This is a genomic window from Leptospira wolbachii serovar Codice str. CDC (assembly GCF_000332515.2).
Taxonomy (GTDB): Bacteria; Spirochaetota; Leptospiria; order Leptospirales; family Leptospiraceae; genus Leptospira_A; species Leptospira_A wolbachii.
Window position 1 is genome coordinate 172562 of the sequence record NZ_AOGZ02000013.1, and the last position, 57671, is coordinate 230232.

At 38.1% G+C, this 57671-nt stretch carries 46 protein-coding genes (2 of these 46 running past the window's edge); 15 read left to right on the forward strand and 31 right to left on the reverse strand.

All coding sequences use genetic code 11. The features are described 5' to 3' along the window. Together LEP1GSC195_RS04890 and LEP1GSC195_RS04895 are read right to left on the reverse strand one after the other, a co-directional pair. Positions 1-1448, reverse strand: the 5' portion of a protein-coding gene (locus LEP1GSC195_RS04890) for a proton-conducting transporter transmembrane domain-containing protein (RefSeq protein ID WP_015680286.1). It extends 298 nt beyond the left edge of the window; only the first 1448 of its 1746 coding nucleotides appear in the window; its start codon is at positions 1446-1448; its stop codon lies off the left edge, out of view. 38 nt (positions 1449-1486) lie between these two features. Beyond that, on the reverse strand, positions 1487-1771 hold the full coding sequence (locus LEP1GSC195_RS04895) for a hypothetical protein (RefSeq protein WP_015680448.1): 285 nt from the start codon (positions 1769-1771) through the stop codon (positions 1487-1489). Positions 1772-1829: 58 nt separating this feature from the next. On the opposite strand from LEP1GSC195_RS04895, the gene LEP1GSC195_RS04900 reads away from it, so the two are divergent. From LEP1GSC195_RS04900 to LEP1GSC195_RS04910, 3 genes are read left to right on the forward strand one after another with little or no spacing between them, the layout of a single operon-like run. Then, positions 1830-2534 (forward strand): ABC transporter ATP-binding protein, encoded by a 705-nt coding sequence (locus LEP1GSC195_RS04900; RefSeq protein ID WP_015680396.1) that lies wholly within the window; start codon positions 1830-1832, stop codon positions 2532-2534. After that, positions 2531-4993, forward strand: coding sequence for an ABC transporter permease (locus tag LEP1GSC195_RS04905; RefSeq protein WP_015680247.1), 2463 nt, complete (start codon positions 2531-2533; stop codon positions 4991-4993). Before LEP1GSC195_RS04900 ends, LEP1GSC195_RS04905 begins: the two co-directional genes overlap by 4 nt. Positions 4994-5030: 37 nt before the next feature. Continuing rightward, on the forward strand, positions 5031-5939 hold the full coding sequence (locus LEP1GSC195_RS04910; protein WP_015680487.1) for a hypothetical protein: 909 nt from the start codon (positions 5031-5033) through the stop codon (positions 5937-5939). 3 nt (positions 5940-5942) lie between these two features. On the opposite strand, the gene LEP1GSC195_RS04915 is transcribed toward LEP1GSC195_RS04910, so the two are convergent. The 3 genes from LEP1GSC195_RS04915 to LEP1GSC195_RS04925 all read right to left on the reverse strand — a co-directional run bounded on the left by LEP1GSC195_RS04915 (position 5943) and on the right by LEP1GSC195_RS04925 (position 8356). Further along, complete coding sequence (locus tag LEP1GSC195_RS04915) at positions 5943-6695, reverse strand: hypothetical protein (RefSeq protein WP_015680332.1); 753 nt, start codon at positions 6693-6695, stop codon at positions 5943-5945. After that, positions 6696-7253 (reverse strand): orotate phosphoribosyltransferase, encoded by a 558-nt coding sequence (pyrE, locus tag LEP1GSC195_RS04920; RefSeq protein WP_015680342.1) that lies wholly within the window; start codon positions 7251-7253, stop codon positions 6696-6698. It lies immediately after the preceding gene. A 116-nt stretch (positions 7254-7369) separates the two neighbouring features. After that, entirely contained in the window at positions 7370-8356 is a 987-nt protein-coding gene (locus tag LEP1GSC195_RS04925) for a cytochrome-c peroxidase (protein WP_015680454.1), read from the reverse strand. A gap of 273 nt (positions 8357-8629) precedes the next feature. Between LEP1GSC195_RS04925 and LEP1GSC195_RS04930 the strand changes: the two genes are divergently transcribed. Together LEP1GSC195_RS04930 and LEP1GSC195_RS04935 are read left to right on the forward strand one after the other, a co-directional pair. Next, positions 8630-8977, forward strand: coding sequence for an LEPBI_I2431 family sigma-54 regulated protein (locus tag LEP1GSC195_RS04930; protein ID WP_015680364.1), 348 nt, complete (start codon positions 8630-8632; stop codon positions 8975-8977). A gap of 87 nt (positions 8978-9064) precedes the next feature. Beyond that, positions 9065-9997 carry an ornithine carbamoyltransferase gene (locus LEP1GSC195_RS04935; RefSeq protein WP_040506371.1) on the forward strand — a complete coding sequence of 311 codons (933 nt, stop codon included), beginning with the start codon at positions 9065-9067 and terminating at the stop codon, positions 9995-9997. 55 nt (positions 9998-10052) lie between these two features. Here the strand turns inward: LEP1GSC195_RS04935 and LEP1GSC195_RS04940 are convergent, their stop codons facing one another. After that, complete coding sequence (locus LEP1GSC195_RS04940; RefSeq protein ID WP_040506419.1) at positions 10053-10487, reverse strand: globin domain-containing protein; 435 nt, start codon at positions 10485-10487, stop codon at positions 10053-10055. Between the two features lie 198 nt (positions 10488-10685). Between LEP1GSC195_RS04940 and LEP1GSC195_RS04945 the strand changes: the two genes are divergently transcribed. Together LEP1GSC195_RS04945 and LEP1GSC195_RS04950 are read left to right on the forward strand one after the other, a co-directional pair. Then, positions 10686-11675 (forward strand): HpcH/HpaI aldolase/citrate lyase family protein, encoded by a 990-nt coding sequence (locus LEP1GSC195_RS04945; protein ID WP_015680435.1) that lies wholly within the window; start codon positions 10686-10688, stop codon positions 11673-11675. Positions 11676-11942: 267 nt separating this feature from the next. Continuing rightward, complete coding sequence (locus tag LEP1GSC195_RS04950; protein WP_015680309.1) at positions 11943-13760, forward strand: alginate export family protein; 1818 nt, start codon at positions 11943-11945, stop codon at positions 13758-13760. 9 nt (positions 13761-13769) lie between these two features. Here LEP1GSC195_RS04950 and LEP1GSC195_RS04955 read toward each other — a convergent pair whose 3' ends face one another. From LEP1GSC195_RS04955 to LEP1GSC195_RS04965, 3 genes are all read right to left on the reverse strand, one after another. Further along, positions 13770-15842, reverse strand: coding sequence for a methyl-accepting chemotaxis protein (locus LEP1GSC195_RS04955; RefSeq protein ID WP_040506373.1), 2073 nt, complete (start codon positions 15840-15842; stop codon positions 13770-13772). Positions 15843-16020: 178 nt separating this feature from the next. Next, the gene (locus LEP1GSC195_RS04960) at positions 16021-17154 is read right to left on the reverse strand and encodes a FecR family protein (protein WP_015680264.1); all 1134 of its coding nucleotides are present in this window, start codon (positions 17152-17154) and stop codon (positions 16021-16023) included. A gap of 278 nt (positions 17155-17432) precedes the next feature. Next, the gene (locus LEP1GSC195_RS04965; protein WP_015680233.1) at positions 17433-18725 is read right to left on the reverse strand and encodes a chloride channel protein; all 1293 of its coding nucleotides are present in this window, start codon (positions 18723-18725) and stop codon (positions 17433-17435) included. Between the two features lie 112 nt (positions 18726-18837). Here LEP1GSC195_RS04965 and LEP1GSC195_RS04970 point away from each other — a divergent pair, with 112 nt between their 5' ends. Both LEP1GSC195_RS04970 and LEP1GSC195_RS04975 read left to right on the forward strand, forming a co-directional pair. Next, positions 18838-19176 carry an ArsR/SmtB family transcription factor gene (locus LEP1GSC195_RS04970; RefSeq protein ID WP_015680458.1) on the forward strand — a complete coding sequence of 113 codons (339 nt, stop codon included), beginning with the start codon at positions 18838-18840 and terminating at the stop codon, positions 19174-19176. Beyond that, a complete protein-coding gene (locus LEP1GSC195_RS04975) occupies positions 19173-19661 on the forward strand; it encodes an SRPBCC family protein (RefSeq protein ID WP_015680354.1) in 489 nt (162 codons plus the stop codon). Before LEP1GSC195_RS04970 ends, LEP1GSC195_RS04975 begins: the two co-directional genes overlap by 4 nt. A 25-nt stretch (positions 19662-19686) precedes the next feature. On the opposite strand, the gene LEP1GSC195_RS04980 is transcribed toward LEP1GSC195_RS04975, so the two are convergent. The 5 genes from LEP1GSC195_RS04980 to xerA all read right to left on the reverse strand — a co-directional run bounded on the left by LEP1GSC195_RS04980 (position 19687) and on the right by xerA (position 26196). Then, entirely contained in the window at positions 19687-20466 is a 780-nt protein-coding gene (locus LEP1GSC195_RS04980; protein WP_015680348.1) for a lysophospholipid acyltransferase family protein, read from the reverse strand. A gap of 92 nt (positions 20467-20558) precedes the next feature. After that, positions 20559-22715 carry a PAS domain S-box protein gene (locus tag LEP1GSC195_RS04985; protein ID WP_015680456.1) on the reverse strand — a complete coding sequence of 719 codons (2157 nt, stop codon included), beginning with the start codon at positions 22713-22715 and terminating at the stop codon, positions 20559-20561. Between the two features lie 145 nt (positions 22716-22860). Then, positions 22861-24303: a nitrilase-related carbon-nitrogen hydrolase gene (locus tag LEP1GSC195_RS04990; protein ID WP_015680379.1), complete on the reverse strand. Its 1443-nt coding sequence runs from the start codon at positions 24301-24303 to the stop codon at positions 22861-22863. A 50-nt stretch (positions 24304-24353) separates the two neighbouring features. Continuing rightward, positions 24354-25043, reverse strand: a complete 690-nt coding sequence (locus tag LEP1GSC195_RS04995; protein ID WP_015680295.1) for a TetR/AcrR family transcriptional regulator — start codon at positions 25041-25043, stop codon at positions 24354-24356. Between the two features lie 217 nt (positions 25044-25260). Continuing rightward, the gene (gene xerA, locus LEP1GSC195_RS05000; protein WP_015680262.1) at positions 25261-26196 is read right to left on the reverse strand and encodes a site-specific tyrosine recombinase/integron integrase; all 936 of its coding nucleotides are present in this window, start codon (positions 26194-26196) and stop codon (positions 25261-25263) included. A gap of 302 nt (positions 26197-26498) precedes the next feature. On the opposite strand from xerA, the gene recA reads away from it, so the two are divergent. Both recA and LEP1GSC195_RS05010 read left to right on the forward strand, forming a co-directional pair. Then, positions 26499-27662: a recombinase RecA gene (gene recA, locus LEP1GSC195_RS05005; protein ID WP_002988250.1), complete on the forward strand. Its 1164-nt coding sequence runs from the start codon at positions 26499-26501 to the stop codon at positions 27660-27662. Positions 27663-27845: 183 nt separating this feature from the next. Further along, on the forward strand, positions 27846-28889 hold the full coding sequence (locus LEP1GSC195_RS05010) for a hypothetical protein (RefSeq protein WP_198012767.1): 1044 nt from the start codon (positions 27846-27848) through the stop codon (positions 28887-28889). Positions 28890-28908: 19 nt separating this feature from the next. Here LEP1GSC195_RS05010 and LEP1GSC195_RS05015 read toward each other — a convergent pair whose 3' ends face one another. Both LEP1GSC195_RS05015 and LEP1GSC195_RS05020 read right to left on the reverse strand, forming a co-directional pair. Continuing rightward, positions 28909-29736, reverse strand: a complete 828-nt coding sequence (locus tag LEP1GSC195_RS05015) for an aldo/keto reductase (protein WP_015680257.1) — start codon at positions 29734-29736, stop codon at positions 28909-28911. Between the two features lie 75 nt (positions 29737-29811). Then, positions 29812-32199, reverse strand: coding sequence for an ATP-dependent Clp protease ATP-binding subunit (locus LEP1GSC195_RS05020; RefSeq protein WP_015680241.1), 2388 nt, complete (start codon positions 32197-32199; stop codon positions 29812-29814). Positions 32200-32314: 115 nt separating this feature from the next. Here LEP1GSC195_RS05020 and LEP1GSC195_RS05025 point away from each other — a divergent pair, with 115 nt between their 5' ends. Continuing rightward, positions 32315-34351, forward strand: coding sequence for a SpoIIE family protein phosphatase (locus LEP1GSC195_RS05025; protein ID WP_015680400.1), 2037 nt, complete (start codon positions 32315-32317; stop codon positions 34349-34351). Here LEP1GSC195_RS05025 and LEP1GSC195_RS05030 read toward each other — a convergent pair. Genes LEP1GSC195_RS05030 through LEP1GSC195_RS05045 form a run of 4 tightly spaced genes read right to left on the reverse strand, consistent with a single transcriptional unit; the run spans position 34348 to position 41915 of the window. After that, positions 34348-36522, reverse strand: coding sequence for a response regulator (locus LEP1GSC195_RS05030; protein WP_015680407.1), 2175 nt, complete (start codon positions 36520-36522; stop codon positions 34348-34350). The two genes, LEP1GSC195_RS05025 and LEP1GSC195_RS05030, sit on opposite strands and share 4 nt — an antisense overlap. 44 nt (positions 36523-36566) lie before the next feature. Next, complete coding sequence (locus tag LEP1GSC195_RS05035; protein WP_015680473.1) at positions 36567-38492, reverse strand: hybrid sensor histidine kinase/response regulator; 1926 nt, start codon at positions 38490-38492, stop codon at positions 36567-36569. A gap of 8 nt (positions 38493-38500) precedes the next feature. After that, the gene (locus LEP1GSC195_RS05040) at positions 38501-39367 is read right to left on the reverse strand and encodes a patatin-like phospholipase family protein (RefSeq protein ID WP_015680280.1); all 867 of its coding nucleotides are present in this window, start codon (positions 39365-39367) and stop codon (positions 38501-38503) included. Between the two features lie 37 nt (positions 39368-39404). Further along, on the reverse strand, positions 39405-41915 hold the full coding sequence (locus LEP1GSC195_RS05045; protein WP_040506375.1) for a cation-translocating P-type ATPase: 2511 nt from the start codon (positions 41913-41915) through the stop codon (positions 39405-39407). Positions 41916-41969: 54 nt separating this feature from the next. On the opposite strand from LEP1GSC195_RS05045, the gene LEP1GSC195_RS05050 reads away from it, so the two are divergent. Continuing rightward, positions 41970-43316 carry a C69 family dipeptidase gene (locus LEP1GSC195_RS05050; protein ID WP_015680261.1) on the forward strand — a complete coding sequence of 449 codons (1347 nt, stop codon included), beginning with the start codon at positions 41970-41972 and terminating at the stop codon, positions 43314-43316. On the opposite strand, the gene LEP1GSC195_RS05055 is transcribed toward LEP1GSC195_RS05050, so the two are convergent. From LEP1GSC195_RS05055 to LEP1GSC195_RS05070, 4 genes are read right to left on the reverse strand one after another with little or no spacing between them, the layout of a single operon-like run. After that, positions 43296-44483 (reverse strand): glycerate kinase type-2 family protein, encoded by a 1188-nt coding sequence (locus LEP1GSC195_RS05055; RefSeq protein ID WP_015680336.1) that lies wholly within the window; start codon positions 44481-44483, stop codon positions 43296-43298. The genes LEP1GSC195_RS05050 and LEP1GSC195_RS05055 overlap by 21 nt on opposite strands. A gap of 3 nt (positions 44484-44486) precedes the next feature. Further along, complete coding sequence (locus LEP1GSC195_RS05060) at positions 44487-46748, reverse strand: NAD(P)-binding domain-containing protein (RefSeq protein ID WP_015680382.1); 2262 nt, start codon at positions 46746-46748, stop codon at positions 44487-44489. Positions 46749-46790: 42 nt separating this feature from the next. Beyond that, positions 46791-48095, reverse strand: coding sequence for a sensor histidine kinase (locus tag LEP1GSC195_RS05065; protein ID WP_015680372.1), 1305 nt, complete (start codon positions 48093-48095; stop codon positions 46791-46793). Next, positions 48092-49978: a PP2C family protein-serine/threonine phosphatase gene (locus LEP1GSC195_RS05070; protein ID WP_015680298.1), complete on the reverse strand. Its 1887-nt coding sequence runs from the start codon at positions 49976-49978 to the stop codon at positions 48092-48094. The genes LEP1GSC195_RS05065 and LEP1GSC195_RS05070 overlap by 4 nt, the downstream gene beginning before the upstream one ends. Positions 49979-50257: 279 nt before the next feature. Here LEP1GSC195_RS05070 and perRA point away from each other — a divergent pair, with 279 nt between their 5' ends. Beyond that, on the forward strand, positions 50258-50686 hold the full coding sequence (gene perRA / locus LEP1GSC195_RS05075) for a peroxide-responsive transcriptional repressor PerRA (protein WP_015680236.1): 429 nt from the start codon (positions 50258-50260) through the stop codon (positions 50684-50686). A gap of 59 nt (positions 50687-50745) precedes the next feature. Here perRA and LEP1GSC195_RS05080 read toward each other — a convergent pair whose 3' ends face one another. Then, positions 50746-51117: an LIC11742 family lipoprotein gene (locus tag LEP1GSC195_RS05080; RefSeq protein WP_040506377.1), complete on the reverse strand. Its 372-nt coding sequence runs from the start codon at positions 51115-51117 to the stop codon at positions 50746-50748. 103 nt (positions 51118-51220) lie between these two features. Between LEP1GSC195_RS05080 and LEP1GSC195_RS05085 the strand changes: the two genes are divergently transcribed. Further along, a complete protein-coding gene (locus LEP1GSC195_RS05085; protein ID WP_040506423.1) occupies positions 51221-52210 on the forward strand; it encodes a ketopantoate reductase family protein in 990 nt (329 codons plus the stop codon). 8 nt (positions 52211-52218) lie between these two features. Here LEP1GSC195_RS05085 and LEP1GSC195_RS05090 read toward each other — a convergent pair whose 3' ends face one another. From LEP1GSC195_RS05090 to LEP1GSC195_RS05115, 6 genes are all read right to left on the reverse strand, one after another. After that, the gene (locus tag LEP1GSC195_RS05090) at positions 52219-52533 is read right to left on the reverse strand and encodes a winged helix-turn-helix transcriptional regulator (RefSeq protein WP_015680273.1); all 315 of its coding nucleotides are present in this window, start codon (positions 52531-52533) and stop codon (positions 52219-52221) included. Between the two features lie 139 nt (positions 52534-52672). After that, positions 52673-53056 carry a DoxX family protein gene (locus LEP1GSC195_RS05095; protein WP_198012768.1) on the reverse strand — a complete coding sequence of 128 codons (384 nt, stop codon included), beginning with the start codon at positions 53054-53056 and terminating at the stop codon, positions 52673-52675. A 138-nt stretch (positions 53057-53194) separates the two neighbouring features. Continuing rightward, positions 53195-54403: a Crp/Fnr family transcriptional regulator gene (locus LEP1GSC195_RS05100; protein WP_015680484.1), complete on the reverse strand. Its 1209-nt coding sequence runs from the start codon at positions 54401-54403 to the stop codon at positions 53195-53197. Between the two features lie 41 nt (positions 54404-54444). Next, on the reverse strand, positions 54445-55842 hold the full coding sequence (locus tag LEP1GSC195_RS05105) for an alkaline phosphatase family protein (protein ID WP_015680272.1): 1398 nt from the start codon (positions 55840-55842) through the stop codon (positions 54445-54447). Then, positions 55839-57062, reverse strand: a complete 1224-nt coding sequence (eboE, locus tag LEP1GSC195_RS05110; RefSeq protein WP_015680313.1) for a metabolite traffic protein EboE — start codon at positions 57060-57062, stop codon at positions 55839-55841. Before eboE ends, LEP1GSC195_RS05105 begins: the two co-directional genes overlap by 4 nt. Continuing rightward, positions 57059-57671 carry the 3' portion of a 3-dehydroquinate synthase gene (locus LEP1GSC195_RS05115; protein ID WP_015680277.1) on the reverse strand. 551 nt of this gene lie beyond the right edge of the window, so only the last 613 of its 1164 coding nucleotides appear in the window; its start codon lies off the right edge, out of view — the gene reads right to left on this strand; its stop codon occupies positions 57059-57061. The genes eboE and LEP1GSC195_RS05115 overlap by 4 nt, the downstream gene beginning before the upstream one ends.

Consider the following 57671-nt stretch of genomic DNA (forward strand, 5'->3'; position numbering starts at 1 on the left):
GTTTTTGGTTTTCCGAATCGTTTTAATTGATAATGATCATACAAACGGAAAATAAAAACAGCACCAACAGTGACGTATGATACCAATGCTAAAGTCCAAAACCAATCCGCTAACTGCGGATCCACAAAAGGACTTAACATTGGCAAACGAACAAAGTAAGGCAAAACTAAAGGAAAGATAAAAATCACTAAAGCCAAACTAAACAAAGATATGGTTACCCATCGTCTCTTTTGCTCCCCAAAAGGTTGAATATTAATGTCTTTACCCGGAGTAGACAAAAACAAACTCATAAACAATTTGATATGAGTGAATCCACCAAGGACAATTCCAAAGAAGATAAATATCATAGAAGGCAAAAGGAAAACCGAACGACCGATGGGCATATCTAAGATGCGAGCATTCAGATAAAAGTATGTTGCTTCAGAAACAAATCCCAGAGTTCCAGGTAGGACCGCATAACTAAATGTACCTGCTCCAAGTAACAGTGGAGAAATTCCGAGTAATCTACCAATCCCCTTTAGTTCATCGCTGGAACTTGAATTTTTGAGTCTTGCCACCATACCGATTGAGAACAACTGAAATGTTTTTGAAAAGGAATGGTGAAATAAACTTAAGAAAAACAAAATTCGAAAAGAATTACTCAGATTCATAAGCTCAGCATCAACAGAAAATTGAAACATACCTGCTATGATCAAACATAACCATAAAAAATTAATCGATTCAACGGAACTATAAGCCAATGATATTTTCGGATCTTTGTGAAAGAAACTGGTGATACCACCAAAAAAAATTCCAAGTGCTGCCAGTGGAAACAAAACCTGGTAAATAATAGGATCCAATTGGTTCGGAAGGACATACCTGTAAAATAGTAAAAGCGGGAATACTTCCAACACACCGGCAAAAGCTCCCAGTGCATGTGACGGACCACCCTCATTCACTTTAGGGATCCACAAATGAAACCCAGAAAATCCCGATTTAATCAATAGACCAACAAGAAGTAATATGATACCCACGTTGTCCCCATCGGGTAATATCACCCAGGCGGACAAAAAGAGTGCCGAAATTCCAGAAGCAAGAAGTAAGGAACCTAAACTTTCAATTTGTTTTTTTCCAAACTCTGTTCCTGAATAAATCAGAATGGTAGAAAAGGAGGTCACTTCCAAAGCAATCGGAAGGATGAGCGACTTACCCGACAAATAACAAACACCGAGGGCTGACCAAAAAATGATATAACCGATGGTGACTTTGTTTTTTTCCTTTGGCTCATAAGACTGAACCAACATAAAGGATGAAAATCCAATATAAGCCTGAATCACTAACCCAACTAAAATGGGGAAGTCCACGGACAAAATATCATAATCAGAAAACAAGAATATAGCAAGTGGCGAAAGCGCAGATATACCTACTAGGACAGATCTGAAGATTGAAATTCTTTCATCTTCTAACATAACTACCTCAAAAATAAAATTTTAAAGAAATAAATGTGTTATGTAAAGTTGGGAGGGCCCCGACGATCCGGGAATTTAATAGAAATGATATTAGGAGAAATTGTTGCAGAGATGAGAAAAGAATAGGAATGAAAGACTGAGATATAAACCGGAAGAGAGGGAATATAAAGAAAGTTCTCTTCTTCCCCAGGAGGTTCTTCGAAATTTTTCTCGCAGGTAAAAATTTCTCCAGACTCGGTAAACTCCGCAAGCGTTGTCCACGATTGTGACTTTCCGATGACTAAAACTGAGAGGAGTAGAATGAAAAATATACGTGCTATCAATCAGTTTTACCTTAATCTTGATATTCTCGACTGTCATATATATGGGAAGTTATTTTTCGTGAGCAATGAAAAAAAAGAATCAGTCTCAAAATCTGCCATCCAAATCCAACATGTAAACAAAACCTTTTACCAAGGTGAGGTAGCCTTCCCTGTTTTGAATGACGTTTCATTTGAAATTGAAGAGAAGAAACTAGTTACCTTAATGGGACCCTCAGGCAGTGGAAAGTCAACACTACTGAACATTCTCTCTGCGATTGAATCAGCAAATTCAGGACAAATCACTGTATTTGGAAACAAACTCTTTGGTGCGAATGAAAAAGAACTTACCATTTATAGACGAAAAACAATTGGGATCGTCTTTCAGTTTTTTCATTTATTTCCCTATCTTTCAGCGATAGACAATGTTTCTTTACCATTATATCTTTCCGGTATCTCAAAATCCGTTGCCGAAGCCAAAGCAAAGGAAGCCCTTTCACTTGTTGGCCTAAGTCACAGAAAAGATTTCACTCCCAAAGAAATGTCTGGCGGTGAAAAACAAAGGGTGTCAATTGCAAGAGCCATCGTCCACCAACCAAAACTAATCCTTGCGGATGAACCTACCGGAAACCTAGACTCTGGGTCTTCTGAAATGATTATGAAACTATTCAATAGATGTGTCAAAGAATTGGGTATATCAGTATTTCTAGTTACCCATAATGAACAAATTGGAGAATCAGGTGATATTAACTTGCGAATGTTAGATGGCAAAATTCAAAACAAATGAAGTTTGTTTATTATTTATTTATATTCGGATATTTCAAAGATAACCTTCCTAAGACATTATTATCTATCACGGGGATCAGCTTAGGAATTGCTTTATTTGTAAGCACTCAGATCAATTCCTGGAGGGCTGAACAAAGTGTTCTTGACCAAATGATAGGATATTCTTCTGAAAAATTTATAGGAAGGTATGTAGCAAACAATCAAAACCAAGGAGCAAAAGACAGTTTTCTGGAAGAAGTTGAGTCTCACATACCAGAAAATATACGATTAGAGCCAGAATTCCAAACGAAAGGTACCTTCAGCTTAACAAAGGACCAAATACAGAGCATTCCCGTCATCGGAAAAGACATTCTTTTGTCTTCTCAGATAATGCCACTATCGAAAGAAGGAAAAGGCCAAATACCAAAATATTTTATAAGCCAATCCCTTTCAGAAAAACTACAACTCCAAACAAACAAAACGAATTTATCAATCTGTGAAAAAGAAATTTCGATACAAGAAGAGGATTTTCAAATCATTCCAACAGAAGGTATCTTTTTGGTAATGGATATAACAAGGCTTCAGTCCTTATGTAATCAAAAAAATCAAATTACTTCTATATGGTTAATTCACGATGAAAATTCTGGTGCAAAGTCTTCACTCGAAAATACAAAGTCTCCAGATTGGATCTATGAATCGAAGGAACTTATACTCGAACGCGCAGGTATTGCACTAGGTTCACTGAAAATTAACCTAACTATTGTTTCATTAGTATCAGTACTTATTTCATTTTTTATGGTTTCCAATATGTTTACGGGACTCTATCTATCGAGAAAACGTGAATTTGGCATTCTGTTATCCATCGGGACAAACAAAACCAGTAATTTCCTATTATTTTTGGTCCAAGCTATTGTCATCGGAGCATTGGGAGGTATTGTCGGAATACTGTTTGGAATTTTTATTGCCAACACAAACTTTCTAACAACCGTTAACACAATCACTGATATCAACCAAATTCGTTCTTATCGTCAAATACCAATATCCATTATAATATCAGGATTCTTCATTTCTGTTCTTGGATCCATTTTAGCGTCAATATATAACTCATACAAAACTTTCCAAATACTCCCCATTGATCTGATCCGAGAAAGAGATGTTTCGAAGTCAATTTTCCTTCTTGGGCTTTCTAATCAGAAAACCTTCATTCTCTCAACTTTATTCATCATTGTGGGAACGGCCATCGGCCTGATTAGTTTTGCAAAACAGATTTTACCAGGAATGTTGGGAGTTGGCCTTGTCATCCTTGGATTTGTAATGCTTAATTTTCTTTGCATACCATATCTAATTCAATTATTGGATAAATTACTTTCAAGATTTCATTTTCCTCCTGCGGCCGAAATTGGATTAAAAGAAATAGGAATCGAACCCTGGAAACATGGCCTCACTGCTTCTACAATAATGTTATCTACTTCTCTAGTTTTCACTCTCACGAGTTTAACCAATAGTTACGAAAGGTCCTTGATTCGGTGGGTGGATGGCGAAAACAAATCAGATTACTCTCTTATTAATGAAAAAAAGCTGAACTCAGGGGAACCCGGAGTTCCCGTTTCCCTTTTTGAAACCTTGTCCACGGATCCACACTTTTCCTCTGTTGAACCTTTCTACATTGATTCAAAATTTATTGTAAATGGGAAATATTACACCTTACATGTGTTCAATTTCACAAGTAACTATAATAAAAATGATCTAATTGTTTCAAAGAATTTATGTTTTTTAGATCAAATCTGTAAAGGAAATTCTATCACGATCAATACAGAATTGAATTCCAGAGTTTCCATGAATATTCAGGATGAAAAAGATCACTTTTTCTCAGAAAGAGGAACCATCATGATGGATTATTCCTACTTTCAGAAAAACTTTAAGATAAAGTATCTAAACTCGATACGGATTACCAAAAACAAAAAACTTTCAGAAAAAGAAACAACAGACTTACTGCAAAATATAACAAAGAATTTTGACTTAAAATATATTAACCAAACAGAATTAAAGAAATTGTACATGGAAGGAATGAACCAAGTTTTTTCTATATTAGATACTCTAAAGATTTCAGCACTGATCATTTCCATTCTTGCTCTTACCACATCTCTCGTATATTTCATAAGAGAAAAATCACAACTGTTAGCAGGACTAAGAGCAATAGGAATGGATTCATTTCAGATGTTCCAAATGATTTACTGCCAAGCATTATTTCTCGTATCTTTTGGCATTTTTTCCGGAATCCTTAATAGCCTCATCTTATCGCCAATTGTTATTTTTGGAATCAATCGAAATGCTTTTGGATGGATCCTCGATTTCCAATACCCACTCTCTCTTGTAGTAAAACTCCCGATACTAATTCCCTTAATCACATTTTTCATTTGTCTTGTTCCGTTCTCTTTCCTAAAACAGATGAAAATTTCGAAGGAATTGAAATATGAATAATTCTTTACCGAAAAAGTGCTAATGGTAATTTCTATTCATGGCTGGAAGTATCAAAATTTGTTTGGAACTCGCAGAGATGATTCGGAAAGAGAATCTCGAATCTAGAGAAAAAATCCCGACTTCAGATACACATTTACGGATCTGGTCCTCCCAACTTTCTAGAACAGAAGAAGAACTCCGGAAGTTACTTACCGCACTTAGAGACTGCCACTACATTTTCATTGTATCAGTAGTTGCTCCTGACCAAAATTTATTTGTCTATGGAGAAGATGCTTACGTTTTTGCAGAACCGTTCATTTTAAACGAATTAAAAAAACATTCAGAAGAAACGCTGGAAAAACTTTACGAAGCGAGTAATTACAAAAGAAAATCAGCTTTCCAAATCACACGTGAACTGTTTCCGAAAATCAAAGAGTTCAACAACACACCTTTAGGTCGATCCATCAATGTTTCGGTAATGCTTGAAGAATTTCAAAGGATGCTTACTGCCCAAAGTTATGAATATACAGACCAATGGCGAAGAAACAGACTCCAGGAAATTTTTAAAGACGAAGTAATTGCAGCAGAAGAGTTAGCGAATGCAGCTTCGGTTCGAGAATTCGATTCAACAAAACGTGCTGTAGACCAATTAAAGGAACAAGGCCCCAAAGAAAAGGTTGATCAAAACTGGGTCAAAGCAAAAGAAAATTTTTCCACTGAATTTTTATTACGAGTTCACTTTAGAAAATACGAATTTGATGTTGTAAAAAAATTAATCCAATCGGGGAAATTGAAAGAGGAAAAGGATATTAAATATGTTCGTGATACTCTACAATTAATGGAAAATAGAATGGAACAAGACAATCTTTTGAAGAGATATTCTACCGAAATGATTGAACTTAGAAGATATGCCCAAGCAAAACTAAATTTGCTCAGGCAAAGTGTCGGATCGAAACAAGAAAACTAAGAATTAATTTTTAAGCCAACCTGACTTATCTAACTGAATGTAAACCTGAAAGAAAAACACCACCAAACTTATAAAAATCATTCTTCTTTTTAAGGAAAACTGACTAATTGTATGATTCTGTTTTTCGGGTAAATACAAAAGGTAAATAATTAAATTTACATTAAAAAACAAACCCAAAAATTCATTTGAAAGGATGGGAAACTTTTCCTTAACTACCGGAGTATAAGTTGCAATCAAAACCAAAATACTTGGCAAAAAGTAGAATGGAGTTTTGGCATTCCACAATCTATCTTCGGTGAGATCGGTGACTCGTTTGAGTCCCGTTTCTTTTTCAAGAATTACAACTAAGTCTTCCTGTTGTTCAATATTCACAAGAGGATAAATTTTTTCTTTTGTTTCCAATACAATACGATTGTATCCACGAAATTTATCTGTTGTGATTTGTTCTAAATCTTTAATCCGGATGGTGGCACAATTTCCATTAGCATCAAATTGTTTTAGCGATCCACCTTCGAGTTCAATTCTTCCGGAAGAAAGCATCTCTACTTGTTTTAGAAAATTTTTCCTTAAAAACCAAAAGAACAGTGCTAACAAAGGAAGAAAAATTGTGAAAAATTGTACTCTACCCGCAGGAGGCACCTGCAAGCTGTTATACGAAACAAAAACAACAAATAAAGAAATAACAGTCCATGTTCTTTTTAATAACTTATTTCTAAATAAATTTACATCATATAGAAATGTTTTTTGTATGCTCATTTAAAAAAACTCACTTTTGCGAAAGATAGATTCCATCTGAACACCTGCCTTTTCCAAATTCTCTGCACCACCCTCTTCCCGATTTAAGATACAGATTCCCTTTGTGACAGATATACCAGCTTCTCTTAAAACTTGGACTGCCTTAAGAGTCGATCCACCTGTAGTAATTACATCATCTACTACCAAACATGATTTAATTTCCTTCCAAAAACCCTCGATTTGTTGGCCGGTCCCATGTCCCTTTGTTTCCTTTCTCACAACTAATGGGTAAATCAGTTTCCCTTTTTTTTGATAAGCCAAGGCAATCGAATATGCTAAGGGATCGGCGCCGAGAGTGAGTCCCCCCACTGCTTGGAATTCAATTCCCATCTTGGGGATGATCTCCTCTACAAAACATTCAGCGAGGACCGCAAGACGTTCTGGGTGGAGAGTGATTTCTTTACAATTGAAATAATGGTGGGATTCAAGCCCGCTTGCCAGTCGAAACGGAGATTCCGAATACCGATAAACGTGAGATTTCATCCAGGCAAAGAGTTGGTCTCGATAAGTTTGGGACATAGTCTAATTATTCTTCCAATTCTGACTCGGAAAGTATATTTTTATTCAAGAGAGATTAATTGAACCGCAGAGGAGCTCGCATAGACATACGAACTCCTTGGATCATAAAAAATGAATTAATTGGTTCTGGTTTTGTCAGACAAAGTGCCAAGGAAGAGCACAATTTTATTTGTTTCTTCATCGGAAAGATTCATACCTAATTGGTGGTACGCCATCTTTTTTACTGCATCCTCTAAGGTCTTTACTTGGCCATCATGAAGGTATGGTCCAGTCAAAGCGATGTTTCTTAGGCTCGGTACCTTAAAGAAAAATTTATCCTCTGCTTTTTTAGTTACATTATAAAGCCCAAGGTCGTTTGTTTTGTATTCATTTACTTGGCCAATTTTTCTATAAGAATTTCCACCGAGTAAATTGCCCGAATGGCAAGAAGTACAACCTGCAGAAATAAAAGCTTTAAAACCCTCTTGTTCTGCTTTCGAAATGGCTTTATGATCCCCGTTGATAAAATCATCAAAACGGGAAGATGTGATAAGAGTTCTTTCAAATGCAGCAATCGCACCCGCTAGGTTCTCGTAAGTAACAGGAGTTTTGTCATTAGGATAGGCTTTTGCAAATAAAGCAGGGTATTGTGCATCTTCGTTCAATCGTTTTAGAACTTCCTTTTCAGAAGGCATAGCCATCTCTACCGGATTCAGAATGGGGCCTTTTGCTTGTGCTTTTAAATCTGCAGCGCGTCCATCCCAGAATTGAACAAAATGAAATCCTGCATTGAGTACAGTAGGTGAATTTCTATCTCCATTTTTACCGAAAGCACCTGGAGAGGTAGGAAGATTGTCCACACCAGCACCTTTCCCTTCCACATTGTGGCAAGAGTTACAAGATTGTGTTTCATTTAGGGAGAGTTTTTTCTCGAAATAGAGTTTTTTTCCCAGAGAAATGAGTTCCGCAGTATCATTTTCCGATCCTGGCATTTTTGCAGGAAGGGCACCAATGATTTGTTTGGCTTTCACTTGCAAATCTTGGGTCTCTGGCGAAGGCCCACAATTGGCGAGCGATACGAATAGAAGGGATAGAAGAAAAGGTGTAAATATTTGTTTGAGCATATATTTGGAATAGTCCTAAAATTTACTCAGAATCGGCAAGTTAGAAATAATATAAATTCAGTCTAAACTTAGAATCATTTCAATTGTATCGAAACGATACAATTTGTACCGTCCAAATTCATTTCCAACTCCTCTTTAGACTTTAGAATCAACAATTTAGGGCAAATGGATGTCTTCCTCATTTTATAGAAGTGACAAAGTGGAAAAACCAGTCTCCTTTTGCTCTTGGCACGATTTATGCTTATAACTGTTCTAGACCTTTAGGAGTTGTATATGTTGAATACAAGAAGAACCGATCGAATTGAATCTTTGGATTGGGATGATTTGGTCTTAAAACTTTTTTCTATTAATGAAAATCCAGAATTCCTTTTAGCAAAGATTGGGAATATTTCGGAACTCGGTGTAAGTGGAAGTTTAGATAAGGACATCGAACTGAACGACCGTGACTTTGTGGCGGGAGTCATTGAAAGTGATTTAACGAGATCACGTATTTCCTTTAAAGGGAAAATTGCTTGGAGAAAGGAAACAGACCAAGGCCTACTCTTTGGAATCAAATTTTCAGAAGAGCTGATCCTTCCCAATTTTATCATTGCTCGGTCTATGGCGGAATCCGCAGCTTAAAAGAGAAAAAAATCAGGATTCAAGGTTAGATTCCGTCGAGAATCTCTCGATTTGAATCCGATTCGATCCGATATTAGTTGGGAAGCTATGTCCCAAGTCAAACATTTGATATCTTGGCAAGATTGGAGTGATGGAGAAATCCGTGAACTTCTAGAATTTGCAGTCTATGTAAAGAAAAATCGAGTTTATTTTTCAGGACATATGGCCGGCCGTTCTCTTGCCATGTTGTTCCAAAAAACTTCAACAAGAACGAGAGTTTCTTTCGAAGCTGGAATGACGGAACTTGGCGGGCACGCCATTTTTCTAGATTGGATGGCATCCAATTTTCTTCTTTCTGATATAGATTTTGAAGGGAAGTATCTTTCTAGTAACGTTGCCATCATTATGGCGAGACTCAAAAGACACGAAGATTTATTAGTATTAAAATCCGGTTCCACAGTTCCTGTGATCAATGGATGTTGTAATTTATTTCATCCATGCCAGTCTCTCGCAGACATCCTAACTATTGTTATGGATTCACCTAAAGATTGGCAAAAGAAAAGTTTATGTTATATTGGCGTTCATAATAATGTCGCAAATTCACTGATTGAAATCACAGCAGCACTGGGAATTCAGTTAACCCTGGTAACACCTATCGCAGCAGAAGAGTCTATCGTCAAACAATCCATCGAAAGAGGGAAATCCAAGGGAACCATCTCCTGGGAAACGGATGTCAAAAAAGCTGTTTCTAATGCGGATTATGTTTATACAGACACTTGGGTGGATATGGAATACTTCAATGATCCCAAGTTCCAAAAAGAAAAAGAAGAAAGAATCCAACTCATGATGCCGTATCAAGTGAACGCAGAACTTTTGAAAAATACAAAAGCAAAAGTAATGCATGATATGCCAATCCATGCTGGTTATGAAATCACAAGAGAGATGGTGGAAAGTGATCGTTCGATTATTTTCACTCAGGCCGAAAACCGCCTGGATGCCCAAAAAGCTGTAATTCTCAAACTATTAGAAAATCATAGTTAGTACGGATTCAATTCCCTAAAGTTTGATTTGTAACCAATGATGTTGGAAAACAAAATCATTCGGTGGGAGAATCTTTGCGATTGACCATCCATCCACTAAATCCATCTAAAAAGTATAAAAAATCAATTTTGTCATCGTGTTCGAAATCAAACTTCTGTAAGGCTTCATCATAACATCGAAACCATACTGCCCTTTCTTTTTCCGAAATTGGAAAAACAAAATGGCGCATCCGCATCCTGGCAGGTCCCCATTTTTCGATATAGTAACTTGGGCCACCTAACACTTGGATCAAAAAGTCTGCTTGTTTCTCTTTGGCAAGATCCCAGTCTCCTTGAAACATCCATTGAATTTCTGAGGTGGCAACAAGATCATAAAAATCAGAGACGAGCTTACGAATGGCAACCTCCCCCCATTTTTCAAAAAGGAATTTTACATTCGGACTCGAAGGAGGAGGTCCGCCGGCAGGTGTGTAAATATCATTTGGATCCAAATCGATAGTCAGTTTTGCGAAAGGGACAAGAAGGGGAAGTCGAATTTTCGACCGGAGCCGAAGGCGGAGCCCGGATGGGCCCGGCCCCGAGGGACGAGTGGGTTCGCCCCAACTCCCCATTCGGATTTTGGTATTATTTCCTGGACGATAGGCAAAATTCACAAAACTTGGTAAAAAAATCCGAAAAAGGTATACTAAATGGCACTGACTCACCCGCAATCAGCACTCTTTGCAGGAGAAAAACCTTTCCCTATCATCCCTGCTTGTGAACACTTCGCTGGATCTGAAAAACTCATCACAAAAGCTCTCGAGTTACAAAATAAACTCGGTGGACTTTTTGATATCACGATGGACTGCGAAGACGGTGCCCAAACAGGAAAGGAAAAAGAACACGCAGAGATGATTGTTCGTATCCAAAATTCTGAACTCAACAAACACAAAATGAGTGGTGTTCGGATTCATGACTATACCAACGAACATTGGCGTGGTGACGTAGACATTCTTGTTCCAGGAGCTGGAAATGTACTCGCTTACATCACAATTCCAAAACCGACTAAAGCAAGTCAGGTAAAAGAACAAATCACATACATCCAAGATGCTTGCAAAAAAGCAGGAATCAAAAGAGAAATCCCCATCCACGTTTTAATTGAAACTCACGGCGCTCTCAATGACGTATTCGAAATTGCCGCATTACCTTGGTTGCAAGTATTAGATTTTGGTCTAATGGATTTTATTTCCGGTCACCATGGTGCGATTCCTGCATCTTGTATGAAGTCTCCTGGCCAATTTGACCACGAACTCCTTCGCCGAGGAAAAGCAAACCTAGTGGCAGCAGCACTTATGAATGGTGTGATTCCAGCTCATAACGTAACTCTGGACCTTAAAAATATCTACCAAACTTATGCGGATGCAAAACGTGCGCATGATGAATTTGGTTTTTTACGTATGTGGTCCATCTACCCTGCGCAAATCCAATCCATTTTGGACGCAATGGCTCCCAACTTTGCAGAAACACAAACCGCTTCTGACATTCTCATCAAAGCACAAGATGCAGATTGGGGACCTATCCAACATGATGGAGACTTACATGACCGTGCCACTTACCGTTATTTCTGGGAACTTGTCCAAAGAGCAAAACTCACAGGTCAAAAGCTTCCGGACGAAGTAGAAAAGAGATTCTTTTCCTAAGATTGCGGTTCATTAAAGATCGGCTTGGATAAGTTGGCCGTTTAGCGCGACTAACTTATCTTGGAAAGGCCCCTTTCCGCCGACCATACCCGATTGAAAAAGGCTCCTCTGGAGCCTTTTTTATTGCCTCGCATTCTACTGGATGATCAGAAAATAGCGATTTGGATCGAGAATCGGAAGTTTTTTCTGCTTTTACGGAATATTATTCCAATATATTAGTTTTTTCGTTTGCAATCATGGACTTGGGATTAGTTACTGTCCTAACTTATGAACAAGCGAATTTCAATATCTAAACCTTCTCTTTCCCTTTTTGTCCTTCTGGTTACCCTTACCAGCGGAACGGCGGTCTACGGCCAGGCGGAACCTACTACGAATCCCAAAGGGGAAGTCGTAACTGAACCACAACCTCCGCCACCACCACCCAAAGAAGAAAAAAAAGAAGGGTATGTGAGTCCACAAATCGGAAATCTTTCTGGGGAATATTTGCGAAGTTTGCAAGTGACTGCAAAACAAAGAAAAGCCATCCAAGAGAACAAAGGTCTATGGTTTGCAGATAAGTTTCGGGTTGGTTTCGGAATCCGGCCGAAAGTGGACTCGTTCAATAATACTGACTTTGATAAGTCCACAGCAGATAACAGAAATAATGCGCTAAATCAAACACAATTCTATGTTCTCGGAGATCTCAACGAAAATGTCCTATTTAAAATAACGTTACAAGATGTACGGCTTTGGGGTGGTGAGGTTATATCCAGTGGAAATGCGGAACAGAAATATGCCGCCATAACCAACGCAGGAACCACGGTCGATACAACCAAACAACGTGAGGTGGCACTCAATAATTACACAGGTTTACGAGAAGCATTTTTGGATTTAAAAACAACAAACCAAAATTTTCGGCTCCGTACTGGACGACAAATTCTAGAATTTGGAGACGGACGAATTCTTGGATCCAGAAACGATAGTTTGAATGGAAACTCCTTTGATGCCCTTAGATTTACTGGTAAAATCAGTAGCCATACATTAGATTTATTCGGTTCCGTCATTGGTGCTGAAAACAATTCCAATAGTCTTGTATCCAATAACTCTACGAAGTTAGGTGGAATTGGCGATTCTTATTATGGTGGTGTGCATTATAATTGGAAAGTGGCAGATTGGTTGGGACTTGATTTATACAACTACAGTTTGTTCAAACAACAAAGAAAAGCCAGTACCCCACCGATACTCTCGGATACCAGAAACTACCGAGGTGATGACCAATTGAATACCTCTGGATTTCGCCTTACCAATAGAACCAAAAACAACGGACTCCCCGATACAACAGGAATTGACTGGATGGTGGAAGCAGCTTGGCAAACAGGTTTCAACGGAGAACGCGTTACCCCAGATTGGTTAAATCAAAATGGTGTTTACTCAACCAATCAAAAAACTGGAGAATCTCCTCCACTCTCAGAAGCTGTGCGATACAAAGCCAATATTGTAGCTGTCCAACTCGGATACACACCAGTCAAAGAATTCCGAATTGGAGTGCAATATGTACAGGCCTCTGGGGATCCCAATCGTAATGATTCGAGTGTTGCTACTTACAATCCACTTTTCGCAACAAGACGGATGGCGGGAGGATCTTTACCATTTGCAGGGAATGGAAACTCCGGTCTTGTTTTCTGGCAAAATATTAAAGACTATTCTTTACACTTGAAATATGAAACGTCAAACTATGGAACTTTTATCATCAATCCACATTGGTATTATAAGGTAAAATTACAAGATGGGTATTATGACAATAATAACTATGTAAGTGGTAGTAAGGCAACTGGTGAAACTGCCTCTACCGAAGATTATTTCAATACACAAGCCTATAACCCAACCAAACCGAAGTTAGGTAATTTGGTGGCAACGGAAGTGAACTTTATTTATATCATCACACCCTTTGAAAATGTTTCTTTCTGGTTTGGAGCCACTGTAATTCGTGCGGGAGATGCCATTAGGAATCAAAAAAACAATCCCAATGAGCCAGACCCACTCCATAGGTATGACTTGAGTCCTACTGCCACAATGGCGACATTCCAAACGGTGTTTGCAATTTAGTGAAAGACTTTACTTCAACTTAAACCTTTCTACCTGTGTAGAAAGGTAGGATGCTTGAGAGGCAATTTCCCCAGCAACAATTGTCAATTGATCGGATCCCGTGGCAACATCTTGGGTTCCATTGGAAATACTAATGATTGTTTTGGAAATTTCCTCGGTAGCTCTTTTTTGTTCAAACACTGCATCTTCAATTTGTAAGTTTAAGTTGGTTAGTAGATTAGAATTCCCTGCAATATCCTTGGCATTATTTTCTTGCAACAATACCGAACCAAGCACTCTCATTGCGGAGGTTTCAAATTCTTTCACTCGACTATTGAGTAGATTCAAAACTTCTGCGGCTTCGGTTACTTTTTTGTTTCCATTTTCCACGGCAGAGTTTGTTGAAATCACTAGATCCCCAATCTCTTTTACAGAAGCACCCGTTTGTAAGGCAAGTTTTCCAATCTCTTCCGCAACCACGGCAAATCCGCGCCCGGCATCTCCGGCTCTTGCCGCTTCAATGGCAGCATTCAAAGCCAATAGATTTGTTTTTTCAGAAATTTCTGTAATGATATCTAAAACTTCACTAATTCGTTCTGCTTTTTCACCAATGTCTTCCATGGCACGAGTGGATTCATTCATTGCGGTTTCACCGACAACTGCATGTTCTCTGGATTCCGATGCAAATTTTGCAAGGTATTCCATTTCCTTATTAATGTTTTGAACTTCTTCTTGTAGAGTTAATACTGATTTATCGATTTCTTTCATTTTTACAACAGCTTCCTCCATCGACTTACCGACATTATCTGCCGATGCGGACAACTCTTCCACAGCAGCGGAAGACTCTTCTGCAGCAGATGCTTGGGTCTGAGAGGTATCTGATAGATTCTGAGAGGTAGATGCCATTTTATTGGATTGATTTCCCAATTTCTCCACTGTTTGTTTGATATCCCCAATAATGGAGACTAAACTATTTTTCATTCGATTCATAGAATGTAACAAACTGCCAATTTCATCCTGATTGATTTCTTCAGCGTTAATCGCTAAGTTTCCATTGGCGATTTCAGAAGAGAAATCCATGGCTTTTTGTAACCGAACACTGATTTGTTTTTTAAAAACAAAATTAAGAAAAAACAAAACTACTACCAAAATGATGATAGAAATCAAAGTAGAACTAAAAATAACCTGGGTAATCTGATTTCTAAAAATTGAATCGGGGATGCTGACTTGAAGTGCCCAAAATTGTGGATCTTTTCCAATATGAAATGGAGAAAAATAATGAGTGTACCCATCACTTTGAATCGTAAACATTTTACCAAGTTTAAGATTTTCTAAATAAGTTTTTAAATGTTCTGGATTTTCAATTTTTTTACCAAGTTTGGTTTGGTCCTGACCATACATCACATAAATCCCTTTATCGGATAAAAATGCAATATGGCCCTGACCACGGAAAGGTCGACTATCTCCAATTTTCTCTTGCAACGTACCGACATCTAAATCAATTCCCGCAGCACCTTTAAATTTACCTTTAGGATAAATCGGAACAACAAGTGAGATCATCTGGATTTTTTTCCCACCTGCTAAATATTCATAGGGACCAAATACTTTTGCTTTATTTGTTTTTTTTACCTGGAGATAATAATCCCCTGCTCCATTTGGATTGTCATAGTCAACAAGATGTTCTAAGTTGATTTTACCATCTGCTGTATGGTGTAAATAAGGAATGAACCTACCCGTTTTATCATGTCCAGGTTTTCCAATGAATGCGGAATCACGGCCCTCATAAGCATTTGGTTCGTAACAAAGCCAAATGGCAAAGATATCATCATTACGTTCCAAGATTTCTCTCATACTACTAATCATCGAATCGCGAGGTGGTGATGTATAAAACAAAGCAAAACGATATCCTCGAATGACACCCATCATTGCATTTAGGTGTTCTTGGATTTCAAAGGACCATTTTTCAGAAGTGATTTTTGCATTTTCTTCAATTTCAGTTTTAAGGTCTGTGATTGTTCGGTACATCTGAAAAGATGTTAGAACAACAAACCCTATAAATAAAATTCCTGCAATGGATAAAGAGACCCTTTGTCGTATACTCATAAGGATCGATCTTATGTTGTTAAAATTTTTTGTAAATATATTACCGTTTCTTTGGCTTGAATTCTGAACTTCAAATGTGACGGGAAAGCGAATTCCCGCAAACAACCCTTTGTTTAAGTAGAATTACTAATCTAACTCTGCCAAAAAAACGGTATCCGTATCCGTTATACGATCACTGTTACTTTTTAACCTTAGTATTCACTTTGAAATTCTTATATTCGACGTATTCAATATCATCGACGGACAACTGGAATACACCTTTCGTGGAATGGATAATGAATATATCACCTAACTGAGCAACTACGGCACCAGAAAGCACATCCCCGTTGGATTTGTGTATTGTTTCCAAAACACTATAATGGCTATGAATTTCTTCCTCGTTGTCCAAACCTGTTTTTTCTGCCTCAGCAGCAATTTTATTCAATGCTTCTGACCGTTTTTCTTCATGTTCTTTTTCGATCTTAGCCACAGTGGTTTCTGGTCCATTGGAGTTTTGAGATCCTATTTGTTTTTGGACTGTTTCTTGAGCGATAGAGACAAGGGTCTCTGCTTCCGCTTTTTCTTGAGGAGAAACAACACTCTCTGTTTTGGAAAGTCCACTATCAAAATCGGTGAATCCAGCCAATTGTTCGTTTGTGAGAGCATTGGCAGCAACCTTAGCATTGATCAGATAGACAAGTTCATTTAAATTAGGGTTTACTTCTAATCGTTCGCCTGGCTCCAAAACCACTTCGTTTTCTTCTAATGTTTTCACCAAACGATTGTAATTTTCGATAGAAAGCCCTTCATTAATTTCAATTAACTTGGGGGAAGTTTTAAACGCAACAGACACGGCCCCTTCATATACCTTTACCTTAGGCACAGATCCTTTTTCTAATTCAAAGGAAAACACAGTACCGCGAACACCCGCTACCATGGTAGGAGAAGTCACAGAGAGGTTTTGTCCCGACTTTAATTTGACCGATTTAACCAGAAGGTTCCCCGTCCACAGATGAATGTCGGTATTCAGTCGGCTTTCCCCCGCAATGTCACGAAATAAAACATCTGAATTGTCTTTGATGCGGATCACTTCTCCTCGATAGGTTTGTAAATCCACTCTACCTAATTTTGTGACAACTCGGTCTCCCGGCCGTACAACATCCCCAAGTTTTGCTTTCGATTCTTTTCCTTGGGATGTGATAGTAATGTTACCTTGTAAAAAAGTGATTACGGCGCCAGCCGTCTGGTCTTTCGTTTGATTGGAACCGAACTGCAATCGATTGCATTGAAATGAGAAAAGGACGAGAGCGAAGAGAGTGATTATAGTTTTCATATTTTTTTCCGATTGAACCTTGTAAAAGAACAAACAATTCAGAATAGGTCCATTTTCAAATTTGTAAAAACAAAATCTAGTTTTTAGGAAATTAATTCGTTTTTTCGCCTGGCTCCTCAGGAACCGAAACAAGAATGTAGCCGATAACGAACCAATTTAATCCAATAAACAAGAGTTCACCGGCCCATACGATAACTCGACAACAGGCGACCAAAAACCGAGCCGTGAGCGCAAAGGAGACCGAAATAACAAAAAATACTGAGTAAAAAAGCTGAAATTTATTTCTTCAATTCGGAAATTTTTTTCCCTACATGAGAAGGGGAACTGAAAAATTTTGCCCTTCCTATCTTTTGTGATCGGTAAATACCACTATGCCCAGAAAAGATGTAGGCAAGGAGAGAGGCAAAAAAGAAAAAGATTCCCGGTTCCCAGCCGAACAATTCCATTCCCATAATCGCCGAAGCTAGCGGTGTATTACTGGCACCCGCAAATACAGAAATAAAACCAATCCCAACAAAAAGTGTTAGGTGAGCTGGATCAAAAAAACCAAAAATATTCCCCAAACTGGCACCAATAAAAAATAGGGGTGTGACTTCGCCTCCCTTAAAACCAGAACCAATTGTAATGGCAGTGAGGAGTAACTTAAAAAGAAACGATTCCCATGGCAAAGATTCAACAAAAGCAGTTTGAATTGTCGGAAGTCCTAAACCAAAATAAGTAGGACTTAGGCCAATACTGAATAAGACAACGAGTATAATCCCACCAAAAAATGGTCGTAAAGGAGGATATTCGATCCATACAGCAATCAATTCAGATAGTGTATGGACAGACCCACTAAAGAACCTAGCTACCCATCCAGAAAGGATTCCAATAACCACCAAACAAATGATAGTAGTGCTAGTAACATCCAATAGGATTTTTGGATAATGTGAATGACTGACTCCCCAAAATAAACAAACCAAATGAGAAAGATAAGCTGTTATTAAAGTGGGAAGAATTAATTTCCAACGGTAAGTTCCAATCCGAATTACCTCAATAGAAAAAATCGCGGCAGCAAAGGGAGTTCCAAATACCGATGCAAATCCAGCACTCATTCCTAGTATAATCAGTGTTTGTTGTTCCTTATGACTTAAAGGGAACAAACGGACAAACTGGTGGGCGATCGATCCACCCATTTGGACGGCCGTCCCTTCCCTTCCCGCTGATCCACCAAAAAGATGGGTAACGAGTGTTCCCAAAAAAACAAAGGGAGTCATTCGTATCGGAATGATAGAGGTGGGAGAATGGATCTCCTCTATGAGTAAATTATTTCCTTTATGAACTTGCTTTCCATAATGAAAATAGAACCATCCAATCGCAAATCCGGCGAGAGGAAGGAAATAAATAAACCATGGTTTTGATTCCCGAATCTCTGTAACTTTTTCTAGTGCCACTAAAAAAAGCGCAGAGGCAGATCCAACTAAAAGAGCGATTGAGGCAATGATGCTGAACCATTTCCCAAAAAAACGTAGGTGGAAACTTCCCAAAGAATCGAATTCTATTTCCTTGTTTAGTGAGCTCTCTTCCGTCATCTACCTTTCCATCAAATGAAATTGATTCTTCCTCGAAAACTAACTTTTGGAAACTTTAAAAAATCAATACTTAGGTATTGACCTTAGTATTAAAATCTGATAAAATGCCAATATGGTCAAAAAAACCTACAATATTGATGTCGTTTTACAGGCACTCTCCGATCCAACGAGACGCCAAGTCATCGAACGACTCGGTATGGGTCCCGCAAGTGTTAGCGATTTGGCTGCACCCTTTTCCATGGCAATGCCTTCCTTTATGCAACATTTAGATATTTTGGAATCTGCTCAACTGATCTATACAGAAAAGGTGGGAAGGGTACGAATCTGTTATCTAAATCAAAATCCATTTTCAGTCATGGAATCTTGGCTACAGGTTCAAAAGTCATTATGGGAAACAAGATTGAACCAATTGGACTCATTCTTATTAAAAACAAAGGGGAAAAAAATATGAGTAACGAATCGAAAGAAACATTCAATCCCGAATTGGACTTGGTGCTCGAGAGAATTGTCGAAGTACCAGTAGAATTGGTTTGGAATGCGTGGACAAAGCCAGAACAATTAATGCACTGGTTTACGCCAGCACCTTGGAAAACCATAGATTGTAGAATCAATTTACAACCCGGTGGAGAGTTTTACACAATGATGGAATCACCAGAAGGAAAACACTTCCCGAATAACGGGTGTTTTCTAGAGATTGTTCCTTTAAAAAAACTTGTTTTTACAGATAGTTTACTTCCTGGTTATAGGCCATCGGGAAGTAGTTTTATGACTGCCTTTGTCACAATGGAAAGTTTGGGTAATGCGACCAAATATAAGGCTGTAGCAAAACACAAAGATCCTGAAACAAAAAAACAACATGAAGATATGGGTTTTATGGATGGTTGGGGCACTGCCCTAGACCAACTAGTAGCTTATACAAAAACCTTGCCAAGATAATTAGCAACCAAACAAAGGTTCGTTGCTAAACGGGGACAGCGGACCTTTCTATGGCTTCAATTTCCCTCTTTTTGTCTTTCATAAGAGTTTCTGCAGCTGCTAAATAGGTTTCAAATGTTGAATAGTCTTTTGCTTTGATGGATCCACAAAAATGGAAATATACAGTTTTTGATTTTTTTAAATGGGAATATTCTTCAAGATCAGAATAACCCATCATCCCACTCACAACAAAAACATCTAAATCCACGTTGAATTTATAAGCAATTTTCATAACCCCTGTTTGAAAGGGTTTAACTTCTTCAGTAAAAGTTCTCTCACCTTCAGGATATAAAAAAATAGACCTTGTTTTTAAAACCTTCAGCACATCTGTTTTGAAGTTTCTAAAATTTGGTTTTTTTTCAGAATAAATAACGGCTTCCACAATAGTTTTGTGCATCATCAAGGGAATGATTTTATATCTTTGGATGATGTCCCCACCTAAATAAGATAATTTTACATTCTTAGAATTTGACAAGTAAGGAAGTGCAACAATGAGGGGAACTTCCATTGCATTTGTATGATTACAAATTAAAAAACGATTATTGCCATTGGGATCCCAATTTCCCTGTTCAAAATGTAACGTTCGACCAGTGAGTAGGAAAAAAGAACGATACCAAAAATATCCAAGATAATTGTTGATACGATTGGACCATTTATCGAGGCCCGTAATTTTAAAAATGTAAGAGAATGATAATCCGATAGGAAAGAGAATTACGAAAATAGGAATTGCATAACATAATACAACATAAAGTTGGAGTTGGCCCATGTGAGAATAGGAACCGACTCCCGAGTCCGGTAAAGAAGAATTCTAAAGACCTGTCTCAAAATCTAAATATTTTTAATATACCTTAGAATGGATCAAATAGTCAGTTCTAAAAGAAACTTAGTTGATGGATTTCTAACGATGCTAATTTTACCTTCGATTTGATCCGTAAGCATACCGATCAATTGCAGACCAAATCCCGGAGAATGTTCTAAAGAAACGGATTCTGGAATTCCCACTCCATTGTCAGAGTATTCTAAATACAGTTTTTTTCCTTCTCGAAAGATTCTTAAACCAATCTCTGCACTTGTGGTTTCGTTAAAGGCATGTTTCATTGAATTGGTGATGAGTTCGTTCAGAATGATTCCCAAAGAAGAAAGGAGTTTTGCATTTAACTCAATTGGTTCTTCGAGGATGTCCATCTTCACTTCTACATTTTTAGGAAAAATACTGACGATCTCATTAAAGATATCCGGGAAATAATCTTGTAAAGACACAGTATTATCTGTTTCGGAATGATAGAGTTTATCATACAAAACAATCATACTTTTTACACGTCCGGCAGCCTCGTAAAGAATGGTCTGAATAGAAGTATCGGCTTGGGATCTTGCCTGAAGAGTTAACAAAGTAAAGATGGAACTCATATTGTTTTTTACACGATGGTGGATTTCTTTGAGTATATTTTCCTTTTCATGTAATAACTTCTGAATTTTGGATTCAGAAAGATTGCGAACACTTACATCTCGTAAAATCACAGTATATAGTTTTTCACCTTTTACAGAAATCTGAGAAATGGATGCTTCGATTGGAAACTCTTCTCCGTTAGCACGAAGACCACGGATCTCACCCAGAGCACCCATGGCTCTTCGACTCACGCCAGTTTTTGAAAAGGAATCTATATGGCTGTCATGTTGGCTACGGAAATCCATAGGGATCAAACGATCCAAACCTTGACCGATGATGTCCGTAGATTCATAGCCAAACATTTTTTCAGCAGCGCCATTAAAGAGAATAATTTTTTTAGATTGGTCAACGCTTATGATGGCATCCATTGCTGATTCAATGATTTGTGTGAGTTTAGCCTCGGATTCACGTATACGATTCATAGCGTTCAAACGTTCAGATATATCTCTGCCGACCGTAATATAACCAATAGGTAAATCACTTTCATCATTCAAAAGTACTTGGTTGATTTCGATATTACGAATACTTCCATCTTTTGCAAACTTAACCACTTCACCAATAAAGCTACCTTCCAAATTTACTTTTTCAATTACTTGATCGCTAGTTAGTTGCAGATAGTCTGTTTTTAGGACATCCATAACGGATCTCCCAATCACTTCTTCAGCTTTCCAGATATAAATCTTTTCTGCAGCTTTATTCCAATAGTTGATTTTATGATTAAAATCCGTTCCGATTACAGCATCCAATACATTATTTAACATATTGGCTTGTTTGGCAATTTGACTTTGGACATTGTATTCTGCTGTAATATCTCGAAAGACTAGCACAACTCCTTTTGTATCTCCATTTAGATCTTTGATGGGAGATCCTGAATCAGAAATTTGGTATTCGGCTCCATCCTTAGCAAGAAGGACTGTATGATTGGCAAGACCTACAATAGAATTGGTTCGCAGTACTATATCTACTGGATTTTCTACCATACTACGAGTTTTTACATTCACAATTCTGAATACTTCGCTTATGGTAAGTCCAACCGCTTCGTCATGTGTCCAACCAGTTAGTTTTTCTGCAATTGGATTCATTCGAATGACCTTGCCATCACTATCAGTGGCAATAACACCATCGCCTATCGAATGCAATACGGTTTCTAGATGTTCTTTTTTACTTTTAGTTAGTTCGTTTGCTTCAAAAAGTTTGAATGCCATTTTGATAGACGCATCAAGTACCGTAAACCCAGAGTTTTTTACTACATATCCATAGGATGTGATTGTTTCTGTTTTTTTTACGATTTCTCTTTCTGTATGGGAAGAGAGGAATACTACGGGAATTTCTCTGTGGTTTAGTATTTCTGTAGCCGTTTGAGTTCCATCCAATCCTCGCCCGAGATCAATGTCCATAAGAATCAGGTCGAATGGTTTATCTTCAATAATAATCAGTTGGATTGCGTTTTCACCATTGCTAACATGGGTTACAATATACCCCCCTTGCTCTAATTGGTTTTTCTCAAACATTGCAAGCAAGGCTTCATCTTCAACTAGCAAAATGGATTTATCAGCGACTAAAGTCATCAAACATCCTTTGAGAACTCCGTGACAAAGGATATCAGGAATTCACAGACTACAAATCATTACAAAAAGGAAATTTAATTCAATCAAATATTTAGAAATTTTCTAATATTAAAATCTACTTTTTTCTCCTTTGCGCAAATCCTTGTTAGTTCCTGTTTTTTAGTACATACACAAAGATTAGTGCAAAAGAAATGAGGAAATACAGTCCTCCCAAACCTATGATCCAATTCCCTAACCTGCTGTACAATGTGGGAACTACGGAAGTCGGAATTGAAACTACCAAGACTCCGTCATTGTCCTCAAAGTAATCGAGTGTGCCCTTCGAGCGCCCATAAGCATCGTATACACCTGATAGAGCTCCTCGAGTCGAACGGACAATGGAAGATCCATTTTCAATTCCCCGTATGACGGCCATTTCGGTATGGAACGGATTGATTCCCTTCCAATCGGAAGCAGGTATAAAAGTGATTCCTGTTCCTAATTCAGAATGTTTTTTTGTTAATTGGAGGCTGTCAAAATCATAACAAATCGCAGCAGACATCTTTCCCCATTCCGTTGTAACAACTTGGATTTCGGAAGGGTTATGTGATATAGGTTCACCCGGGGGAATGAATTGTTTGAAATAAACCTGGCGTGTAGATCCGTCCTTTCCTATCCAATGTAATTTGTTCTCCATAAAGAATTCTTTTTCCTTTAGAGGGACAATGTATGCTGCGATGATTTCAATTTGTTTTTCCTTAGCGAGAGTGGAGACTTTGTTTAGAAACGAATCTTCCTCCTTACGATGGATCATTACGGCTCCTTCATTCCAAACTACTACCTTTGCACCCTCCTCTGCTGCCTGCTTGGTTCGTTCGAAAACAAGTCCGGTATTCTTTTGATTTTGTATGGGATCTAACCAAATAGTTTGAATTTCCATTTTGGAGGTCACAGTTCCCACCTTGATACTTTTCCCTTCTATGGGAATCGTGAGACGAACTGTCCCATAAAAGGACAATCCGACAAAGAGTATAAAGCAGGTGAATAAAAAGTACTGCGAAGAATTCGAAATTTTAGATTCAGAAATATATTCAGATAGGGATTGTTCAATACTTCCATTGACTAAATAAATGAGAAAACTAATTCCAGTGGCTCCAAATAAAGATGCAGATTGTATCAAAATCAAATTGTTGATTTGACTGTTGGCAAACATCCCCCAAACACCTAACTCAGATCCATAACCACCGATCCACTCTGTAATCGTAAATAAAAAGGCAAAACTGAAGATAGGAGAGATTTGTTTGGAGAATCTTTTCTTAAGTTGGTTCCCAATCCAAAGTAAAAGCGTAAAGACAATTCCTCCCTGGACCCCAGAAAGGATAGCTATCCAGATATGGAAAGGTTCTGAAACAATGCGCATGGTAGATGCGGTTTGAATGATGATAAGTGCAATCAGAAGTGTTCGAATGGAATATCCTAGTCGAATGTAACGTAAAAAAGGGACGAGAGCTATCCAGGCAAAGATTGGAATGTTCCAATTCATTCCAGTAAATCCAACAAAAAATCCACCAAGAGATAACAAAAACCACTTCCGATCAAAATATTTCATAAAAATTTCCTTATATAAATATATATTAACTTACTTAATTTACAAAAAATTCATTCTTTTATTTTTCCACCTGCACCCTTCCACAAATAATAAAGGGACTCGGACCAAAGTTTTTCCAAGTTTTGATTCAGTTGGAACGCAAGGATGGGAACTCCGAAAAAACAAGAAGCAATCGCAATCGAAAACGATTTCCAATCAGTAAATGCGGGAAGTTCACCATTTTTAGCAGCATCGGAGAGGGCTTTCCGAATGATTCCTTCGACCCCGTCCGCTGCTAAATCCTCAATTCCAACGATCTTCGGGAAGAGTAACACTCGTTCGGCTTTTGTGAGTTTTGGCTGTTGTAGTGATTTTCTTGTTTTAGCTTGGAAAGAAATAATTTCCAAAAGAACTCGTGGATTTTTTTTTGATTCCTTTGCGGTATAACGAAATAAGGCGGAGATTTGTCCCCATCCAGACTCGGCTAGTTTCTTTTCCTTTGCAAAAACAGAGACCTGCAAACTCCAAATTTGAATGTAGTGGAGAATCAAATCTCCCTTTTCAGGAAAGTAATTATAAAATGTAGGTTCTGAGATTTCTGCAATTTGACATAGGTCTTTGATTTTGATTTCCTCAAAGGGTTTTACCTCTAGTTCAGAAAGAAAGGCAAAGGTTAAATTGGTTCGAGTTTTAGCAAATTTTCTTTCCTTCAGTGGAAACTGGCTGAAAAGATCCGAATCATTTTTTGAACTGGGAAGCACTTCATAAATATAGTTAACAATATTTTTATAGTCAACTATATTTATTTCAAAAATTTCCTCAAAAGATGAACTTATGGGAAGATTTTTGGAAAAAATGGGAAATTAGGTTTCGGGAAAAAAGGATTTGTGGTAGAGGGAAGTCATTGGGCGGTGGGTCTAGTTCCCCTCCCAATTCAGGGCGGGGAGAATCTATCCGCGCGGAAACTAAATCAAATTCTTATTTCTTCGCATGAGGATGAGCATTTCGATACACTTCCTTCAGACGGTCTCTCGATACGCTTAAATAGACTTGCGTAGACGATAAAGAAGCATGACCAAGTAACTCTTGTACGGCGCGAATATCGGCCCCAGCATTCAATAAATCTGTAGCGAAGGTATGACGGAATTTATGGGGGGTTATGGCTTTTTCCATTCCCATTACAGTTCTACGTTCAGATAGAATGTATCGAATCCCGCGTGTTGTTAATTTACCGCCACGTTGGTTTAAAAAGATTTCCTCGGGGCCAGCGGTGCCTCTTTCTTCCAAATATTCCCTTAAAGCAACTTGTGCCTCGTCACCAATAAACACGAAACGTTCTTTGCGCCTTTTCCCCATTACCTTAAGTGAAGTTAATTCCTCGTTGAGATCGCTTAACTTTGCATTGACTAACTCAAACACACGTAAGCCCGTGCTATACAAAACTTCCACAATGGCTTTGTCTCGTTTTCCTAGAACTTCCGCCTTCTCTCCATCTTCGTAATCTAAAATGTCTTCAGTTTCAATTTGTGTAAAATTCTTAGGTAATTTCTTTTTGGTTTTTGGAAAACTTACCTGGAGGATGGGATTTGCTCCGATTTTTTCTTCTCGGAATAAAAATTTATAAAAGGTACGTAAAGAAGATAGTTTACGACTCTGTGTTCGTTTGTCTTGTTTCTTGGTGGCTTTTAAATCAGCAAAATAAGCCCGCACATCTAAAACATCGACTGTCAAAATGTCGATTTCCTCTTTCAAACAAAACTCAAAGAAGAATTTCAAATCACGAAGGTAGGCAAATAACGTATGTTCCGAATAGTTTTTTTCGATTTTTAAATAGGTCCGGTAACTGCGAAAGAGTTCAGCCATGGCTTGCGGGAAATGGTCGGGGATTTGGACTTCAAGAGCTGGCAGGGTCATACAGAAACACTATCGGCAAAGTTTTCTTTCTCCTACGGCAAAAAAATACTATACAAGTACTTACATTTTGTTTAGTGTTGAAAACGGAAAAAAAAAGACATAATCCAGAAAAAATTCCCTCCCTCGCCTCATTTGTCCCAGGTCTCATGCATACTGGAGTCAATCTGGAAGAGAAAAAGAGTGGAATTCGGGAGGGATGGGTTCATCCTTGAAAGAGTCGGTCAGGTAAGTTTTTTAAAACCATCCGGCCCAGTCCCCTACCCAGTCTTTCGGAACACCGATTTTAGGAGAACGTTTGATTCATGAAAAAAGAGAAAGCTGACAAGGCTCAAGAAAAAGAAACCGACCAAAGAAAGCAGGCCATTGACGCTGCCCTAGGCCAAATCGAAAAACAATTTGGTAAGGGCTCCATTATGCGCCTTGGTGCCGATACACGTATGTCTGAAATGAACGTAGTATCTACAGGTTCTTTGGATCTAGATATCGCCTTGGGGATAGGCGGGTTTCCTTCAGGAAGAATCCTAGAAATTTATGGACCAGAGTCTTCTGGTAAAACAACACTCACTCTTTCTGCGATCGCAGAAACACAAAAAAAAGGAGGCATTGCCGCCTTTATCGATGCGGAACATGCCCTCGATCCTTCCTATGCCAAAAAATTGGGAGTGAACGTAGACGACCTACTCGTAGCGCAGCCGGACAACGGGGAAGAAGCATTAGAAATTTGCGAATCCTTAGTTCGCTCCAATGCGATTGATCTCATCGTAATCGACTCTGTGGCGGCTCTCGTTCCGAAAGCGGAGATCGAAGGAGATATGGGAGATTCGCACATGGGTTTGCAAGCGCGCCTCATGTCCCAAGCCCTTCGTAAACTCACAGGAACCATTTCCAAATCCAATACTACCGTTATTTTTATTAACCAGATCCGTATGAAGATTGGTGTGATGTTTGGAAGTCCGGAAACCACTACTGGTGGGAATGCCTTAAAATTCTATGCATCCATCCGATTGGACATCCGTCGTATCGAAACTCTGAAAGAAAAGGAAGAGCCTGTAGGAAACCGCGTTCGAGTGAAAGTGGTGAAAAACAAATGTGCTCCCCCATTCCGCCAAGCCGAGTTTGACATCATGTATGCGACAGGAATCAATAAAGAAAGTTCTCTCATTGATCTTGCCGTTCGTCATGACCTCGTCGGTAAAGCGGGATCTTGGTATTCCTATGGCGGAGAGAAAATCGGTCAAGGTAAGGAACAAGTTAGGCTTTTCTTTCTCGAAAACCCAGACATTGCATTCAAAATTGAAAACCAAGTTCGGGATCTCAATGGACTTCCCCTTGTGGACCAAGCAAAGATCCAAACAAGAGAAGTAAAATCCATTGAAAGGGATCCGAAAGAAACTAAAGAAACAAAATCAAAACAACCAGTTAGTTTCTCCACCGAAGCAGACGGAGACGTTGCTGTCGGAGAATAGATAAACACGGCTTTCTTTTTAGGAACCATTGACCGGTTCGGGGTTTCCCCGGACCGGTTTTTTTTTGCTAAAAACCATGGAAGGTAGAATCACTATACTCCAAGAAAATTCAAAGTCCTTCTATGAAAAAGGATGTCTGGAAACTGTCTTCTAAGAGATTGTTCTTTATACATTCCGAAACCTATGACAAATAAACTTTTACTCTTCTTATTGATATTTTCCTTCCAATGCCAAATCCAAGAAAAGAAAACAGAAATCGCCCTTGGGGAAACACCTCTTTATGAGGAATGGGCCGGACTTAACGATTCTGATCCACTTCATAAAAATGAAATGGATCTCAGCTGGAATCAACTAACCAACAGACAAAATACTATCAGTCAGTATCTCAAAGAAAAAGATTACAAACCCAATGTAAAAACCGTCATTTACCCTTTTAGTGGAATCGATGTTCTGAATCTATTTTCCTTTTATCCGAATTGTGAACGTTATATCTTATTTGGGTTGGAAGATCCAGGTTACCCGAACCAATACAGTTCCCTATCAGATAAAGAAAAATTAATTGTAAAACAAGGAATCCGGAATCTATCCGACCACTTAGCGGGAAGGAACTATTTCACTTACAGAAAGATGAAGGAAGAAACTAAGAAAAAAGAATTGAATGGCGCCTACCCAGTGTTTGTTGCCTTCCTTCGCAGAATGGGGAAAGAAATCCTGGATTCCAAAGAGGAATTGATTGTTGGCAAAGGCATTACTTATAAAGGATTCACAATTTCTCTTTTTGATACAAAACTAAAAAAATACGAAACACTTACTTACTTTAAAATATTCTTAATTGGCAATGAAGGAGTTCCTGGTGACGGATTGTATGAATATTTTTCTGAATTATCTAACGTGGGAATCTTTACAAAATCTGCTGAATATTTATTTCATGGCGAAAAAAGAAAGTTAATCAGGGACCTCTTATTAAAGAATGCAGAGTTTGTGGTTCAAGATGAGTCGGGGTTTCCAATTCGTTTTTTTCCAGAAGATACTTGGAAACGCCAAGTATTCGGTCGTTATGAGAGATCTTGGAATTTATCTGGGGCTGTTGTCCCAGAAACCCAACCAGAATTGAAACACTTGAGCGAGATTACAAATGATAAAACCCTACCCTTTCCTTTCGGTTATGGGTATTTAGGGACCAAGGACAACCGGCAGTCGGCCGTCCTTGTCTTCGAAAAGAAATAAGATACTTTGTTGGTATTCGCTACTCTACTGTAGTGGGATCCCAACAAGTGCGAAAGTCTTCATTCCAGGTGGAAATTTCTTTCATATCTGCATCCGACAAAACAAAATCATATACATCTGCATTCTCTCGAATGCGTTCTGGATTTTTCGATTTTGGGATGACTACATGACCCACTTGCAAAGACCAACGAATCAAAATTTGAGCATTGGATTTTTTATATTGGCTTGCTAGTTTTGTGACTCGGGCGTCTTCCAACTTTTGTCCATGTGCTAGCGGACTATAGGCTTCTAGTAGAATCCCTTTTTGAATACAATATTCTTTTAGTTTTGTGTCTTGTAAAAAGGGATGGTATTCCACTTGGTTCATTGCAGGAACCGTTCCCGTTTCTTTTAAAAGTTCTTCCAAATGAGAGACCATAAAATTACTAACCCCAATGGATTTAGCTTTTCCCTCTGCTTTAATTTTTTCCAATGCTTTCCAAGAGTCGTTTCGTTTCCCAGATACAGGAAAATGAATCAAATACATATCTACATAGTCCGTTCCTAATTTCTTTAGAGAAACGTCTATTGCCCGTAAGGCGGTATCATACCCTTGGTCAGCGTTCCAAAGTTTTGTAACGAGAAAGATATCACTGCGCTTCACGCCACTTTCTTTAATGGCAGTCCCTACATCTGCTTCGTTTCCATAAATGGCTGCTGTGTCAATATGCCGGTATCCTAAAGAAAGCGCCGATTTTACCGCTTCCAAACATTCTTTCGGCCGGGACTTCCAAACTCCGAGCCCGAGTTGTGGCACAGAGATCGTTTGGTTGGACTGTAAGGTAGTTGTGATTTCTAAGTTTGACATAAAGTAACCCTTAGACTAAAAAAACCCAACTATAGTTTTACTACAGTTGGGTGTCCCTTTAGGAATTTCTAAAATTTATCGTTTGGATCCGACAGATTCGGAAATGGAGGCAAACTGCAATTCTTCCCCGTTCCAATCGGCTCGAAACCTTCCTTCACCAATGGTTCCCGATAGAATCTCTTTTGCCAAAGGTCGATTCACAATCCGGTTAAACACACTTCCCAAGGGTCTTGCTCCAAATTTTGGATCAAATCCTTGTTCGCGTAGAATGTGTTCTGTACTTTCGGAAAGTTCAATCACAATCCCTTTTACCTTTAACCTTTCATTCAATTGTCTCAATTGTTTTTCGATTAATTTCTCCATAATCGAAGAATCTAACGAATGATAGGTCAAAATCGCATCCAATCTTCCCAATACTTCCGGTTTAAAGTCGGATTCAATATTTTTAGAGTTGGTAGTCAAAATCACAATGGTATTTTTAAAGTTAATCGTTCTACCTTTGTTGTCAGTCAATCTACCTTCATCTAAAATCTGAAGTAGAATATCGGAAAAATCAGGATGTGCCTTTTCCACTTCATCAAAAAGAACGACAGAGTATGGTTTTCTTCGAATCGCTTCTGTTAGGATTCCCCCTTCCTCGTAACCAACATACCCCGCAGGCGCACCAATCAATTTTGCAACCGAATGTTTTTCTGAATATTCACTGAGATCCAAACGAACCAAATTGGTTTCTTGATCGAACAAAAACTTTGCGATTGCTTTGGCAGTCTCAGTTTTTCCTACTCCTGTAGGACCTTTTAACAAAAAGGAACCAAGGGGTCGTGACTCAGAAGAAATCCCCGCATAAGAGGTGAGTAGAGTATCGGCAATTTCTCGAATGGATTCCTTTTGGCCATACACAACCGTATTTAGATCTTCTTCCAAATGAAGTAAATGGTCTTGTTTTGTTTTCAAAATCTTTTCTGCTGGGATTCCCGTTTGTCTAGCGATAACAGCAGCTATATGATTTCTTTCCAAAATCCAACTATTTTGAAAATTACCCAATTCTTTTTCCAATTCAGGAAGGACGGCATATTTTAAACGAGAAGCTTCTGTATAATCGGCTCTCTGTTGTGCTGCATCCAAATCAAATTTCACTCGATCAATTTTATTTTTAATAGAAGCAATTTGTTTTAGCGAGTTGACTTCCTTTTCCCAAATAACTTTTCCCTCTTCGAATTTTTTTTCTAAACCTTCGATTTCCTTCAAGATGTCTTCGTTTTTCTTTTCCACCTGAGCAAAGATTTTTTTAGAACGAATTTCACTTTCCAATTCCACAAGTTCCGTAGGCATAGCTTCCGCAGAAAGTTTCAAGGCAGAAGCAGCTTCATCAACTAAGTCAATCGCCTTGTCTGGTAAAAATTTATCAGTGATGTATTGGTCTGAAAGAAGAACTGATGCATAGATAGCTTCATCCGAAATCTTAATTCCATGATGAATTTCATGTTTATCACGTATTCCCATAAGTATCTCAATCGCATCTTCCTTACTTGGTTCATTTACAGGAACCGCACGGAATCTCCTTTCCAATGCTTGGTCACCCAAAATGTATTTTTGAAATTCATCTTGAGTTGTGGCTCCAATACAATGTAACTCTCCGCGAGCAAGAGCTGGCTTCAAAAGATTGGCAGCATCCATGGCCCCATCTGTTTTTCCAGCACCAACCAATTGATGGATCTCATCAATAAAGAGAACGGCTTCTCCTGCTTGGCCTTTGATGTAACGAAGCATGGCAGTTAATTTTTCTTCAAACTCACCACGGTATTTCGTTCCCGCCATCAACTGGCCCATATCCAGAGAAAAAATTGTTTTTCCTTTTAAGACATCGGGTACTCGTCCCTTCACAATCTGTTCCGCAAGCCCCTCGACGATGGCTGTTTTTCCAACACCAGCACTACCAACTAACACAGGATTGTTTTTTGATCTTCGTCCTAAAATTTCCATCACCGAACGGATTTCTTTACTCCTTCCAATGACTGGATCGAGTTTTCCTTCGCGGGCCAAATCATTCAAGTTCACAAGAAAATTGGGAACCTCTTCATCGGTTTCCTTCACTTGTAAATCTTCATAATTGATTTTTAATTCTGGTAACACCTGCGGTAAAAACTTTAAGAAGTCTGCTTCTTTCAATTCCTCTCGGCCATTTTCTGCGGCCCGAGAGGAAGCCATTGTGAACCACTGGGCCAGTTTTGGCGAAGTTCGGAGGGATTCAAAAGGAATCTCTGCCGAAGCCCTAGCTTGTTTCTTTAAGAACTCATCTACTGTAGATTTATATTTGATTAATGTTTTTCCAGAAACAGAAGTCGGTAGGGTCATAAAACCCCAAACCAAATGGTAAGGAGTGATTTCTGTATTCTGTCTCCTCATAGCTTCTGTTTGTGCAATGTCCAAAGCTCCTTGGACGTTGGAATCATATTGTTTCATAGCCTCTCCCCTCTCTTAGCACTCTAGACGTTAGACTGCCAATTTTACGTTCTTAATACAAGTTTTTTAAGGAAATTCACTTTCTCTCTCCAAAACTCGTCCTATTATAGTACAAATGTTTCGAAACCGCCTTTCTTTTTTCCACTTGTCCTCTGATTTTCCCCATTCGGGAACTGCCAACCGGGGAAGGACCAAGGTGGAAAAGAAAACGCTGTTTCTTAAGAGAAATTCCTCTGTCTGGCTTCTACTCGTCATCAGCACTTTACTTTTCAATGCCCCCCTTCGGTCCTTTCCTCTTTCCATAGAAGAATCCAAAAACTATAGGGACATAGGAAAGTATTTTGAATATGTTATCGTTCCCGAAAAAGAATCTAGTTTGGATCGAATTTTAAGGGAAGATACAATCTGGCGCCCCAATCCGAAAGCAACGATTTCATTTCCGCGCTTGAAAGATCCTTTGTGGATACGAATTACACTGATCCATTACGGGAACTTACCCCATACTTTCTTTTTGCACTTCTCAAGTCCGGTAGTAGATGTATTTGAGTTACATACTCAGGTGAAAGGAAATTGGATCACGCAAGTCTCAGGGGAGCAAGTTCTTCAAAGAAACAAACCAATTTATTCTCACATCCCGGCTTTTCCTATTACCCTATCACCGGATGAAACAAGAACTATCTATGTAAAAATAAACTCTGCCAATCCAATCTTTAATTTTGTTTCAGTTTATAACTCTAGAAGTTTTATCGCATTTTCAAAGAAACAGGACATCTTCTTTGCCGCATACTTCGGTGCGGGGTTTATGATGTTTCTCTTTAGTTTATTTTTAGCACATACTTTACGTTATAGAAAATTTTTCTATTATTTCTTTTACCTAGCAACAGTGCTCTTAATCAATTCGTTCTCAACTGGGTTTATGCAGTACATTGAGATAGGCAATTCACATACTTGGAAAAACTATCTTTTTCCAATCACTATTTATTTGACTTCTGTATTTGGATTGTTATTCACCATTGAATTTTTAGAGACAGAGAAAAATTTCCCCAAAGCAACAAAACTAACAAAAGGATTTATCCTTCTATTTATATCTTTAATATTTTCAATTTTTTTCCTTGAGCTAAGAAACTTCATCCGACTAGGAGTAACACTCGTCATTATCCCTATAATGTTGGCATTGTCGATTTCTATGATGGCATTTTTCAAAAGCAAAAAGAAACTAGAGGTAATCCTTTTCCTATTTGCATTTGGATCCATCCTTATCGGAGGCGCTTTAAATTCACTCACTGTCCAAGGTTGGATTCGACCAATTCATTTGTCTTCTTATTCACTACCATTAGGTTCTGCGATAGAGGTTTTCTTTTTATCTATGGCATTAGTTCTAAAAGTATCGGATTACAGAAAGGCAACAGAAGAAAAACAGGAAATTGATCTACAATTAAAAATCGCGCAGAAACTTCAAAATGGTCTTTTGCCTAAGAAACGAACTCATGCCAATGGTCATGCGTTAGGATTTCGATATTCACCAGCTTCCGATATAGGAGGTGATTTTGTTCAAATCATTGTAAAAGATCATGAGATTGGCTTATTTTTATGTGATGTTTCTGGACATGGAATTCCGGCAGCGATGATTGCATCCATGACAAAGGTTTCCTTACAAATTTGGGATGATTCTTTAGATAAACCTGCTTATGCTGCGGAGAGAATCCGATTGTCACTACTAAGTTCTCTCTCTGGTCATTTTTTAAGTGCCTTCTTTGTATATCTACATCCCGAAAAACAAACCATGAAAATTGCCAATGCAGGACACCATCCGATGGTATATTTAGATCGGAAGGGGAATTTAGAACATATCACAAGTTATGGAAGAGCAATTAACGAGTATATAGAATCACAGATCGTTGAAAAAACACTCCCCCTTCCCAATTCAGGAACCTTGGTTTTATTTACCGACGGTGTGATTGAAGCAAGGAATGCCACTACTGGAGAATTATTTGGTGAAGAGCGTTTTTTTAACCTACTACAAACTTTAGCAGAACATGATCCGCAAACAATCTGTGATCATGTAATCACAGAAGTGGAAAAATTTCAAAAGTCAAAACGATCTGACGATGACATTACAATATTAGCAATTTCTTTAGAGAAAGAAACTTAAGTAGATATCCAATAAGCTAGTTTCTTATATAAATCATTGGGATAAAATGGCTTAGATATAAAATCATTCATTCCTTCTGCATGGATTTTATCTTTTGTTTCCAATTGGGCTGACGCTGTTAAAGCAATAATGGGAAGGTTCTTCCAATCAGGATTCTCTCGAATGCGTTTTGTGGCCATATAACCATCCAAATTGGGCATATGTAAATCCATAAGAATCAAATCAATTTTACCATTTGCCAATTTAAGAAGCACCTCTTCTCCATCGGCAGCCTCTTCAGTTTCAATTCCCCATCGTTTTAAAAAGCGAACCACAATAGATCGGTTGATTTCGATGTCATCTGCAATGAGTATTCGTTTTCCTGATAAATCGGAAGATTTTTCCTTCAATTGATGGATAGAAGCAGATGAGTTTAATTTTCCAATTTTACAAGGGAAGGAAAAGGAAAACCTCGACCCTTTGCCTAACTCTGATTCCAATTCTAAATTCCCATGCATCAACTCAACAAGTCCTTTTGAAATCGCAAGACCTAGGCCTGAACCTCCAAACTTTCGTGTCGTGTCCTGATTTGCTTGAGTGAATTTTTCAAACACATATTTTCGTTTATCAGGCGCAATTCCAATCCCCGTATCCTCTACTTCAAATCGGATCACCACCTGACTGTCGTTTTTTGATACTAATAAAACACGAAGTATGATACCACCTTCTCTGGTAAACTTGACCGCATTCGACAATAAATTATTTAGGACTTGCAGCATACGAGTGGGATCAAAACAAATATATTCTGGTAAATTTTCATCAATCTCTGCTCGAAATGACAGGAGTTGTTCTTTCGCCTTAATTGCAAAGGAAGAAGAAACAGAACTGATAAAATCTTTAAGACTAAAATCAATCTCCTCAATAATAATCATACGTTCTTCAATTTTATTAAAATCTAAAATATCATTGATCAATGTAAGAAGTGTTTCACTAGAAAAACGCAAGTTTTTAAGGTATTCAACTTGTTCCGGTTTTGGATTGTCCTCCATAAGCCACATAGAGAGTCCAATCACTGCATTTAAAGGCGTTCTCAGTTCATGACTCATACTAGAAAGAAATTCCGACTTCGCACGGTTCGCATCCTCAGCACGAATCCGCGAATCAATCAGTTCCCTTTCATATAAAACCATTTGGGAAATATCAAGTAAAACCGAACGAGATCGAACCATCTCTCTGTTTTTTGAATAAATTGCTGTTGCCGAAACGTTTAAAAATACAGAACTTCCATCTTTACGAATCACTTCAAATCGCAAATTATCGATACGTCCTGTACTTTTAAAAACGGGAAAGTTATTTTGAAATATCTTTTTACTTTCTTCGGTAAGTAAATCAGACAACTTGATTTTCCCGATCAATTCTTCTTCAGAATAACCCAACCACTCCTGTTCCGTTCGATTGACTTTTACAAAAAAGCCATCTGCATCTAAACTGTGAAAACCAACGGGTGAATTTTGGTATAAATCATCGATTTCAAATAAACGGTCTTCTATCAACTCCTTCTCTACTAAGACCTTTGCATTTCTTTTTAAAAGAAATATCATCCATAATATAAATAAGGATAAAACGAAAAACAATCCACCGGATATCGCAACCAAGCGAATCGTATATTTACGATTTTCTTCTCTTTCGATATTTTCTTTCTCTAACTTCTGATCCAGAAGTTTATTCACTGCCATACGGAAAACATCCATCCGTCTTTTGCTTTCGATAAAATCTTTTTTTTGCGGCCGTTTTTGGGGAAAGTTTTTAACAAAACTATGAACATATTCTAATTTTAATTGGTTAGCACGAATGATGGCTTCCAATTCAATTCTATACATAGGCTCACATTCCGCACGAAGAACCGCTTCAATAGTAGAAATATGTAATAAGGAATTTTTATAGGGTTCCAAAAACTCAGGATCGCCCGCAAGAAGATATCCACGCACTCCAGTTTCAGCATCTTTCAGATACGATGAATAAGTATTTAACAGAGTGTTCCAACGGTTCTTCTCTTCAAATGAATTTCGATCCATCCGACTTTCGTATACTTGGTAAAAGAAGAAAAAGGAAGAAAAGAAAAGTAATACTAAAAGTCCCCAGAGAAATCCTATATAGAGGGAATCAAAGTGTTTTCTCAGGAAGTAATTCATGGAACCACCATTAAATAAAACAACAGAATGAATTTGTCAATTGATTAAAGCATTGTCTTCCAAGCTGGGAAATATAAATCGAATTCTGTTCCTTTATCGACACTAGAATTAACAAGTATAGTTCCTCCCATCTTCACCATAATTCCATAAATGATGGGCAACCCAAGCCCGGTTCCTTTACCACCTTTGGTAGTAAAGAATGGATCAAAAATTTTTTCTATAATTTCCGGCAATATACCCGAACCATTATCAGCAAATCCCAACTTCCAATACTCAGTGTTTTTCATAAATCCCACATGAAGTAACTCAGACTTTTCATATAAGATTTTAGAGAGAGAGATTGTAATTTTTGGATTCGGGCTTTCTTGCAGCGCAAAGACGGCATTTTCATAAAGATTAGAAAGAATTTGGAAAATTTGAATTGGATCTGCATTCACGTAGGCAGGCTCATTCCCCAAATCTGTAAACAACGTGATTTGATTGGAAGATACTGTTCGCACCTCTTGTAAAACCTGCAAAAGATGTTCACGAAGATCCAATTGTTTGGAAATGGAATTATCAATTTTAGAATAAGTTAATATTTGTTGAATTAAATTTTTTGCCCTGTCTAACGATTTCGAAATTCCTTCAATGGCCGGTAAAGACTTTTGGATTGCTTCGTTTGTTTCAGTTTTAGACCATTCAGAATTTAAATAAGAAACATAGGCCAACATTGGCGTAAGAAGATTGTTAAAGTCATGAGCAATCCCACCAGCAAAGGTCCCTAAAGCTTCCAATTTTTGTGATTGGGCATAAGCTCTTTCTAGGACAATTTTTTCAGTGATGTCCTTTGCTTCGAGTACAATGTATAAAATTTTTCCAGAAGAATCGGTAAGCGAATAGAAATCGCAATCAAAATATTTTTCTCGTCCATCTAACAAACTATAACTTACAAATACCTCAAAACTCTGATTCTTTAAGGCAAGTTTCATTCCATAGGTTAATTTTTTGATCGATTCTTGATCCGAGTTTGAAAAAATAGATCGTATCAATTCCAATCCTTGGACATCTGTTTCGTCTCGTTCAAAAGACAATACAGCAGTGCGATTCATACGAATCACGTGACCCTGTAAGTCCAAAAGAAAGATTGCTTGTGACGAATTATTAAAAATACCTTTAAACAACTGTTCGTTGAGTTGAATAGAATGTTCTAATTCCGAAAGATCAGATATATCGTGAATGGTTCCAAAAATACGAAACCTCGATTCTTCGAACCTTTCGGCTTCCAACCAAAGATTTGCTTTTTTCTTTCCCACTTTAGTATTCAAAGTAACAATCATTTCTTTAGAATGATTATCTTTTAAAAGGTCTTCCCATACTATTTTGATATGCTCATGTTCAGTTGGGTCGAGGAGTGACCATACCTTTTCCATAAGCGGAATTTCACCGAAATCAAAACCCAGAATTCGGTACAACTCTAATGACCATAAGGTATTCTTTTCTGGAAAAATAACTTCGAAATGACCAAGATGAGAAATCTTTTGAGAACGAGTTAATAATTCTTCTCCATGAACCAACATGTCCCAAGCTTTTTTTTGGGAAATTTTCAATCTGTAAGCTTCTAACTCACGATTTACAACAAACGGAAGTTTAATGATAGAAGACTTTGGCAAAAATTCTGCTGCACCCAAATTGAGAAATTCAGAAGCGGCTTCCTCTGGAAGAAATTCTGTCACTAAAATCACAGGTAAATCTGGATTGATTTCTTTGACTCTAGAGATGACATAACGGCCATCAAAATCAGGCAGGTAAAAGTCAGAAATGATGATATCCCAAGTTTCATCTTTGATTCGTTGTTCAAATTCTGCTTTCCACTCGGCCCTTTCGGCAAAAATAGAAAAACCAAAGTTTTGAAGGACCGACACAATTGCTTTGTAAGAAGCAAGAGAATCTTCTACGATCAAAACATTGAGTTTCTTTTGAATGTCCATTGTATTTATTATTGATTAAAAAAACCAAATACAGGTAATTCTAAATCTCCCAAAATCTCAGCCTTGTGTCGGTAGGCAGTTCCTCTACCTTCGGCAAGCGCAAATTTACCCTTAGAAAAATCATTAGGAGATAAATAAGGAGTGTTTGTTTCTAATCGAATGAGTTTTTTCCCTTTTTCTTTTGCCAATAAAGATTTTAAGTCCTCGGATTCAGATTCAATAATTTGGACAGAAGCATCTAACGCTCGCTTCATGGTATTTCGACTTAATGGTCTGTGATTGTTGATTTGGTGGATTACAATGCGGTCGATACTTGGATCTAAAATTAATTCTTTGATGGGTTCACCATCACCGATGCCACCATCCAAAAACTCTTCTCCTTGAAATTCTTGGACTTCATACAAAAAAGGAAAGGCAATGGATGCCATTACTGCATCGAGTACGTTTCCTTCTGTTATGAGTTCTCGTTTGTTTTTGGAAAGATTGGATACAGCTATTCCTAGTTTAATAGGTAAGTCAGAAAACTTTTTATTCCCAAGATATGGATATAAAATGTCACGCGTGGCTTTGCCAGTCAAAACTCCGCTGTAGCCGTTTAAGCCTTTTCGCAGCAACCGGCCAAGCATAGTCAGGGAATTTCCTTCCCAAAAATCTTTTTTTCGCAATCCCAAAACAAGAGATTCAAAGTCGACCATCTCTCTTCCCGTTGCATACAAAGCACCGATCATAGCACCAGAGCTGGAACCTGTGACCACTGCGGGTTTAAAGCCAATTTCCTGTAACCCGCGGACAAAACCCGTATGGGCAAAAAAACCAAAAAACGCAGATTTTAAACAGAGGGCAGAATACTTTTTAGGGAAGAAGAGTTCTATCATAAGCTTTTACTAAGTTTAGAAACAGACTACGTCCATGTCAGCCACGAAGTAATTTGGAAACTAAAACTTTTGTCATATCGTAGAGTATTACCCCCACAAATGCAACCAGTATCGCTGATGAAAACTGCAGAAAATTAAGTGGGACAAACCGGAACATTGTATTCATTCCGGGCAAATACATAGATAAAACTAGTACACCGATAGTTCCAGCAAAGACATAACGAATGATTGGATTGGGCATTCGCATCCGGCTCCACATAGACTCATGCAACGACCTGTTAGCTAGGATTAAAAATAAATTAGAAAATACTAATGTAACAAAAGTCGCCGTACTCACCACCTTGGGCGAAGAAGTTCCCTTTAGGAACAATTCAGTAATCCAATAGGAAGACACAACCGATAACAGGGAAAATGCCCCCTGAATGAGTGAGTTGATGAACAATTCACGATCTAACAAAGGTTCTTTGGTTTTCCTCGGTTTTCTTTTCATCAAATCAGATTCAGCTGATTCCCTTTCAAAAACGATTGTACAAGTCGGGTCGATTACCATTTCCATAAATACAATATGGATTGCCGATAGTACTATGATCGGCCAATCGAAAATAATTGGAAAAAAAGTAATACCTACTATCGGGATATGAACGCCAATGAGATAACCCAAAGCTTTTTTTAAGTTATCAAAAATTTGTCTTCCTATTCGAACAGATTCCAATATGGAAGAAAAAGAATCATCTAACAACACGATATCGGCAGCCTCACGTGCTACATCCGTTCCCCTCTCACCCATAGCCACACCAATGTTTGCAGTACGTAGTGCAGGTGCGTCATTCACTCCATCTCCAGTCATGGCAACAATCTCACCATCGGCTTTTAACATCCGCACAATGCGCCATTTGTCTTCAGGACTCACTCTTGAAAAAACATTACACTTGCGTATGACTTTTTGCATCTCCTCTTCACTCAAATTCGAAAATTCTTTTCCCGTATATACCAAGTCGGATTGCTTCAACCCAATTTGACTTGCAATGTTCTTTGCCGTTTCTGGATAATCACCCGTGATCATTATGACCCGAATCCCAGAATCATAAGCAGTTTTGACAGCTAAAGGAACTATTTCTCGAATCGGATCTAAAAATGCCAATAGACCATAAAACAAATAATCGATATGATTTCTTTCCTCGGGAATCTCATTCAAAGGAGACTTGGATTTAGCAACACCAAGAACTCGAAAACCTTTATTTGCCAATTCATTGGTTTTAGTTGTCCAAAAATCCAATTCAGAAGAATTAAATTTACACAAATCAAAAATTGCTTCGGGAGATCCTTTTGCATAACTAACGTACGTTTCACCCTCTTTCAAAACACGAACCATTGTTAAATGGTCTGGTGTTAATGGAAAATCTTGGACTGATAATAAAGCGGAATCCTCTCTTTCATGGAATAAAACCAAACAATCGGAGATTGCAATGTCCATTGGATCGAAACTAGGATGTTTGGAAGCACAGTAAGCAATATGGAGTAAATTTTTTGTTTCCTTTGACAGATTTGAATTGGGATTCAATTCGACAGTTTCCGATTCTGTGACAACTATCCCAATTTTCATTTTATTCTGAGTAATCGTCCCCGTTTTATCGGAACAAAGAACTGTAGCTGCTCCTAAAGTTTCAATGATGGAAGAACGCCTTACCAAAACATTTTTAGTGCTCAAACGAAATGCACCTAACGCAAAGAATATGGTCATTACCAAAGGAAGTTCTTCTGGCATGAGTCCAATGGCAAGTGTCAGTCCAGAAAGTAATCCTTGTAACCATTGGCTTTTGACAATCCCGAAGTAGAGAGCAAGAATCACACACAATGAGGCTGCAACGATAAAAAGGTTACGAACTAGACGTGCGACCTCTACCTCAAGTAAAGTTCTGCCAATGGCCTCATCAGCAATTTTTCGCCCAATCTTACCGATCTCGGTATGATTCCCCACTGCCTTCACACGGCAAACCCCTTCCCCACTAACAACTAACGAACCGCAGAAGACTGGATTTGATTGTGATTTGGTAACTGGTACTGATTCTCCAGTAAGGAGAGATTCATCACAGGAAAACATTCGATCGGATACAAGTTCAGAGTCAGCAGGGACCCTATCCCCTTCGTTCAAAATCAACAAATCATCATAGACTACATCTTTTCCTTCGATGCGAATGATTTGTTGGTCTCGGATGACATTAGTCCTCGGACTCGCTAAGGAACGTAAAGCTGAGATTGCCGTTTCTGTCTTTTTCTCTTGGTAAAAAGTGATCGTTATGATCCCCACAACAGAGAACAATAACAACAATGCCTCTCCCCGATCGCCCAAAAGCAAATAGACAATACTTATGGAAATGAGAAGCAAAATCATCGGCTCCATTACCACTCCCAATAACATCTGAAAGATTCCTTTTTTTTTGGAGGAGCTGATTTCATTGGCACCGTACTTCGTACGGTTTTTTCTGACTTGTTCCTGGGTTAACCCCATGAGGATGTATTCTGAAATTTGTTTTGGAATCGAAGGCATATTCTTATTTGATTTGGTCTTGTATTTTAAAAGAAATCTGTTTAACATTCTAGAATGTGTGACACCTCTCTTGCCACTGAAAAATTTACCAAGACTCAAAAAAGAATCTTTGCCAAAAACTCGGATCGCGAACCAAACGAAGCACAAGCCATACTTCACGTTCCTCGTTTAGAACATAAAAAAGGTTCTTTATTACGTACAACTTATATAGAAATTCCCCAAACTCCCGTTACTTATGAAGTTTTTTTAAGTAAACCCTTCCATATGTGGGGTGCTGAAATGGGTGTGAATGAATTTGGTCTTTGTATTGGAAATGAAGCAGTTTTTACGAACTTAAAAATTTCTAAAAAAAACGATGGTTTAACTGGAATGGACCTAATTCGTTTAGCATTAGAACGATGTAAGTCTGCAAAAGATGGGTTGTTTCTTATCACCGAATTACTAGAGAAATACGGACAAGATGCTTGCGGTGGGTATGAAAATAAGTCGTTTTTCTATCATAACAGTTTCATTATTGCTGACCGTAAGGATGGTTACGTTTTAGAAACTGCTGACAGGTATTGGGTGGCAAAAAAAATAGATTCGTTTTATGCCATATCTAATGGACTTACCATTGGTTCCGACTTTGACTACTCTTCTCCTAATCTAATTGATAAATTACGAAAGACATCCAATAGAGATTTTTCTTTTAAAGATCATTTTAGTGATCAGTTTTACACATACATGAGTCACTGTAAAGACAGAAGAAAATTACACGAAAACACGGCAGAGAATTTAGAGAAAGAAACGGCTAGTTATACAGCCAAACAGGCAATGGAAACTTTAAAAACACATTTCGTTGAAACGGACGAATTTGAGCCATCTTCTTCTTCGATGAAGTCTCTCTGTTTACATGCAACAGGCCCCACTACTCCGAACCAAACGAACGGAAGTCTAATTGTAGAATGGGATACCTCAGAAACCAACCAAGATCCACTTAGAGTGTTTTATACAGGGACTTCTACTCCTTGTTTAAGTTTGTTTAAACCCTTCTTTTTTGGGACAAAAAATTTCCTGGATTCTTCTAGTCTATTATCAAAGCAAGCCTATTCAGAAACCTTATGGTGGTTACACGAATCAATTGCGAGAAAATCAAATTTTGATTACCAAGCAGTTCGTTCTATATTAGTTCCTGCATTGATTGGGTTACAAGAATCGGTTTTTAATATCTCAAAAGAATTCCTATCTCCTCAGAAAAAGGAAGAAGTCCAATGGCGTTTTCTAAAAGACCATGTCAATATACTCAAGAAAGTAGATGAAGAATTGATACATTCTAAGATTGGAAGGAGTCGGTGGCAAAATCCACTCTTTCAAATTTACTGGTCAGGACAAAATCGGAAACTAGGAATTCCTTTCCGCTAATAAAAGAACCAAAAGATCATTTACATTGGTTCCCGTGGCACCTGTGAAAAGAAGGGAATTTGTATCTTTTAATATGGGATAAGAATTGGATCGATTAAGTTCTCTCTTTGCGTCCCAACCTTTTGCCTTCATTTCCTCCCAAGTTTCTGGTCCTACAATCCCACCGGCAGCATCGGTGGGTCCATCTGTTCCGTCCGTTCCACACGAAAGAAACATCCAATCCCTATCTTTATCTAAAGATCCTGTAAGGATGGCCATTCGAAGTGCAGTCTCTTGGTTACGTCCCCCTTTGCCATCTCCAAGAACTGGACAAACCATTTCACCACCTAGTAAAATGGCTTGTTTTTTATCATTTTTTTTGGCTCTTATAAATTCGTTAAACATAAGTTCTGCGGTATCTTCACTAGAGTGGTCCCAAACGTCAGAAATGACTTTAACCTCGAAACCTAACATCTTTGCTTTTTTTTTCATAGCAGCTAGGGAGGCAGATAAATTCCCCATAATATAATACTCACTCCCAGGATAACTTGGTCCTGACGCAATGATTGATGGATCGTCACCTAATACATCAGAGATCGCAAAAGTATAAACCTTCAAATTTGGATTCAAAAGTTTTAATAACTTACCTGATTTTACAGCAGAATATTTTTTCCTCTCCGCATTGATCTCATGGATGGGAAGTCCCTGTCTTAATAAAGTTTGATTTAATTGGACTACATCATTTATACTAAATCCAAGTTCTGGAATTTCGAATAAACTAGACCCTCCTCCCGATAACAAAACAACCAATTGGTGGTTTTCATCTAAACCCAAAAGATCTTGTAAAACTTCGCGAGAATATAATTCGGAATTTGTATCTGGGATAGGATGAGATGCCTCTCTACATTTCCAAACCCCCATCTGACCTTTGGATCTGATCTCTTCTGGAAGGTGATCGTATTTTGTGAGGATAAAACCTGCATCGACTGAAAAATATTCCTGAAAAGACAGTGCCATTGCATAAGCTGCTTTCCCTAGAGCAAAAACATAAGTTTTTTTATCTGGATTGTTTAGAATTTTCTTTAATTCGGAATGTTGGTTCCAAAACTCTAACGAAAGAAATTTGGGTGTTGCGGCACGAACACCCTCAACAAAAAGAGTTTCGATGTCTTCTCTTAAACTGTTCAAGTTCTATTTCCGTAACTTTGCCTGAATAGAGTCATACCGAACTCCAGAAGCAGTCAACTGTCCAAATTCCAATACATCGGTCGGACAAAGAGACACACAAGCAGAACAACGCACACATTGTACGCTATCCATTGGAATTCCTCGGCTGGCATAACCCATAACATCAATTCCTTGATGGCAATTTTTTGTACAGATATTACAAGAGATACATTTCTTTTTATCGGAAAATATTCGGAATCGACTGAACTTAGCATAAATATGCATTAGGGATGCCAGAGGGCAGAACATCCGACACCATATCCGTCCAGAAAACAGAAAGTAAAAACCAACACCCACTACACCTGCAAGTCCAATATCTACAACGATATCATAAATCCATTTTACAGAATCAGCAATAGCCTCACTCATGACTAAACTTGGATCCATTAGCTTACCGTAGACTCCAACTAACTTGAGTAGCGTAAGGAGAAAAGCAACGAGCAAGATGTATTGTCCAGAGTGTTCCAATCGATAAGCCCATTTTCCGTGAGGCATCTTTTGTCTATGTTCATCACCTAATGTTTCCGCAAGGCCACCGCAAGAACAAATCCAACCACAATAAGCACCCTTTCCATACCGATAAACCAGCAAAGGAATGAATACAAAACTGAAGAGAATTCCATAACCTAACCAGAAATTGGTGATTCCACTATCATACAAAACCCCCATACTTAAGGGCCAGGCCAAAATAAATCCGTATGCTTTCCAATACGCATCATTCGGAAAAATCTCTGTACGGATATATCCTTCGGGGCTACCTAAGTAACCCAAATCTCCCAGAGCAGGTAAAATCAATTCAGGCAACAAAAACAAAAATAAAACCTGTATAAAAATCAAACTAAGTGTTTGGTAAAAAATATAATCCGTTTTCCGAACTAAAATCCTTCGAACTCCAAAAACCAATATGGTTAGAGAGTATAACATAGTATAGTGGAAGGAAGGATACTTTCCAAAAAGAGTATGACTGAAATAAGTAGCTGCCAGATACACATAAAGAAAATAAACGAAGGCTCCGAGGAGATAGGTGTTTCTTATAAAAACCCAAGGTTGAAAAGCACCGAGTCCAGCCTTGAGCTTTAAATAAACAAAAAGGGACAAAGAAAGAACCGATATACTAGCGAAGGCTGTGGCTAATGGGGAGAACCAGCCCGGTCCATAGAAAGAAGCTTTTCCGAAATAGGCAAGAACAGCGAATGAAAAAAGAGAAGAGAATCCTACCCAATCCGAAAATGATTTTTCATTTTGGATTTTGATTCCTATTTTTTTTAAAAACGAAATTGGCGGTGTTGTTCCAATCAAAACATAAACTAAATCAGATTTTAGTTTGATAGATGAGAGAATAGTTTTCACAAAAATATTTTGCTCAGAAATTTCAGTCACCTCTGCTTCCATAAGAAGTTTTATTTTTCCCTCCTGAACCTTCACCTCTAAAGTTTTTCTATTTTCCTCTTTCGCCCTTGGAAACTCCTTTCCTCTATGAATCAAAACTACTTCATTCGCATAACTTGAACATGCGATAGCGGCTTCGACGGCACTATCACCGCCACCGACGATTACAATAGACTTATCCTTGGTATCAGAAGGATCGAAGAGACGGTAAGATACAGAAGGACTCGATTCACCTTTCACACCTAACCTTTTTGGGTCACCCGATTTTCCGATCGCAATCACTACGGAATGGGTAAGATAAGAATCCCCAGTTTCGGTTTCTACAATGTAAAGAGAACCATCATTCCGAATGGAAGAAACTCGTTTACCAGAATGTAATTCGATTGGTTCTTTTTTTAGTAACGCATTGAGATAATCTAACAAATCCTCTTTGATTGAATCTTGAATTTTAAGTTTAGATAAAGGTTCTAAGCCTTTGGGTTCAGCAAAGATTGGTTTTTGTTTTGGATAACTTTGGATGGTCTGGAATGGTAGGTTTGCCTCGAGAACCACATATTTTTTTCCCAAACGACTGGCTTCATAGGCACAAGACAAACCAGCAGGCCCAGATCCAATAATCACTGCGTCCAAACAATTTGTCTTATTATTTCTGATGTGTTTCCAAACATTTACTCCGCTTTCGGCCGCCAATTTTAGCAGCGGAACTCCCGTTAGGTCCCCGATGATAAATACATTCGGAAGATTCGTTTCATACGAATCTGATAGTTCTGGGTATATTTCCACAGTCCCCGTCGGGACAAATTTGGTTAACCAACGAAAATAAAAAGATGGCCACATAGTTAAAGATTGGACTCGAACTTTAAAAAAAAAGAAATGAATTTAATCTGCGAGAGGAAGTTGGATGGTGATTTTTGTACCTTCTTTCGGTTTACTGGTTACCCGAAACGAACCTCCCTGTTCCTTCAATAGTTCCATACAAACAAGAAGACCGAGACCTGTTCCTTTTTCTCCTACAGTACCAAACCCAGAAGCAAAACGTTTGCCTTCGATTATTTTTTCCAGAAGGTCTTGTGCCATACCAACCCCATGGTCTTCAAAACAAATCTTCAGAAAATGAGAAACAGGCTCTGCTTCAATCAAAACCTTTCCATTTGGATGAGAATATTTTATCGCATTTGATAAAATATTACGCAACACAGTAGCAGTCATTCGTTCATCACAGTAAATAAAATGTTCTTCAGAGATTTTTGTCTCAAAGTAGATCCCTTTTTCAGTTGCTTGCATATTGAGTATATCCAATGCATTTTTTAAGATCAAAGAAAGATTCAATTTTTCTAGATTACATTGGGTCTTCTTCGTTTCATTCCGAACCCAATCTAGTAAATTTTCTAATACCAAATAAGTTTGGTTTGCACTTTTTTTGAGTTCGTTCAAAGCAAATATAAGTTCTTCTTTTTCAGGTAAGGAAATTGTGATATAACCCAAAAACGTACTCATAGTTCCAATCGGTCCTTTTAAATCATGAGCCAAGATAGAAAAAATTCGATCCTTATGGTCATTGATTCGAATCATTTCTTTTTGGATTCTGTTGATATTTCTTAAAAAATAAAACATAAACAAAGCAACAAAAGATAAACAAGAAACAACAGAATTGATACGGAATAGGTCTTGAACTTCTTTATGATATAAAAGTGTTCCCTTGGCGAACGAACCAGGACTACCAAAAAACTCAAACCAAATATAGAACGCTGTGTTCATTAGAAAGACAAAAAGGATCCACCACTTTTCCTCATAAGAAAAAAGAACAAAGGGAACAATGGCAAACATTAGGAAATAATAATAGAACCCCCCGGAAGTTCCAAAACTAATAGTCGAAACAAAAAACAAGGGAACAGAAATTGTAAAAACCAATATGATTCGTGATAAAGAATATCTTTCCTTCGTATTCAAATACAAAACCAATACCAATAAAGAAATTACAATTGCATGAATCAAATTCATGAATTGGTAATGCGGAGCACCTGCAATGACAAAAAAAACAGAATACTGAATGTTTGAGATAATTCCTAAAAAAGCAACTAGGTTTGAAAGTTGGACGCGAACAGAGGCTTCCAACCCTAGTTGTTCGGTGACTCCTAAATTGAGTAACCGACGAATTCCCAATCGGTCCAAAATCGCTTTCATTTGATATCGATCGTAAAGTATGTTACGTCATCTGACAAACGAAATGCGAATTTTCGAATATCACTTTTGATTTTTTCATTTAATTCGGAAATAGAAAGATCTAATCCACCGACTAACTGCTCTTTTAAGCGAGATTCTCCATATAATTCTCGACTCTTATTTTGGCTCTCTGTGATTCCATCCGTATAAAAGAAGAAACGGTCTCCCGACTTCAAATCCCTAGAAAACGTTTCGACAAAAACATCTTTTTTCCAACCCATGATCGGTCCTCGTCCAGGAAGAGGCGCCAAGGAATTAGAAATAACATTCATAAAATAAGGACTTGGATGACCCATAACGGAATATTTGATTATAGATTTCTTTAAGTCAAAGTGACAAGCAACCGCAGTGATGTAATTCTTTTCAACAACAGGTAACATCTTTAGATTTAGTTCTAATAAAAATGTAGCAGGATCCTTTTCTTTTGGAGCAATCTCTAAAAAGTTTACTTTCAACATACTTGCAATGAGAGCTGCCGCAATTCCATGCCCCAGAACATCACATAACAAAAAACTAATGGATCCATCTTCATGAATGTAGTAATCGAAGTAATCACCTCCGATTTTTTCCATAGGCATAAAAACAGAGGCAACACTCAGTGAATTGTGTTTAAATTCCATCGGAGGTATTAATTTTGACTGTAAACCAGCTGCTATTACCAAATCATCGTGTAACAATTTAAATTGTTTGTGTAACTCCTGCGTACGAAGAGTGACAATCATTTCCAAAGATTCGTTTAGATTTCTAAGTTCTCTTCTTGTCCTTGCACTTTGTAAAGCGATGGCAAACACACCCGCAAACAAAAAAGTCAAAATTCCATATTGTGTTAAATACGCATTTTTTCCGGTAACAACATCAGTGATGACATCAGCAATCCCAAAAAAAGTGGCAACAAGGGCACCGAGAGAAACTACAACCGCCTCGGCTGTTTTTTTATAATTTTTAGCCAATAGCTGAACTAAAATGGGGACTTTAATTGCGAGTAATATATACCAAAGATAAACTAAATAAAACCGACTATCCGGATCCATAGAAAACAACTGAATAAAACCAAGAACGGTATCTAAAAAAAATGTAATCACAGCAAGTTTTGTGATACGCCTATCAAAAAGAGTGTGAACAAATAACATGATAAAGACGGGAAATAAAAACTGACAAAAAAATAACAATCGAACCAGAATTTCTGGATGGATCATTAAAAAATGGATTTTATTTAAAACGGGTAACCGCCAGCCAACAAAAAATACAGCCGTTCCCGCCAGATACAATCCAGATTTAGAAGATCGATTTAATGCATAACCAATTGCTTGTTGAAGAAAAATTCCAAAGAATAATGCAGCGATGAGAATTTGGTTCACATCTTCGAATATCATTTTATCTTTAATCTGATCTTGAGAGCCAAAAATGGGAACAGAGCGAAACAAACCACACCTAAACTGTGTTTCACGGCATTCTATATCCACAACCAATTCATTTTCGCCTTGTTTTAAAAGAGAAATGGGAATTTCATAATAACGGACTTTATGCCAATAAGGATAATATTCAGGAGTAAAACTTCCGGTGGAACCTATGGCAGATCCATTCCAAAAAGTTTGATCAGCGGAATGGACCCGATCCATATAAATGGCCTGCGAGTTTTCAGGAAGAATGGGCACAGTAATTTTCAATCGATACTTCCCGCGAATAGGAACTCTGTATCCTTGATCAACCAAAGGAACTCCAACCAAAATTGGCTTGGATTCTGGTTCTCCCTCTTGTTGGAATGTCCAACCCGATTCCAATGATACAACCTCTGCATTCAGTGAAACAAAAGATAAGAATGCGAATAACAAAAAGAATTTCATCGACAAGTCCAAAGTAAGACCAAACTCCGCTGGAGAAGAAAGAACAAATTTAGATGTTTCATAGATTCTCCGGAGAACACCGGAAGGATTGAATAGAGATCTAACGGAACTGCAAGAATTTTTTAAAGGTGGTCGTCGTTCAAAGACCCGGCAAGGGCCGGAGAATAGGAAAACGCAAGGTAGAAAGAATGGAATTTCCCTTAGCATTCCGTAGAAATGATTTTTTAGATTGAGTCTAATTATTGACAAAAAAACACAGACAGAGAAGGTGAAACTGAAATGGATTTAAGTTACCAAAAAACCAAGGAACTACTCGAATCTCATGGGATCCGACCCACTTCACAAAGATTGGAAATGGCACACTTGCTTTTGGAACGCCACCAACACCTTTTTGCGGAAGAAGTGTTCCATTTGGTCAATTCCCACTTCCCCCATGCATCGCGGGCGACCATTTTCAATAACCTCAAACTCTTTGCTGAAAAAGGAATGCTCGGGACTTTAGAATTAAAAAATGGAGTGACTCATTTTGATTCGAACATCGGGCCCCACCACCATGCTCTCAATGAAGAAACCGGTGAGATTACAGATGTGGAAATGGACGAAGAGCTTGAGGCAAAAGTTCTAGAGGAACTAAAAGAAAGTTATTTAAAAAAGACAGGTAAAAAACTAAACAATGTTAAACTTGTCATTACACTTAGAGGGAAATAAATTCCCTCTAAATTTCTAATCTTGTTTAGAGATACAGATACAAAGTAAAATCTTATCCGTTATTTTTTTATTTTATCTTTATACTTGATAGCAATTGCGGAAGCATTCCAGATCACTCGATTCCAAACTATAAGTAAGATACTCTTTTGACGTAATTCAAAACGGTAGTTGATAATATCATCTCCCCCTTTTTCTCGTGTTTGTTTTAATAGTTCGCTATAACCTGTTTCTCCTGTTACTACAACTAAAAACCAAGATACAAATTCCCCTTGGGTTTCTACCGGTCCAAGGATTTGGTAATCCTCAGATGTCATCACATACTGTGTCATATTAGCAGCAAGTCCTGGAGTTCGGAGTTCTGTATAAATACAATTACCGAAAACGATTCCAGCTAACATCAACACGACAGTTCGAATGAAAATTTTTTTCATCACTTCCCCCTATGGTTACAACCAAGTTTTTATACCGAAACAAACCAAGGTCAAGAAAAAAGAGGAGATTTTTAGAAAACAGCTGATTAAACTTTCCAGAGATATGCCAACATCCTATCCATCCATTGCCATTAGTGGAATTGGTTCCGTAACAGTAACCATCATTCACGCACTTCACAAAAATGCGATTCCCTTCCAAATCCTATGCCGTAATGAGAGCCGATACCAATCTTTAAAAGCAGATCCCATCCGTTTTCAAGGACCGAATGGAAAAGCAGTTAATATTGATCTAACAAACCATCTAACAATGATTCAAGAAAACAAAGAGACATTTGATTATATTTTCATTGGATGTAAAAATCAAAATCTTACCGAATACTTAGATGAGACAAAATCCTTACTTAAACCAAACGGAAAATGGATTTTGATACAAAACGGAATTCCCGAACAAAATTTAGGATCATACAAAAACAAAATCCTAGGCGGAGTTGTAGGATGGAATACACAAACACTGCCCAACAAAACCTATTACCAGTCCAATGTCGGTAGCCTAATCCTTGGTGAATCTTCTGGAACCAAACCGGATCCAATATGGAACCAACTCCTACCACCCTACATCCCACTGGTATTGACTGACCAATTAAACGCGTACCGATGGCACAAATTGGCAATCAATTCGATTATCAACGGATTGGCGGCTTCCAAACAATTGAGTTTAGGAGAATTATTTCTTAATAGAGATTATAGAAATGAAGCCTTAGAAACGTTAACAGAGATTAAATTAGTAATGAACCAACTGAACATTATAGAACAAGTGGTCCCCGGATCCTTTCCAATTCAAAAATTAGGTGGAGGTGTGGGTGCTCTGCCTACTTGGATCCGTCACCTAATTCTTATTTTTCTCGGTTTGAAATACTTTCGCATCCGAACTTCCATGGTTCAAGACTTAGATCATGGAAGAAAGACAGAAATTAAATATATCAATGGGGAAGTAGTCAAAATTGCCAATGGCCTAGGAATTCCTGTACCAAGAAATCATTGGATTGTTTTTAAGATAACAAAGTTAGAAGAGAACCAAGAAATCAAAAAGTAAAGTTCTACCTACTTACCTAAACGTAATAGTTCTGAGATGGAATGGTTTGCTTCTAAAGTATGACGCAATTTTTGTTCCGTTTGGATGATGTATTGGTTTCGACGTCCATCTTTACTTTTTTCCAAAATTTGAGCATCAACCAAATCTTTGACAATGGCCTGAACCGCCCTTTCCGTTATGCCGACTAACAATGCGACATCTTTCAATCTCATATCTGGATCTTTACTCAAACAAATCAAAACGTGAGCATGGTTTGAAAGAAAGGTCCACTGGCTTCCTCTTTTCGTGTTATCTTGCAATTTTCTTTTTAGCTCTTTTGTCATTCTTTGTGTGTAAAATAGATAAGAAATTTTGATTTTATTAGAATCAACTTCTTATCTATAAATCTAATTCTATGAGTTCACTATCTCTAGAGCAAAAAAAATGTAAACGAAGAAACCTTTGAGACTTAACTCACAGGGGTTAGGCTGGTTCTTCAGTCCATTTAAATTCTCTGACTAACCATGCCCAATAAATAAATAAAAACTGGAAAGGTAATCTTGCGTATAAGGCCCAAATGGGGACACCATAATCCTTTCCCTCTAAAGCAGTAAGCAACATATTTATGTTAGCAGGATAAATAGCGAGCAGAAGGATGATGATTCCATAACACGCCATCTTTCGCATCCGTTCGTATAGAACAAGGGTACCTAAGGTAATTTCTGCTAACCCACTGGTCACATTCAAAAGTTCATGGAAGGGAAGGTAATCCGGCATCATTTCCAGGTAAAATTCCGGAGAAAAGAAATGATTGGTTCCCGCAATTATGTAGAACGCCCCGAGAGTATACACGAGAAATTTTTTCATCACCGAACTAGAACATAGTGGTAGAAAAAATCATTACAATTTTTAGTTAGCTAGAAAAATGGTATCCGTTCCTTTTTAGATTCCGCCACCTTTTCGGGCATCCCACCAAAATTTCATAACACTATTTCAATAGGTTCCTTAGGCAACAATTTGCCCCTCTTTTGATTTATAATGTCCCAACTTTTCCTCCAATCGTTTGCGACTTTTGATTGTAATCCGGTTGGGTTCAATGACGAGATTCGTGTCACTCAAGAATTCTTGGATGGTCTCCTGTTTTACTTTGATGATTCCGCACATATTACAGAGTTCTTCCATCTGGATATAAATTGTATGTGCATTGGCGAGACTTTCGTCCAAGTTCCTACCCAATCGAATGTCTTGGTCACGGATGGAATTGTATAAATAAGCATAAAGTCGGATCACAGGCGTTTTCAAGCGCAAGATTACTAATCGTTGGTGCGAAAACCAAATCCGCCGTGCAATACTTTCAAAGATTTTTTGTAATAAGGATGGGCCTACAGATTCAAATAAATTCTCAGCTGTAACACGAAGAATTTTACTTTTCGTTTCTGTAATTGCTGATGCCATTCGTGGGGCATTATCAATCAGAGACATCTCTCCGAAAATTTCGCCTGGTCCTAAAACATCGATTACGTATTCATAACCACGAACTATTCCGAATAGTTTAACATTCCCCTCTAACACAACATAGATTTCATTATTCTTTTCACTTTCTACAAAAAGAATTTCACCAGCTTCCAAATTGGACTGCATACTGTCCCAGACAAATGGTTTGTAATTGGAGCCGATGGACCTGAGAAGATCATTAGCCTCAGCCAAATTTTCCGTAGAGTTATTTTCTTTGGACCATTTTAAGAAAGTTTGCAAAGAGTAAGCCGCTAAGTTTGGTTTTTGCCAAGACAAGTAGGTTCTTGCATTGAGCACTAGTCGTTCTGGATGGTAATCACGATCGGCTGGTTTGTTAGCCTTCGAAAGATGTTTTTGTAAGGTTCTGAGTTCTCTGGAATATAGACCCAAAATCTTCATTGCCAGCTCTTTTCTCTCTTTGAGATAGGAACCCAAAAGTCGAATGGGGATTTGGACTAACTCCACATCTGTATCGGCAAACAAGGTAACTAAAAACCGATGTTCCGTGAGGGCCGATACAAGCCCAAAACTATCACCTGCTTCATAAAAAGAGAGCTCGTGGTCAACCACGATATGTTCGGAATCGACCGACACACGGCCAGATCTTACAATAAAAAAGTTCCCTGCGTTAGTGGAATTCTGCACTACAATGGCAGCACCTTTGGAATAATTTACAACTTTGATTTCTTCTGCGGACACTGAATCAAAAATATTGTCTCAGAAGGTAACTAGTCAAACATTTAAATCTTTGAAGTCATTTGATTCCAAATCAAATCGTACACTTTATTAGCAGAAATTTCTTTTTTCGGGTATGGGCTATCCGAAGAAAAAATGGGGTAAAATTCCTTTTTTCCATGGATGGATCCGTGGGAACCTTTGACCAAACCCGCATCCAAAGGAATCACGTCCATAAGATATCGAAATCCAAGTTTTTTACGAATTAATTTTAATCCCACTCGCAATTTAACGTTCGTTTTCTTGGGGTCCAAAAACATCTCACAAGGATCATATCCAGGTTTTCTGTGAATATCCACCAAACGAGCATAATCTGGCGCCTCTTTATCATCTAACCAATAATAATACGTAAACCACGACTCAGAATCTGTTACAGCCACTATGTCACCAGAACGTTTGTGATCGATATGATATTTTTTTTGTGCCTTTTTATCTAGAACAAGATCGATACCCTGTATGTTTTTTAAAATCTCTATCACCTGGTTTTGGATACTGGGGTCCTTACAATAGATATGAGCAATTTGGTGATCGGAGACGGCAAAAGCTTTGGATGCACCGGGATCTAAAAGTTCATACCACCTTTCTTTGCGAACAGAAACAAGGCCATTCTCCCTAAGAATACGATTGATATGAATTGGACGACTCACGGGTGTAATTCCATATTCAGAAAGTAGAATGATCTTTGTATTTTGTCTTTCATAATACTCAATCAATTGTTTTAGAACTCCGTCAATTTCAGAAAGTTCCTTTTGAATCAAAGTTGTATTCGGTCCAAACTTTTGCAAACAATAGTCCAAATGAGGAAGGTATACTAAAGTGAGAGTGGGATTATACTTTTTATCAACGAAGATTGTTGCATTTGTTATCCACTGTGTAGATTTGATATTGGCGTTGGGACCCCAAAAATGGAAAAGAGGAAATTGGCCGAACTCTTTTTGTAACTCATCACGAAGTTCTGGAGGATACGAATAACAATCGGGAGCTTTGACACCATCAGCGTGGTATTGTGGCCTTGGAGTCACCGAATAATCGACATTAGCGTACATATTGTACCACCAAAACATTTGAGAACAGGTAAATTCAGGATCTATTTTTTTGGCTCTCTCCCATATCTTTTCACTTTCAACCAAATGATTGGATTGTTTCCAAAACTTAATTTCAGCATCCTCATGATCATACCAACCATTCCCGACAATTCCATGTTTACTTGGCCATTCACCTGTTAGATAAGTTGACTGGGTGCTTGTCGTCAAAGCTGGAAGCATAGGTTCGATAAGAAGAGTTTTTCGTTTTTCCAAAAACTGTTTTAAAAAAGGAGTAAACTCCCCAACCAAATTTGAGCTAAGCCCCACAACATCAATGACAACTGTTTTTTGAAACGAACTTGTTTTTGACTTTCTCATTCAGTAATCCCTACACTTATTTCGTTTTCTAAAATTGATTTAACCCATTGTAACTCGCGAATGATGGATGCAACTATAGGAATTTGTAATTCTTCAGGTAAAACACTCCATGTATATGTTTCTACTTCCAAAGAATTTGTAATAGAGAATTCTTTTTGTAGGTTTAACAGTTCGATTAGTTCTTTTTGGGTTGAAGATAAAAGTCCATAAGAATCTAAAAAAACGGGAACATGGAAGTGGATTCTCCATTCCTCAAACGGCTTCCCGCCCCTTTGCAGGGCCTCAGATAAATCGGGATAGGATTGTAATTTTCCGTCATCTGATTTAATGATTACTTGGTGCAGATAAGTAGGCTCATCAAAACTAACGAGTAAATCCATTATCTCTTTTGGTTGTTTGGAAAACTCGACCTTAAGGGCAGAGCTGATTTGAATTCTACCCACTTGAATGGAATTTTCTTTCAACAATTTAACTATAGTTTGGTTGTCTTCAAAACTTACGGCCGAATGGCAAACGTCCAGGCAAATTCGAATATGGTTCCGAACCGTACATTCGGCAACTTCCTTCGTTAGCCCCCATTTGGTTTGTATTTCAGGAATGGCCAAAGGAAGAAGAACGTCCAAAAACCATTGCACCAAAAGTTCTACGTTCCCCAAGACCCCGTCAGGTTCTGGTTCTAGATCCAAATGTAAGGTTTTGCCTGAATCTTTTTGCATTTGAATCAAATAAAAAAGTACATCGACTATATGTTTGGTGGCAACTGCAACCCTCTGTTTTCTATCGAAGTCAGTGGTATCAAAATACTGGTATGATATCGGTGGTGTGGATACACCTCCCTCCATTCCCTCGGGTAATAATCTGGATAAAATGCTGAATAACCGTAATGTATAATCTAACCTATCTTTTGTTGCCCAATCCGGTTTATATACATTTTCCTTAACGGCTGTTTTGTGAAAACTCCCATAAGGAAACCCGTTGATCAAAAAAACATAAAATCCTTCTTTCTCTAACCAAGTTTGAAATTCGGCAATGACCTCTGGTTTTATCAGTTCCAAGGAAGCTTCATTTGCCAATCTAAGGCCGATTCCCATCGGAGCGTCTGGGGATAGATTCGCACGTACCAAAGGTAGGTTTTTTTGTAGATGAGAAAAATGATCTGACCAAGATTCACCAGGATGGATATTGGAACAATAGGTTAAGTGACCGTATTTTGTTTTCATACATACGTTTCCAAAAAGTCCACCGATTGAGCTAATATTTTTGGATCGATTTCATGCACTTCCCAAGGTTTCCCGATGCCAGCTAACAACACAATGGTGAGCATACCTCCCAAATGTTCTCTGAATTCTTGTAAGCCCAAATATAAATTTTCTTTCTCATTCGCCGATAACTCTGGGTGATAGATAACAAATCCAAGTTTCTTTAAAAGTAATAGAATCCTATTCCTATCCTCTTCCGGTAAAAAATTTTTTTGATACGAATACACTGTATCTAACGCCATTCCTATGGCAACGGCTTCCCCGTGCCTGAGGGAAAACTCTGTTAGATATTCTAATTTATGACCTGCCCAATGTCCAAAATCCAAAGGGCGGGAGGATCCAGATTCAAAAGGATCTCCATTCGCTATATGATGTATATGGAGTTCGGCACAGCGGTGGATGAGATAAGACATCTTTTCTAAATTACGACTTTTTAAAATGTCGGCATTGGATTCGATCCAAAGAAAAAAATCTCTATCTTTAATAAGAGAAACCTTGATTGCTTCTGCCATCCCGGAGCGCCAATCACGATCATCTAAACTTTCTAAAAAAAGTAGGTCGTTAAACACG

Coding starts and splice junctions, on each gene's coding strand:
- LEP1GSC195_RS05020 (WP_015680241.1), bottom strand. CDS start 32,199: ATGAAACAATATGATTCCAACGTCCAAGGAGCTTTGGACATTGCACAA.
- LEP1GSC195_RS05105 (WP_015680272.1), bottom strand. CDS start 55,842: ATGAGAAAGTCAAAAACAAGTTCGTTTCAAAAAACAGTTGTCATTGAT.
- LEP1GSC195_RS05040 (WP_015680280.1), bottom strand. CDS start 39,367: ATGATAGAACTCTTCTTCCCTAAAAAGTATTCTGCCCTCTGTTTAAAA.
- LEP1GSC195_RS04955 (WP_040506373.1), bottom strand. CDS start 15,842: ATGAGTATACGACAAAGGGTCTCTTTATCCATTGCAGGAATTTTATTT.
- LEP1GSC195_RS04945 (WP_015680435.1), top strand. CDS start 10,686: ATGGCACTGACTCACCCGCAATCAGCACTCTTTGCAGGAGAAAAACCT.
- LEP1GSC195_RS04950 (WP_015680309.1), top strand. CDS start 11,943: ATGAACAAGCGAATTTCAATATCTAAACCTTCTCTTTCCCTTTTTGTC.
- LEP1GSC195_RS05035 (WP_015680473.1), bottom strand. CDS start 38,492: ATGGACATTCAAAAGAAACTCAATGTTTTGATCGTAGAAGATTCTCTT.
- LEP1GSC195_RS04970 (WP_015680458.1), top strand. CDS start 18,838: ATGGTCAAAAAAACCTACAATATTGATGTCGTTTTACAGGCACTCTCC.
- LEP1GSC195_RS04980 (WP_015680348.1), bottom strand. CDS start 20,466: ATGGGCCAACTCCAACTTTATGTTGTATTATGTTATGCAATTCCTATT.
- recA (WP_002988250.1), top strand. CDS start 26,499: ATGAAAAAAGAGAAAGCTGACAAGGCTCAAGAAAAAGAAACCGACCAA.
- xerA (WP_015680262.1), bottom strand. CDS start 26,196: ATGACCCTGCCAGCTCTTGAAGTCCAAATCCCCGACCATTTCCCGCAA.
- LEP1GSC195_RS05080 (WP_040506377.1), bottom strand. CDS start 51,117: ATGAAAAAAATTTTCATTCGAACTGTCGTGTTGATGTTAGCTGGAATC.
- LEP1GSC195_RS04975 (WP_015680354.1), top strand. CDS start 19,173: ATGAGTAACGAATCGAAAGAAACATTCAATCCCGAATTGGACTTGGTG.
- LEP1GSC195_RS04925 (WP_015680454.1), bottom strand. CDS start 8,356: ATGCTCAAACAAATATTTACACCTTTTCTTCTATCCCTTCTATTCGTA.
- eboE (WP_015680313.1), bottom strand. CDS start 57,062: ATGAAAACAAAATACGGTCACTTAACCTATTGTTCCAATATCCATCCT.
- LEP1GSC195_RS05060 (WP_015680382.1), bottom strand. CDS start 46,748: ATGTGGCCATCTTTTTATTTTCGTTGGTTAACCAAATTTGTCCCGACG.
- LEP1GSC195_RS05010 (WP_198012767.1), top strand. CDS start 27,846: ATGACAAATAAACTTTTACTCTTCTTATTGATATTTTCCTTCCAATGC.
- LEP1GSC195_RS05045 (WP_040506375.1), bottom strand. CDS start 41,915: ATGCCTTCGATTCCAAAACAAATTTCAGAATACATCCTCATGGGGTTA.
- LEP1GSC195_RS05070 (WP_015680298.1), bottom strand. CDS start 49,978: ATGAAATTCTTTTTGTTATTCGCATTCTTATCTTTTGTTTCACTGAAT.
- LEP1GSC195_RS05095 (WP_198012768.1), bottom strand. CDS start 53,056: ATGAAAAAATTTCTCGTGTATACTCTCGGGGCGTTCTACATAATTGCG.
- LEP1GSC195_RS04930 (WP_015680364.1), top strand. CDS start 8,630: ATGTTGAATACAAGAAGAACCGATCGAATTGAATCTTTGGATTGGGAT.
- LEP1GSC195_RS04935 (WP_040506371.1), top strand. CDS start 9,065: ATGTCCCAAGTCAAACATTTGATATCTTGGCAAGATTGGAGTGATGGA.
- LEP1GSC195_RS04915 (WP_015680332.1), bottom strand. CDS start 6,695: ATGAGCATACAAAAAACATTTCTATATGATGTAAATTTATTTAGAAAT.
- LEP1GSC195_RS05025 (WP_015680400.1), top strand. CDS start 32,315: ATGTTTCGAAACCGCCTTTCTTTTTTCCACTTGTCCTCTGATTTTCCC.
- pyrE (WP_015680342.1), bottom strand. CDS start 7,253: ATGTCCCAAACTTATCGAGACCAACTCTTTGCCTGGATGAAATCTCAC.
- LEP1GSC195_RS04910 (WP_015680487.1), top strand. CDS start 5,031: ATGGCTGGAAGTATCAAAATTTGTTTGGAACTCGCAGAGATGATTCGG.
- LEP1GSC195_RS04960 (WP_015680264.1), bottom strand. CDS start 17,154: ATGAAAACTATAATCACTCTCTTCGCTCTCGTCCTTTTCTCATTTCAA.
- LEP1GSC195_RS04965 (WP_015680233.1), bottom strand. CDS start 18,725: ATGACGGAAGAGAGCTCACTAAACAAGGAAATAGAATTCGATTCTTTG.
- LEP1GSC195_RS05030 (WP_015680407.1), bottom strand. CDS start 36,522: ATGAATTACTTCCTGAGAAAACACTTTGATTCCCTCTATATAGGATTT.
- LEP1GSC195_RS05090 (WP_015680273.1), bottom strand. CDS start 52,533: ATGACAAAAGAGCTAAAAAGAAAATTGCAAGATAACACGAAAAGAGGA.
- LEP1GSC195_RS05085 (WP_040506423.1), top strand. CDS start 51,221: ATGCCAACATCCTATCCATCCATTGCCATTAGTGGAATTGGTTCCGTA.
- LEP1GSC195_RS04990 (WP_015680379.1), bottom strand. CDS start 24,303: ATGAAATATTTTGATCGGAAGTGGTTTTTGTTATCTCTTGGTGGATTT.
- LEP1GSC195_RS04905 (WP_015680247.1), top strand. CDS start 2,531: ATGAAGTTTGTTTATTATTTATTTATATTCGGATATTTCAAAGATAAC.
- LEP1GSC195_RS04985 (WP_015680456.1), bottom strand. CDS start 22,715: ATGACTTTAGTCGCTGATAAATCCATTTTGCTAGTTGAAGATGAAGCC.
- LEP1GSC195_RS05015 (WP_015680257.1), bottom strand. CDS start 29,736: ATGTCAAACTTAGAAATCACAACTACCTTACAGTCCAACCAAACGATC.
- LEP1GSC195_RS05065 (WP_015680372.1), bottom strand. CDS start 48,095: ATGAAAGCGATTTTGGACCGATTGGGAATTCGTCGGTTACTCAATTTA.
- perRA (WP_015680236.1), top strand. CDS start 50,258: ATGGATTTAAGTTACCAAAAAACCAAGGAACTACTCGAATCTCATGGG.
- LEP1GSC195_RS05050 (WP_015680261.1), top strand. CDS start 41,970: ATGTGTGACACCTCTCTTGCCACTGAAAAATTTACCAAGACTCAAAAA.